General features: G+C 66.1%; 58 protein-coding genes (2 of these 58 running past the window's edge). 26 read left to right on the top strand and 32 right to left on the bottom strand.

What is annotated here, in order from left to right:
* From KPL81_RS20685 to KPL81_RS19475, 3 genes are all read left to right on the top strand, one after another.
* Positions 1-692, top strand: partial view of a substrate-binding periplasmic protein gene (locus KPL81_RS20685; protein WP_240549397.1) — the 3' portion only. 670 nt of this gene lie to the left of the window's left edge; only the last 692 of its 1,362 coding nucleotides appear in the window; its start codon lies off the left edge, out of view; it ends in the stop codon at positions 690-692.
* Positions 689-1,957 (top strand): GGDEF domain-containing protein, encoded by a 1,269-nt coding sequence (locus KPL81_RS19480; protein ID WP_338035643.1) that lies wholly within the window; start codon positions 689-691, stop codon positions 1,955-1,957. The genes KPL81_RS20685 and KPL81_RS19480 overlap by 4 nt, the downstream gene beginning before the upstream one ends.
* A gap of 72 nt (positions 1,958-2,029) precedes the next feature.
* Positions 2,030-2,377, top strand: a complete 348-nt coding sequence (locus KPL81_RS19475; RefSeq protein ID WP_219793547.1) for a sll1863 family stress response protein — start codon at positions 2,030-2,032, stop codon at positions 2,375-2,377.
* Here the strand turns inward: KPL81_RS19475 and KPL81_RS19470 are convergent.
* The 5 genes from KPL81_RS19470 to KPL81_RS19450 form a co-directional block, all read right to left on the bottom strand.
* Positions 2,374-3,609 carry a toxic anion resistance protein gene (locus KPL81_RS19470; RefSeq protein WP_219793546.1) on the bottom strand — a complete coding sequence of 412 codons (1,236 nt, stop codon included), beginning with the start codon at positions 3,607-3,609 and terminating at the stop codon, positions 2,374-2,376. The two genes, KPL81_RS19475 and KPL81_RS19470, sit on opposite strands and share 4 nt — an antisense overlap.
* Positions 3,610-3,689: 80 nt before the next feature.
* Positions 3,690-4,637, bottom strand: coding sequence for a cobyrinic acid a,c-diamide synthase (locus KPL81_RS19465; protein ID WP_209474264.1), 948 nt, complete (start codon positions 4,635-4,637; stop codon positions 3,690-3,692).
* Between the two features lie 72 nt (positions 4,638-4,709).
* Positions 4,710-5,408: an extensin-like domain-containing protein gene (locus tag KPL81_RS19460; protein WP_219793545.1), complete on the bottom strand. Its 699-nt coding sequence runs from the start codon at positions 5,406-5,408 to the stop codon at positions 4,710-4,712.
* A gap of 12 nt (positions 5,409-5,420) precedes the next feature.
* Positions 5,421-5,597 carry a hypothetical protein gene (locus tag KPL81_RS19455; protein ID WP_219793544.1) on the bottom strand — a complete coding sequence of 59 codons (177 nt, stop codon included), beginning with the start codon at positions 5,595-5,597 and terminating at the stop codon, positions 5,421-5,423.
* A 124-nt stretch (positions 5,598-5,721) separates the two neighbouring features.
* Positions 5,722-7,356 (bottom strand): BCCT family transporter, encoded by a 1,635-nt coding sequence (locus tag KPL81_RS19450; protein ID WP_219793543.1) that lies wholly within the window; start codon positions 7,354-7,356, stop codon positions 5,722-5,724.
* A 171-nt stretch (positions 7,357-7,527) separates the two neighbouring features.
* Between KPL81_RS19450 and KPL81_RS19445 the strand changes: the two genes are divergently transcribed.
* The 6 genes from KPL81_RS19445 to KPL81_RS19420 all read left to right on the top strand — a co-directional run bounded on the left by KPL81_RS19445 (position 7,528) and on the right by KPL81_RS19420 (position 10,993).
* The gene (locus tag KPL81_RS19445; protein WP_219793542.1) at positions 7,528-8,523 is read left to right on the top strand and encodes an LLM class flavin-dependent oxidoreductase; all 996 of its coding nucleotides are present in this window, start codon (positions 7,528-7,530) and stop codon (positions 8,521-8,523) included.
* The gene (locus tag KPL81_RS19440) at positions 8,520-9,245 is read left to right on the top strand and encodes an AzlC family ABC transporter permease (protein ID WP_219793541.1); all 726 of its coding nucleotides are present in this window, start codon (positions 8,520-8,522) and stop codon (positions 9,243-9,245) included. The genes KPL81_RS19445 and KPL81_RS19440 overlap by 4 nt, the downstream gene beginning before the upstream one ends.
* Positions 9,242-9,553: an AzlD family protein gene (locus KPL81_RS19435; protein ID WP_209474276.1), complete on the top strand. Its 312-nt coding sequence runs from the start codon at positions 9,242-9,244 to the stop codon at positions 9,551-9,553. The genes KPL81_RS19440 and KPL81_RS19435 overlap by 4 nt, the downstream gene beginning before the upstream one ends.
* A gap of 80 nt (positions 9,554-9,633) precedes the next feature.
* Positions 9,634-10,002 (top strand): hypothetical protein, encoded by a 369-nt coding sequence (locus KPL81_RS19430; RefSeq protein WP_219793540.1) that lies wholly within the window; start codon positions 9,634-9,636, stop codon positions 10,000-10,002.
* Positions 10,003-10,238: 236 nt separating this feature from the next.
* Positions 10,239-10,601: a hypothetical protein gene (locus KPL81_RS19425; RefSeq protein ID WP_219793539.1), complete on the top strand. Its 363-nt coding sequence runs from the start codon at positions 10,239-10,241 to the stop codon at positions 10,599-10,601.
* Positions 10,601-10,993 carry a c-type cytochrome gene (locus KPL81_RS19420; protein ID WP_219793538.1) on the top strand — a complete coding sequence of 131 codons (393 nt, stop codon included), beginning with the start codon at positions 10,601-10,603 and terminating at the stop codon, positions 10,991-10,993. Before KPL81_RS19425 ends, KPL81_RS19420 begins: the two co-directional genes overlap by 1 nt.
* Positions 10,994-10,996: 3 nt before the next feature.
* Here KPL81_RS19420 and KPL81_RS19415 read toward each other — a convergent pair whose 3' ends face one another.
* The 8 genes from KPL81_RS19415 to KPL81_RS19380 all read right to left on the bottom strand — a co-directional run bounded on the left by KPL81_RS19415 (position 10,997) and on the right by KPL81_RS19380 (position 18,803).
* Positions 10,997-11,806, bottom strand: a complete 810-nt coding sequence (locus KPL81_RS19415) for an ABC transporter permease (RefSeq protein WP_338035642.1) — start codon at positions 11,804-11,806, stop codon at positions 10,997-10,999.
* Positions 11,797-12,570: an ABC transporter ATP-binding protein gene (locus KPL81_RS19410; RefSeq protein ID WP_338035641.1), complete on the bottom strand. Its 774-nt coding sequence runs from the start codon at positions 12,568-12,570 to the stop codon at positions 11,797-11,799. The genes KPL81_RS19415 and KPL81_RS19410 overlap by 10 nt, the downstream gene beginning before the upstream one ends.
* The gene (locus tag KPL81_RS19405) at positions 12,567-13,541 is read right to left on the bottom strand and encodes a PQQ-dependent catabolism-associated beta-propeller protein (protein ID WP_240549396.1); all 975 of its coding nucleotides are present in this window, start codon (positions 13,539-13,541) and stop codon (positions 12,567-12,569) included. Before KPL81_RS19405 ends, KPL81_RS19410 begins: the two co-directional genes overlap by 4 nt.
* A gap of 11 nt (positions 13,542-13,552) precedes the next feature.
* Complete coding sequence (locus KPL81_RS19400) at positions 13,553-14,764, bottom strand: ABC transporter substrate-binding protein (protein WP_219793536.1); 1,212 nt, start codon at positions 14,762-14,764, stop codon at positions 13,553-13,555.
* A 63-nt stretch (positions 14,765-14,827) separates the two neighbouring features.
* On the bottom strand, positions 14,828-15,475 hold the full coding sequence (locus KPL81_RS19395; RefSeq protein WP_219793535.1) for a hypothetical protein: 648 nt from the start codon (positions 15,473-15,475) through the stop codon (positions 14,828-14,830).
* Positions 15,472-16,314 carry a substrate-binding domain-containing protein gene (locus KPL81_RS19390; RefSeq protein ID WP_219793534.1) on the bottom strand — a complete coding sequence of 281 codons (843 nt, stop codon included), beginning with the start codon at positions 16,312-16,314 and terminating at the stop codon, positions 15,472-15,474. Before KPL81_RS19390 ends, KPL81_RS19395 begins: the two co-directional genes overlap by 4 nt.
* A gap of 43 nt (positions 16,315-16,357) precedes the next feature.
* Positions 16,358-16,876, bottom strand: a complete 519-nt coding sequence (locus KPL81_RS19385) for a c-type cytochrome (protein ID WP_219793533.1) — start codon at positions 16,874-16,876, stop codon at positions 16,358-16,360.
* 103 nt (positions 16,877-16,979) lie between these two features.
* The gene (locus KPL81_RS19380; RefSeq protein ID WP_219793532.1) at positions 16,980-18,803 is read right to left on the bottom strand and encodes a methanol/ethanol family PQQ-dependent dehydrogenase; all 1,824 of its coding nucleotides are present in this window, start codon (positions 18,801-18,803) and stop codon (positions 16,980-16,982) included.
* Positions 18,804-19,138: 335 nt separating this feature from the next.
* Here KPL81_RS19380 and pqqA point away from each other — a divergent pair, with 335 nt between their 5' ends.
* The 7 genes from pqqA to KPL81_RS19345 all read left to right on the top strand — a co-directional run bounded on the left by pqqA (position 19,139) and on the right by KPL81_RS19345 (position 26,262).
* Positions 19,139-19,210, top strand: a complete 72-nt coding sequence (gene pqqA / locus KPL81_RS19375; protein ID WP_081786101.1) for a pyrroloquinoline quinone precursor peptide PqqA — start codon at positions 19,139-19,141, stop codon at positions 19,208-19,210.
* An 81-nt stretch (positions 19,211-19,291) separates the two neighbouring features.
* On the top strand, positions 19,292-20,218 hold the full coding sequence (pqqB, locus tag KPL81_RS19370) for a pyrroloquinoline quinone biosynthesis protein PqqB (RefSeq protein WP_219793531.1): 927 nt from the start codon (positions 19,292-19,294) through the stop codon (positions 20,216-20,218).
* A gap of 68 nt (positions 20,219-20,286) precedes the next feature.
* Positions 20,287-21,075: a pyrroloquinoline-quinone synthase PqqC gene (gene pqqC, locus KPL81_RS19365; RefSeq protein WP_219793530.1), complete on the top strand. Its 789-nt coding sequence runs from the start codon at positions 20,287-20,289 to the stop codon at positions 21,073-21,075.
* 5 nt (positions 21,076-21,080) lie between these two features.
* Positions 21,081-21,371 carry a pyrroloquinoline quinone biosynthesis peptide chaperone PqqD gene (gene pqqD, locus KPL81_RS19360; RefSeq protein ID WP_422674150.1) on the top strand — a complete coding sequence of 97 codons (291 nt, stop codon included), beginning with the start codon at positions 21,081-21,083 and terminating at the stop codon, positions 21,369-21,371.
* The gene (gene pqqE / locus KPL81_RS19355; protein ID WP_219793528.1) at positions 21,364-22,515 is read left to right on the top strand and encodes a pyrroloquinoline quinone biosynthesis protein PqqE; all 1,152 of its coding nucleotides are present in this window, start codon (positions 21,364-21,366) and stop codon (positions 22,513-22,515) included. Before pqqD ends, pqqE begins: the two co-directional genes overlap by 8 nt.
* Complete coding sequence (locus tag KPL81_RS19350; protein ID WP_219793527.1) at positions 22,512-24,983, top strand: insulinase family protein; 2,472 nt, start codon at positions 22,512-22,514, stop codon at positions 24,981-24,983. Before pqqE ends, KPL81_RS19350 begins: the two co-directional genes overlap by 4 nt.
* Positions 24,984-25,152: 169 nt before the next feature.
* Positions 25,153-26,262, top strand: a complete 1,110-nt coding sequence (locus tag KPL81_RS19345) for an S-(hydroxymethyl)glutathione dehydrogenase/class III alcohol dehydrogenase (RefSeq protein ID WP_219793526.1) — start codon at positions 25,153-25,155, stop codon at positions 26,260-26,262.
* Here KPL81_RS19345 and KPL81_RS19340 read toward each other — a convergent pair.
* On the bottom strand, positions 26,256-26,573 hold the full coding sequence (locus KPL81_RS19340; RefSeq protein ID WP_219793525.1) for a hypothetical protein: 318 nt from the start codon (positions 26,571-26,573) through the stop codon (positions 26,256-26,258). The two genes, KPL81_RS19345 and KPL81_RS19340, sit on opposite strands and share 7 nt — an antisense overlap.
* On the opposite strand from KPL81_RS19340, the gene gfa reads away from it, so the two are divergent.
* A complete protein-coding gene (gene gfa, locus KPL81_RS19335) occupies positions 26,572-27,147 on the top strand; it encodes an S-(hydroxymethyl)glutathione synthase (RefSeq protein ID WP_209474306.1) in 576 nt (191 codons plus the stop codon). The two genes, KPL81_RS19340 and gfa, sit on opposite strands and share 2 nt — an antisense overlap.
* A gap of 118 nt (positions 27,148-27,265) precedes the next feature.
* On the opposite strand, the gene KPL81_RS19330 is transcribed toward gfa, so the two are convergent.
* The 10 genes from KPL81_RS19330 to KPL81_RS19285 all read right to left on the bottom strand — a co-directional run bounded on the left by KPL81_RS19330 (position 27,266) and on the right by KPL81_RS19285 (position 37,967).
* On the bottom strand, positions 27,266-28,972 hold the full coding sequence (locus KPL81_RS19330; RefSeq protein ID WP_219793524.1) for a DEAD/DEAH box helicase family protein: 1,707 nt from the start codon (positions 28,970-28,972) through the stop codon (positions 27,266-27,268).
* Positions 28,973-29,054: 82 nt separating this feature from the next.
* Positions 29,055-30,257 (bottom strand): benzoate/H(+) symporter BenE family transporter, encoded by a 1,203-nt coding sequence (locus tag KPL81_RS19325; RefSeq protein ID WP_219793523.1) that lies wholly within the window; start codon positions 30,255-30,257, stop codon positions 29,055-29,057.
* Between the two features lie 89 nt (positions 30,258-30,346).
* Positions 30,347-31,600, bottom strand: coding sequence for a benzoate/H(+) symporter BenE family transporter (locus tag KPL81_RS19320; protein ID WP_219793522.1), 1,254 nt, complete (start codon positions 31,598-31,600; stop codon positions 30,347-30,349).
* Between the two features lie 68 nt (positions 31,601-31,668).
* Positions 31,669-32,451, bottom strand: coding sequence for a benzoate diol dehydrogenase BenD (gene benD, locus KPL81_RS19315; RefSeq protein WP_219793521.1), 783 nt, complete (start codon positions 32,449-32,451; stop codon positions 31,669-31,671).
* Positions 32,448-33,491: a benzoate 1,2-dioxygenase electron transfer component BenC gene (gene benC, locus KPL81_RS19310; RefSeq protein WP_219793520.1), complete on the bottom strand. Its 1,044-nt coding sequence runs from the start codon at positions 33,489-33,491 to the stop codon at positions 32,448-32,450. The genes benD and benC overlap by 4 nt, the downstream gene beginning before the upstream one ends.
* A 25-nt stretch (positions 33,492-33,516) precedes the next feature.
* A complete protein-coding gene (benB, locus tag KPL81_RS19305; protein ID WP_219793519.1) occupies positions 33,517-34,008 on the bottom strand; it encodes a benzoate 1,2-dioxygenase small subunit in 492 nt (163 codons plus the stop codon).
* A 10-nt stretch (positions 34,009-34,018) separates the two neighbouring features.
* Positions 34,019-35,401, bottom strand: coding sequence for a Rieske 2Fe-2S domain-containing protein (locus KPL81_RS19300; protein ID WP_209474328.1), 1,383 nt, complete (start codon positions 35,399-35,401; stop codon positions 34,019-34,021).
* Positions 35,402-35,511: 110 nt separating this feature from the next.
* The gene (gene catA, locus KPL81_RS19295) at positions 35,512-36,486 is read right to left on the bottom strand and encodes a catechol 1,2-dioxygenase (RefSeq protein WP_219793518.1); all 975 of its coding nucleotides are present in this window, start codon (positions 36,484-36,486) and stop codon (positions 35,512-35,514) included.
* 56 nt (positions 36,487-36,542) lie between these two features.
* Positions 36,543-36,833, bottom strand: a complete 291-nt coding sequence (gene catC / locus KPL81_RS19290; RefSeq protein ID WP_159554963.1) for a muconolactone Delta-isomerase — start codon at positions 36,831-36,833, stop codon at positions 36,543-36,545.
* Positions 36,834-36,848: 15 nt separating this feature from the next.
* Complete coding sequence (locus KPL81_RS19285) at positions 36,849-37,967, bottom strand: muconate cycloisomerase family protein (protein ID WP_219793517.1); 1,119 nt, start codon at positions 37,965-37,967, stop codon at positions 36,849-36,851.
* 101 nt (positions 37,968-38,068) lie between these two features.
* Between KPL81_RS19285 and KPL81_RS19280 the strand changes: the two genes are divergently transcribed.
* Positions 38,069-38,971 carry a LysR family transcriptional regulator gene (locus tag KPL81_RS19280; RefSeq protein WP_219793516.1) on the top strand — a complete coding sequence of 301 codons (903 nt, stop codon included), beginning with the start codon at positions 38,069-38,071 and terminating at the stop codon, positions 38,969-38,971.
* Here the strand turns inward: KPL81_RS19280 and KPL81_RS19275 are convergent.
* Together KPL81_RS19275 and pobA are read right to left on the bottom strand one after the other, a co-directional pair.
* A complete protein-coding gene (locus KPL81_RS19275) occupies positions 38,962-39,567 on the bottom strand; it encodes a class I SAM-dependent methyltransferase (RefSeq protein WP_219793515.1) in 606 nt (201 codons plus the stop codon). The genes KPL81_RS19280 and KPL81_RS19275 overlap by 10 nt on opposite strands.
* A gap of 66 nt (positions 39,568-39,633) precedes the next feature.
* Positions 39,634-40,818 carry a 4-hydroxybenzoate 3-monooxygenase gene (gene pobA / locus KPL81_RS19270; RefSeq protein ID WP_219793514.1) on the bottom strand — a complete coding sequence of 395 codons (1,185 nt, stop codon included), beginning with the start codon at positions 40,816-40,818 and terminating at the stop codon, positions 39,634-39,636.
* Between the two features lie 149 nt (positions 40,819-40,967).
* Here pobA and KPL81_RS19265 point away from each other — a divergent pair, with 149 nt between their 5' ends.
* A complete protein-coding gene (locus KPL81_RS19265; protein ID WP_209474355.1) occupies positions 40,968-41,894 on the top strand; it encodes a helix-turn-helix domain-containing protein in 927 nt (308 codons plus the stop codon).
* Positions 41,895-41,954: 60 nt separating this feature from the next.
* Here KPL81_RS19265 and KPL81_RS19260 read toward each other — a convergent pair whose 3' ends face one another.
* From KPL81_RS19260 to KPL81_RS19245, 4 genes are all read right to left on the bottom strand, one after another.
* Positions 41,955-43,244 carry a TRAP transporter large permease gene (locus tag KPL81_RS19260; RefSeq protein WP_219793513.1) on the bottom strand — a complete coding sequence of 430 codons (1,290 nt, stop codon included), beginning with the start codon at positions 43,242-43,244 and terminating at the stop codon, positions 41,955-41,957.
* Positions 43,234-43,761 carry a TRAP transporter small permease gene (locus KPL81_RS19255; protein ID WP_219793512.1) on the bottom strand — a complete coding sequence of 176 codons (528 nt, stop codon included), beginning with the start codon at positions 43,759-43,761 and terminating at the stop codon, positions 43,234-43,236. Before KPL81_RS19255 ends, KPL81_RS19260 begins: the two co-directional genes overlap by 11 nt.
* 3 nt (positions 43,762-43,764) lie before the next feature.
* The gene (locus tag KPL81_RS19250) at positions 43,765-44,793 is read right to left on the bottom strand and encodes a TRAP transporter substrate-binding protein (protein ID WP_219793511.1); all 1,029 of its coding nucleotides are present in this window, start codon (positions 44,791-44,793) and stop codon (positions 43,765-43,767) included.
* A gap of 238 nt (positions 44,794-45,031) precedes the next feature.
* The gene (locus KPL81_RS19245) at positions 45,032-45,709 is read right to left on the bottom strand and encodes a GntR family transcriptional regulator (RefSeq protein ID WP_219793510.1); all 678 of its coding nucleotides are present in this window, start codon (positions 45,707-45,709) and stop codon (positions 45,032-45,034) included.
* Between the two features lie 194 nt (positions 45,710-45,903).
* Here KPL81_RS19245 and KPL81_RS19240 point away from each other — a divergent pair, with 194 nt between their 5' ends.
* The 3 genes from KPL81_RS19240 to KPL81_RS19230 are packed head-to-tail and all read left to right on the top strand — an operon-like array spanning position 45,904 to position 49,018.
* Complete coding sequence (locus tag KPL81_RS19240; protein WP_219793509.1) at positions 45,904-46,986, top strand: aromatic ring-hydroxylating dioxygenase subunit alpha; 1,083 nt, start codon at positions 45,904-45,906, stop codon at positions 46,984-46,986.
* On the top strand, positions 46,983-47,951 hold the full coding sequence (locus KPL81_RS19235) for a PDR/VanB family oxidoreductase (protein ID WP_219793508.1): 969 nt from the start codon (positions 46,983-46,985) through the stop codon (positions 47,949-47,951). The genes KPL81_RS19240 and KPL81_RS19235 overlap by 4 nt, the downstream gene beginning before the upstream one ends.
* Positions 47,952-47,995: 44 nt before the next feature.
* Entirely contained in the window at positions 47,996-49,018 is a 1,023-nt protein-coding gene (locus tag KPL81_RS19230) for a TRAP transporter substrate-binding protein (protein ID WP_219793507.1), read from the top strand.
* Between the two features lie 64 nt (positions 49,019-49,082).
* Here KPL81_RS19230 and KPL81_RS19225 read toward each other — a convergent pair whose 3' ends face one another.
* Both KPL81_RS19225 and salA read right to left on the bottom strand, forming a co-directional pair.
* Positions 49,083-50,342: a benzoate/H(+) symporter BenE family transporter gene (locus tag KPL81_RS19225; RefSeq protein WP_219793506.1), complete on the bottom strand. Its 1,260-nt coding sequence runs from the start codon at positions 50,340-50,342 to the stop codon at positions 49,083-49,085.
* 67 nt (positions 50,343-50,409) lie between these two features.
* Positions 50,410-51,714, bottom strand: a complete 1,305-nt coding sequence (gene salA, locus KPL81_RS19220; RefSeq protein WP_219793505.1) for a salicylate 1-monooxygenase — start codon at positions 51,712-51,714, stop codon at positions 50,410-50,412.
* A 206-nt stretch (positions 51,715-51,920) separates the two neighbouring features.
* Here salA and KPL81_RS19215 point away from each other — a divergent pair, with 206 nt between their 5' ends.
* From KPL81_RS19215 to KPL81_RS19200, 4 genes are all read left to right on the top strand, one after another.
* Positions 51,921-52,826: a LysR family transcriptional regulator gene (locus KPL81_RS19215; protein ID WP_219793504.1), complete on the top strand. Its 906-nt coding sequence runs from the start codon at positions 51,921-51,923 to the stop codon at positions 52,824-52,826.
* A gap of 202 nt (positions 52,827-53,028) precedes the next feature.
* Positions 53,029-53,799, top strand: a complete 771-nt coding sequence (locus KPL81_RS19210; RefSeq protein ID WP_219793503.1) for a crotonase/enoyl-CoA hydratase family protein — start codon at positions 53,029-53,031, stop codon at positions 53,797-53,799.
* Positions 53,800-53,809: 10 nt separating this feature from the next.
* Positions 53,810-54,595: an SDR family NAD(P)-dependent oxidoreductase gene (locus KPL81_RS19205; RefSeq protein ID WP_219793502.1), complete on the top strand. Its 786-nt coding sequence runs from the start codon at positions 53,810-53,812 to the stop codon at positions 54,593-54,595.
* A 227-nt stretch (positions 54,596-54,822) separates the two neighbouring features.
* A protein-coding gene (locus KPL81_RS19200) for an acyl-CoA dehydrogenase (protein ID WP_219793501.1) crosses the window boundary here: on the top strand, positions 54,823-54,861 show its start. 1,746 nt of this gene lie beyond the right edge of the window; 39 of the gene's 1,785 nt are visible here — the first part of the coding sequence; the start codon lies at positions 54,823-54,825; its stop codon lies beyond the right edge, outside the window.

Raw genomic sequence — 54,861 nt, 5'->3', positions numbered from 1 at the left:
GCATGCAGGCGGCACTGGACCAACTGCGCGAACAGGGCATTGTCAGCGAGATCCTCGGCGGCACCATCGCCTTCAATACCGAGGAGTATCCACCCTACAACTACCAGGACGAAGGCGGCAGGATCACCGGCAGCGCCACCGAACTGCTGCGAGAGGCGCTGAATGACGCCGAACTCGACGCCGATTTCCGTCTGCTGCCTTGGGCGCGCGCCCTGACCGAGGCCCAACTTCGTGATCGACACTGCGTATATTCCACGACCCGCACGCCCGAGCGCGAGTCGCTGTTCACCTGGGTGGGACCGCTGGTGTCGAACACCTGGGCCGCCTTTGCCCTCGAGGAGGCCGACATCGAGGCCGACTCGCTCGACGACCTGAGCGGGCTCCGTGTAGGCAGCTTTCGCGAGGATGCCGTGGGGCAGTATGCCGCCAGTCAAGGGGTTCCCATCGTCGTGGCCAGCGCCGAACGCGAGAACATCGGTCGCCTGCAGGCCGGTCTGATCGATGCCTGGGTCACCGGCGAGCAGACTGCCAGCTTTCTCGCCGAGGAGGCCGGCCTGGCGCTGCGCCGACTGTTCGTCTTCAACGAGGTCGATCTCTACCTGGCCTGCCACCCCTCGGTTCCCGATCAGTTCATCGCTCGGCTGCAGGCCGCCCTCGACCGAGCACGGTCCCGCAAGGAGACGCCTCAGTGACGCCCCCTCCTGGCATGGATCGCCAACCCCGCAGGCGTAGCCTGACCGCCAAGCAAGCCGGACTCACCCTGGCCATCGCCCTGCTGCTCAGCATTCTGGCCGGCCTGGTAGAGCTCGCTCTCGATGCCCGCGCAATGCGCCAGGAAATCGTCAGCAGCACCCGCTATCGTCTCAACCTGGTCCACGGCACCGCGGCGGCGGCGGCCTTCCAGCTCAACCCTGATCTGGCGGGTCAGGTCATCGAGGGCCTGTTCAACGGCGGTCGCGTCGCCAGTGCCACCATCATGGACGACTTCGACCGCACCATGGCTACGCGTCAGCGCGAGTCGGCCCGCGACTCCAGCTGGGTTGCCCATGCCCTGTTCGACGACATACTCCATTACCGGCAGACGCTGCACTACCAGGCCGGCCCGGGCAGCACGCCCCAGCCGGTCGGCGAACTCGAACTGACGCTGGCGCTCGATCATCTGGCACGCGACTTCACCCATCGCAGTCTGCAGATCTTCTCGCTAAGCGTCGCCAAGGCCCTGGCCATTGCCGGGCTGCTCGCCCTGGCGTTCCACTGGTTCGTGACCCGTCCCCTGCTGCGTGTACACGCGGCCATCGCCGACACCGACCCGCGCCAGCCGGGCAGCTGGCCCAAGCCTGCCATGGGACGCCATGGCAGTGACGAGCTGGGACACCTGGTGGAGAGCGTCGACCAATTGCTCCAGGCCTTCCAGCGGGGCCTAGACCAGCGCGACCAGCTCCATCAGATCTCGACCCTGGACGGGCTGACCGGTATCGCCAATCGCCGCCACTTCGACACTTTCATCGCCAGCGAATGGCAGCGTGCCAAGCGCAATCGCCATGCCCTCTCGGTGATATTCATCGATATCGATCACTTCAAGGAGTTCAACGACCATTATGGGCATGTCGCCGGGGACGACGCCCTGAGGGCCGTGGCCCAGGCGCTTACCCGGGTGGTGCATCGCGCCTCGGACCTGGTCGCTCGCTACGGCGGCGAGGAGTTCGTCTGCGTGCTGCCCGATACCGACCTGGAGGGTGCCCTGCAAGTGGCCGGAAGGATACATGCCACGATCCGCGCCCTCGACATCGCGCATGCCTACTCGACCCGCGCCGGGCGGGTCACCGCCAGCCTCGGGGTCGCCAGCAGCACGCCGGCGCATGACGGCACCAGCGTCGACGAGCTGATGGCCCAGGCCGACCGTCAGCTCTATCGCGCCAAGCGCCAGGGCCGCGACCGGGTGGCCGCGCAGACCTGAACGCCTCGGGGGAACCCCGCCCCGAGGCGAAGAATCGATAGGAGTAGCATCAGCCAGAGGCGGAGAAGCCACATGAACAGACGCGATGAGTTCGTCGAGCAGATGAAGGCTCGGCTAGACGAATGGAATGCCGAGATCGAGGCGCTGGCCGCACGGGCACGCCGGGCGGGGGCCGAGGCTCAGACCCGCTATCACGACGACATCGAGCGGCTGCGGCGGCGTCGTGACGAGACCCGCCGTCGGCTCGAGGAGCTGCAGTATGCCAGCGAGGCGGCCTGGGATTCGCTGCAGCAGGGGCTCGACGATGCCTGGGAGCTGATGCGCAAGGCGCTGCGTGACGCCCAGCGGCACGAGCCGCCGCCCAGGGATGTCGACGACGAGGATCGGGGCGGCCCCCGCTCGCCGGGGGGCTCGCCCTAGGAGGGGCGCTCGTTGCGCCCTTCGCCGGGCGTCGATTCCGCTCCAGCCGCGTCGGATGCCTGGACGTCACTGCCGCGCTGCAGCTTGTCGATCGCATTGCCGCCCCGGCGTGCCAGCTGCGCCAGGCGATCGATCTGGGCATCGAGCTGCGGCAGCGCTTCCTGACGATAGCGGGACAGGTCGTCGATGGCGCCGAGCACATCGTCGAAGGCCTGTTCCAGGGCCTGCATGTCGAGCTGGGCCGAGGCAGCGCGGGTCTGGATCTCCACCCCTTGCTGGCGCAGCGTCCTCGCCGTGCCGGCGATCATCTCCGACGTCGTGGTATTGAGCGATTCGACGCGGTCGAGCACCAGGCGCTGGTTGGCCAGCGCCAGCGCCACCGCCACCGCTACCGTCAATGCCGACACGGTTACGTGGATCGCCCGGTCGACGCCGCGCATCAGCTCGCGATTGTTGCGAATGATCACCTCCAGCGCCAGCACGCCCTGCTGGCTGACGGCCTGCTGCTGCTGGAGGTCGACGATGCGTTGGCGCAGCGGGAACAGCAACTCCTCCTCGATGAACCCACGCTGCGGATGCGTATCGCCGAGCCGCTCCAGCGCCTGCACCAGGCGACGATCGATCAGTCGGCCCAGGTCGACCTGGCGCTGGAGCCGCCCCAGCAGCTGGCGCAAACTCTCCTGATCGTCGCTGAGCGTGATGTTGTCACGCCGCAGCATGTCGCGCCCCGCTTCCAGGTCGGCAATGATGGCATCGAGCGCCTGCTGGGCATTCTCGAACTTGCGAAAATAACGCTGCACACGATTGCCGGCACCGGGGATACGGGACAGCAGACGATCGAACGGCCCCGATGCCAGGCGATGCTGGTGCGGGTCGAGGTCCTGCATGTGTCCGCGCAGGTCGATCAGCGCCTTGGCCACTGGCCCGCCCTCGTCACCCTGATGGGCCAGCTTGCGCAGCGGCGCCTGCAGCATCTCGCTGTGATGCGCCGCCTGCTGCTGCAGCTCCAGCCCCATCTCATCCACCGCGCGGCGCTGGCGATCGAGGGCGGCACCTTCTTCGCTGGCCAGCACATCGTCGACGAACGACTCCGCCATCTGCTCAAGCTCGGGGTCGTCGATCACGATCTCCTCGCTATCCTTCGGCTCCGGGGCGATTTCCTCGAGCTCGCTGGCGATCTGCTCCACCGGCGGCAGCGAGAGCGGCGAGCCACGTTCGGACGACTGGTTCATAAGCGCTTCCCCATTCAGGCTCTTTCCCACACCTTAGCAAGCAAGACCGGCGCATGGCTCAACGCCAGCCGGCGAGTGGCTCAACGACGCTCCTGGCGACTGTAGCGATCTGCCCCCTCGATGAAACGCCGCAGCTCCTCCAGTGCCCGATCGGTGGCAAGCGCGGCCTGCGGCCGCCCCGTCTCGATCCGGGCCAGCGCCACGGCCGTATCGTCCAGCAGGGTGAGTGCCGATTCGTTGCGCGCCACCAGGCGTCGCAGGCGACGGTCGGTCTCCTCGATCAGCTCGAGGCGACGCTTGAGCGCGATGCGCTCCTCGACAGACAACCGACTCCCCTCCTGCTCCAGGCGCCGGCGTACGTAGTCGACATCCAGCCCCATCACGCCACGCGCCTGGGCCGCCATGGAGGTGAAGGTATCCACCGCCCCAAGGCAGACATCGGCGATCAGGCTACGCGAACGCTCGAAGGCCAGCTCGCTGCGATCGAAGCGGGCGGCCAGCAACTCCATCACATGGGCGTAGCGGGTGTAGAAACGATCGACCTGCCCCGCCAGGTCGGCACGCTTGACCTCGAGCAGTTGCGCCTTGGCCCGGCACAGCGCCAAAACCAGGTCATCGGCGTCGACCGGCGGACGGGACGGGTCCAGTTCGGCCACGCCGGATTCCCGCGCGGCACGCTCCTGCTCGGCGCGTCGTCGCTCACTCTCGGCCGCCAGTCGCTCCTGGAGTCGGCGCTGGTGGCGCCGCGCACGCCAGCGCCGCCAACCACGCTCCAGCGGCAGCGATACGCCCACCGCCACCAGGCCAGCCAGCCATCCGCCCAGGCTCGGCCCGAAGCCGCCCCATAGCGACGTCAGCCACAACACCATGCTGATGAACGGCACCAACAGGCAGTAGCGGAACAGCACCTGCAAGCGGTTGGGGTTGTCGCTGGCGAGCGCCAGCCGCGGGTTGGCCAGCCCGACCAGGCACCACGGCAGGCAGGTGACGAACAGCCCATAGGAGAAACCCTGCAGAAATCCCAGCATAAGCCTCTTGCGCCAGCGGGTTGATGCCTCTGAGTGTACGGGGGCCGTCGACGCCGTGCGAGCCTGACGGCCTCAGCGGCACAGGTGGAAGCCGCGCATGCCGAAATGGAAGTGGTCGGCATGCGCCTGATTGTACTCCGGGCCCAGCACGGTGCCGAACAGGTCGCAGGCGCCATCGCGCACTTCGTGCAGGAAGGCCCCGCGGGCCCCCGCGTCGCCCCAGTGCTCTAGCAGCGTGATCCGACGCCCATCCTCGAGGCGGAAGGCCGCCACATCGAGCGCCTCGGCCGTGGCATGCTCGCTGCGCCGCCCCTCCTCGCGACCATAGACGTTGCGACAGGCGTAGCTGCCATAGTGTTCGACACGGGCCACGCGACTGCCCAAGTGGGCCACGGCAGCGGGCTGAAGACGCTGACGCTCGAACATGACCCAGGCCAGCGCCAGCGGACAACGCGCGACGAAACTGGCGTTGAACTCGACATCGCTGCCGTGGAGACGCACCACATTGCTCAGCGGACAGCCGGGGACAGGTTCGTGGTCGTCCAACGGGGTCATCCGCAGCGACTTCTCGGAGGCCGTGCCGAGCACCGCCAGGCATGCCTCGCGGTCATCGCTCAGGCGTTGCAGCTTCCAGCGAGTGACAGGGGTCAAGGGATCGCCAACGCTCAGCGGCTTCCACGGGTGCCAGTGGGAGGGAAGACGCGCCTCGAGCTGCCACCAGGCCGCCGCCGCGACGACCATCAGCACGACCAGTATCAGCAGTGAACGCATCTCGCCTCGACGCTATAACAACAGATGCAGTAACAGCGCCACCGTGCCCACTGCCAGCGCCGTGAGCACGGCAACGTCCACCGCGCGGTCGAGCCAGCGATCGAAATGGTTCTGACGCCCGCGGCTCGGTTGATGCCGGCGGGTGGCGCCTCGTGGAAGCGCACGACGGCGTGAGCCGATGAGAGACATGGTTGACGTCCGGTTCCCCTACCTCTCAGAGCTTACGACCTGCGCTCTTCGCTGGCTACCGGCAATCGCCCACGACGCTCTCAGGTCAGGCGCCGTGAGCGCGCGAGATCGGCTGATGGTCGACCTAGCCGCCCTCACGCCGGTTGATGCGCCGATTGACCACGTTGGGCGCGCGACGCAGCCGCTCCTGTTCACCCAGCGCTTCGGCCTCGAAGGCGTCGGCCCCGACCGGCGTTTCGCCATGGCGACGATAGAGCTGGGTAAGCATGGACTGGCGGTCGGCACGCAGCTCGCGGACCAGCACCACGATCATGCCATAGAGGATGAAGGTAAAAGGCAGCGCCGAGAGCACCGCGGCCGACTGCAGCCCGGTCAGGCCCCCGGCGACGATCAAGGTGAGACAGATGGCGGCAATCAGCACGCCCCAGATCACGCGCTTGAACAGCGGCGGGTTGATCGAGCCGTTGTCGGTCATCTGCGCCACGATGTAGGAAGCCGAGTCGGCCGAGGTCACCAGGAAGACGAAGATCAGCAACATGGCGATCACCGAGAGCGCCCCGGAGAAGGGCATGAGCTCGAACATCTCGAACAGCGCGACGGTGATGTTGTTCTCGGTGGCGCTGGCCAGGCCGACATCGCCGGCCAGCTCCATGTGCAGCGCGGCACCGCCGAAAACCCCGATCCACAGGCAGGCCAGCAACGGTGGCACGATCAGCACGCCGAAGACGTATTCCTGGATGGTGCGCCCGCGCGACACCCGGGCCACGAAGGTACCGACGAACGGCGACCAGGCGATGACCCAGGCCCAGTAGAAAATGGTCCAGTTGGCTGCCCAGGTGTTATCGGAAAACGGCGAGATACGCAGACTCATGCCGACGAAGTTCTGCAGGTAATCGCCGATTCCCAGGGTGATGGTCTCGAGGATCATCACCGTGGGGCCGGTCACCAGCACGTAGAGCATCAGGCCGATGCACAGGATCATGTTGAGGTTGGAAAGCCGGCGGATGCCCTTGTCCAGCCCCGACCAGGTCGAGGCCATGTAGGCCAGGAACATCACGAACAGGATGACGAACTGCCACAGCCCGCTCTCGGGCAGGCCGAACACGGCGTTGAAGCCACCATTGAGCTGCAGCACGCCCAGCCCCAGCGAGGTGGCTACCCCCATCACCGTGGCCACCACCGCGAACACATCCAAGGTCGGCGCGTAGGGGCGCACCCGGGGATACTTGGCGGCGATGGACGACAGTACCGAGGAGACCAGCCCGGCCTGCCCCTTGCGGAACTGGAAGTAGGCGATGATCAGTCCCACCACCGAAAAGGCCGCCCATTGGTGAATGCCCCAGTTGAAGTAGCTGTACTGGATGGCATATCGCGCCGCCTCGGAGCTCTCGGCTGCCACGTCGCCATAAGGCGGTTCGATGTAGTGGAGCATGGGCTCTGCCATGCCGTAGAACACCAGGCCCACGCCGAAGCCGGCCGCCAGCAGCATGCTGACCCAGGAGAAGAAGCTGAAACTCGGCGTGCTGTCCTGGGGCCCCAACCGGACCTTGCCGTACTTGCTGAAGGCAAGCACCAGCAGGAAGATCACGAAGCCGAAGACCGAAAACAGATAGAACCAGCCGAACAGTTGGGTGACGGCGTCCAGCGCGGCGGCGGCGGCGGCCCCGAACGCGTCGGGGTAGCCAGCGCCGGCGGCCACCAGCGCCAGGATGATCAGGGCCGATGCGGCAAAGACCCGCTGCCCTCCATGGTTGGCCATAAGGCGCACCTCGTTTCGTCCATGAACGCCAACATGCTAGCAGGCCTACCCTGACGCCACACAAGTCACTGGCATCGGCCTGCTCCCGGAACAGAAAAACCATTGCATCGCGGCGCCGACACGACGATTCTGGAGAAACCAAGCAGGCTAAGGTTTTTGACGAGTCTTAACATGTCCCGACTTTCCGACACCCCGCTATCCGTGCTCGACCTGGCGCCGATCCGCCAGGGGGGGACCATCGCCGACAGCTTCGCGGAGAGCGTGGCGCTGGCCCGACTGACCGAGCGCCTCGGCTTCTCCCGCTACTGGCTGGCCGAGCATCACAGCCTCGACGGCATTGCCAGTGCCGCCACCGCGGTACTGATCGGCCATATCGCCGGCGCCACCTCACGCCTTCGCGTGGGCAGCGGCGGCATCATGCTGCCCAACCATGCGCCCCTGGTGATCGCCGAGCAGTTCGGCACCCTGGAAACCCTCTACCCGGGCCGCATCGACCTGGGCCTGGGGCGCGCGCCCGGCTCCGACGCCGCCACCATGACTGCGCTGCGCCGCGACCCTTATGCAGGAGCCGAGAATTTCCCCGAGCTGCTCGCCGAGCTGCAGGGCTACCTCGACGACGAGCAACCCGGCCAGCGCGTACGCGCCGTGCCCGGCCAGGGCACTCGGGTGCCGCTGTGGCTGCTCGGCTCCAGCGGCTACAGCGCCCAGCTCGCCGCCCGCGAGGGGCTGCCCTTCGCCTTCGCCGCCCAGTTCGCGCCGGGCTACCTGCACGAAGCATTGCGCCTGTATCGCGACAATTTCCGCCCCTCGGCGCTGCTAGAGCACCCCTATGCGATGGTCGGGCTGCCGGTCATCGCCGCCGAGAGCGACGAGCGCGCCGAGTTTCTCGCCTCCACCACCCGCCAGAAATTCCTCGGCATGGTGCGCGGCCGTCGCACTCGCTCGCTGCCGCCGATCGAGACCCTCGACTGGACGCCCATGGAGCGTGTCCAGGTGGAGCAGTTCCTCGGCGCGGCGGTGATCGGCGGGCCGGATACCGTGCGCGAGGGACTCGAACGCTTCCTCGAGCAGACCGGGGCCGACGAGCTGATGCTCAACACCGACACCTATTCCAGCGAGGACCGCCTGCGCAGCTACGAAATCGTGGCCGAGGTGTGGCGACGATGAGCCAGACCAGCCCGGGTGCCCGGCTCGATCTGGCCGGCGTCCTCACTGGCGTGCGTCGCATGGCGCCGCTGTCGCTGTTCGTGGTGGTCTTCGGCCTGGCCTTCGGTGTGGCCGCGCTGTCCCGCGGCCTCTCGGGGCTCGAGGCGATGATGATGAGCGCGCTGGTCTTCGCCGGCGCCTCGCAGTTCGCCGCTCTCGAGCTGTGGGGGCCCGAGATTCCGCTGCTGCCGTTGATCGCCACCACCTTCGCCATCAATGCCCGCCACTTGCTGATGGGCGCCGCCATTCAGCCTTGGCTGGCACACCTTCCCCCGAAGCAGCGCTATGCCAGCCTGGTGGTGATGAGCGACTCCAACTGGGCCATGGCCGTGGCCGATCACCAGCGCGGCGAAACCAATGTCGGTATGCTGGTGGGAGGCGGCATCGCGCTGTGGCTGACCTGGCTTGCCGGCACGTTGCTCGGCGTGCTCTTCGGCAGCGGCATCGCCGAGCCCGAACGCTTCGGCCTCGACGTGATCATGGGCTGCTTCCTGCTGGCCATGCTGGTGGGCGGTCGGCGTGACCTGTCGATGCTGGTGCCCTGGGGGGCCGCGGCGCTGGCCGCGCTGGCCGCCATGGCCTGGCTACCGCCCCACTCCCACGTCATCGTCGGCGCCCTGGCCGGCGGGCTGGCCGGCCTGCTGGTGTGGCCCGATCGTAAAAAACGGGAGGCCGTCGCATGAGCCTGCCCTCGACGTTGGCGGGATCGGCCGTCGCCATCCTGCTGATGGCACTGGTTACCTATCTGACTCGTGCCGGCGGCGTGTTCGTAATGTCGCGCCTCCCCATCGGCCCCAGAGTGGAGCGCTTCATCAACGCCATGGCGGGCTCGGTACTGGTCGCGGTGATCACGCCCATGGCGATACAGGGCGACTGGGGGGCGCGCCTGGCGCTGCTGGCCACTCTCACCGTGATGCTGGCCAGCCACAAGACGCTAGCGGCGATCAGCGCCGGTATCGCCACCGCCGCCCTGTGGCGACTGGTCGCATAGGGGAACGATCCTCGGCCCACAGCCTCAAAGGGACAGCCATTCCGTACGCCGCGTCGCGGCGTCCTTGACCGGAGACGCTCATGTTCGACAACGACCCCCGCCGCAACGCCGCTTGGCAGGCCGCCCAACAGTGGCGCGCTCGGGCGCATCAGACGCCTCGCGGCCCCTTGGGCGGGCTCAAGCTCATCGTTACCTGGCTGCTGTTCGGCCTGCTGCTGATCGTGGGCACCGTACTCGGTCTGTTCTTCCTGCTGCTCGGCTGGGCCATGCTACCGATCGTGCGCTACCGCATGAAGAAGCGCCTCGAGCAAATCCGCGCCGAGCAGGCCAAGGATGCCGGCGGAGGCTATCACTATCGTGAAGCGCGCTATCAGGAGCGCCACTACTCCAGCGAGCACGAATTGCTCGAGGGCGACTACGAAGTACGCGACGACGAGCGCAAGGGCTGACCTGCTCTGCCCACGCGCCGTAGAGGAAAAAAGCCCGCCGAGAGGCGGGCCGCAAATGTCATGCAGGGGATGCAGACAATCGGCTCAGGCCGATCGAGACATGTTACCGTCGCGCTTCCGCCAGGCCCAATAGGCACTCGCCATCATGCCGATAGGCACGCCTCGGTAGTGGCAGAATCCGTACGACTGCCATACCTTGAAGCCATACAGCCTTGATGCTTCCGGAGACAATAACAATGCCTCGACTTCGGACGACAGCAACCGGCATGCTGTGCCAGACGGCGCTCGCCTGCTTGCTGCTCTCTCTCGCCACGACGAGCCTGGCCAACGACTACCCCACCGAGGCACGCGTCGACTACGTGCTGGGCTGCATGGCCTCCAACGGCAATGACTACCTGACCATGCAGAAGTGCGCCTGCAGTATCGACGTGATCGCCGAGCACCTCAGCTACGACACTTACGAGCAGGTCGAGACGGTGCTGGGCATGCAGGATCAGCGCGGCGAACTCGGCGTACTGTTCCGCACCGAGCGCGGCATGCAGGACCAGGTCGACGCCCTGCGCCAGGCCCAGGCCGACGCCAACCTGCGCTGTTTCTGATGCCCCGCTACCGCTACAGCAGCCACCTTATCGCCGGCCTGGTGCTCGCCACTCTCCTGCTCGCTCCGCTGACGGTCCTGGCTGACGAATTCGCCGAGGGCGAGCGGTCGTTCCGCGCTCAGTGCGTCGGCTGTCACAGCATCGACCCCGGCCGGCACCTGGCCGGCCCCAGCCTGCATGGCCTGTTCGGTCGGCCGGCCGGCAGCCTCGAGGACTTCGACTACTCACCGGTCCTGGAACAAGCCGACCTGTCATGGAATCGCAAGAACCTCGACGCCTTCCTCGCCGGCCCTCAGGATTTTCTGCCCGGGACCCGCATGGTGCTGTGGGGCCTGGACGAGCGCACGCGCAGGCATATCATTGACTACCTGGAAAGCCTCGCCGCGCCCTGAGGTTCAGTCGCCACCCCCGCCCTTGCGGGCCATCATGCCCCGGGAAGGGTTATAGCCCAGGATCGCCAGCGCCAGCAGCAGCGCCGCCACCGCCACGCTGATCGCTACCGCCTCGATGTTGAAGCGCTGGTACATGGCGAAACGGATCATCTCCACGGCGTGGGTGAAGGGGTTGAGCGCGGCGATCTGATAGACCAGGTAGCTGCCCTCGCGGATGCGCCACAGCGGGTAGAGCGCCGAGGAGAGGAAGAACATCGGGAAGATGACGAAGTTCATCACCCCGGCGAAGTTCTCCAGCTGACGAATGAACGAGGAGAGCAGCAGCCCCAGCGCTCCGACCATGCAGCCGGTCACCAGCAGTGCCGGCAGCACGTAAAGATAGCCCAACGGGGGCGCCTGGATACCGTAGGCCCAGGCGATGGCCAGGAACACGTAGACCTGCACCACCGAGACCAGGGTACTGGCCAACAGCTTGCACACCAGCAGGTACCAGCGCGGGAAGGGGCTGACGAGCAGTACCCGCATGCTGCCCATCTCACGGTCATAGACCATCGACAGCGAGCTCTGCATACCGTTGAACAGCTGGATCATGCCCACCAGACCCGGGACAATGTAGACCTCGTAAAGAATGTAGGTCTGGTAGGGCTCGGTCATGGCCACCCCCAGCGCCATGCGAAAACCAGTGGCGAAGACGAACAGCCACACCAAGGGTCGCACCAGGGCGGCAAGAAACCGGCTGCGCTGGTGAAGGAAGCGCAGCAGCTCGCGTCCCACCACGCCACGCAGGCAGTGCAGCCAGGGCATCACTCGCATGCGGCCTCCTGCGTTCCGACCAGGAGATCGAACGCCTCGCTCAGCGTGTCGACGCCGAGTCGGGCGATGAGCGTCTCGGCACGCTCGTCGGCCAGCAGTTGACCGCGGTGCAATACCAGAACCCGGTCAGCGGCGCGCACCTCGTCGATCAGGTGAGTCGCCCACAGCACCGCCACGTCCTCCTCGGCGCATAGCCGGTGGGCGTGGTCGACCAGCTCGCGGCGCGAGGCGATATCGAGCCCTACGGTGGGCTCGTCGAGCAGCAGCAGGCGCGGCGAGTGCATCAAGCCACGGGCGATTTCCACCCGCCGCCGCTGGCCACCGGAGAGGCGCCGTACCCGCGTACGTCGCTGATCGGCGAGCCCCACGCGCTCGAGCTGCACCAGGGCCCGACTCTTCGCCTCGCGCCACCCCATGCCATGCAGCGCGCCGTGATAGGCGAGGTTCTGCGCCACGCTGAGATCGAGATCCAGAGTCGGCTGCTGGAACACCACGCCGATGCGGGCATGGGCCTGCACCGCCTGACGGCGCACGTCGTAGCCGCCGATGCGTATCTCGCCTCGCCGGCGATCGTGCAGCCGGGTGACCAGCGAGAGCAGCGTGGTCTTGCCGGCACCGTTGGGGCCGAGCAGCACGGCGAACTCCCCCGCCGCCACGCTCAGCGACACGTCGTCGAGCACCGGCCGGCCCACGTAGGCAAAGCTCAGCTGGCGGATCTCCAGGGCAAGTGCCTGCCCCGCGCGGTTGGCGCTCGTCTCACTCACGGCTGGACGATCACGCCCCAGGGAAAGCGCCCCACCGGGATCGACTTGACCGCCCGCAGGCCGTCGATCTCGATCACGGTCACGTCGCCGCTGACCCCGTTGGTGGTGTAGAGCCGGCTCTCGTCGCCGTTGAGCGCCAGGTGCCAGACCCGCTGGCCGACCAGGATGTAGTCGAGCACCTCGTAGCTCTGCTGGTCGATCACCGCCACCCGGTTCGAAGGGCCCAGGGCGACGAAGCCGTAGCGCCCGTCGGAGGTCAGGGCGACGCCGACCGCCTGAACGGTCTCTCGTGGCACACCGGGTACGTCGAAGCGGATCACGTGCTCGACGTCGAAGCTTTCCACCATGTCGAGAATCGAGACTACGCCCGCAATTTCTGACGAGACCCAGGCCTTGCGGCCGTCATGGGTGAATTCGGCATGCCGTGGCCGCGCGCCCACCAGGCGATGGTGTACTGCCTCCCTGGCCTCGAGGTCGATGATGTGCGCCATGTTCGAGGTCTCGGTGGTCGAGATCAGCCAGCGCCCGTCGGGACTGATGCCGAGCCCTTCCGGCTCGACCCCCACAGGGATCTCGTCGACCAGGGTGCGTCGCTCGTAATCGATCACCGAGACGATGTTGTCGTCCTCGTTGGAGATATACACGTAGGGCCGGTTGGGGTCGACGCGAATCACCTCCGGATCGTCGCCCGCGGACTGGCTGCGCACGACCTTGAGCGTCCCCAGGTCGATAATGTCGATGGCTTCGTCGTCGCCCACCGCCACGAACAGCTCGCTGCCGTCGCTGCTGAAGGCCATCGCACGGGGGCGGCGACCGACCTCGATGGTCTCCACTGCCTCGAGGCTCGTGCCGTCGATCACCGACACGGTGTTGTCCTTCTCGTTGGAGACGAAGATTCGCTCGGCCTGGGCGGCCAGCGGCAGCGTACCCAGCACCAGCCCCAGCACGGCGCGCTTGAGGGTCGCGGTCATGTTTCTCTGGCTCAGAAACGGCATGTCGATTCCCCCTCGTCGACGCCCAGCGAGTCGAGCGGCGTGCGTGGATGCAGATAGCCCTCCTGCGGCGATACCGAAGCCACCATGCGTGGCCCGGTGACCAGGATCGGCTGGCGCAGCTGGTGATTCCAGGCGCGATAGCTGACCGGCAGGCCGAGGTAGCCGGCAAGCTCGAACTCCTCGCTCAGCATGTAGTCGAGAATCGTTTCCCGCTCGACCGAGCCGGTTCTGGCGGCCGCCTCGCCCAGCGAACGCAGCGCCAGCCAGGCGGCGAAATCCCGCGGCGTCATCCAGCGCTCGGCCAGCTCTTCGAAGCGCCGCTGCAGCTGCACCGCTCCCCAGGATTCATGCGCACGGTGCCAGGGCGTGGCGATCAGCCCCTGGGTGCCGACCACCGGGCGCGGCGCCCAGGTCTGATAGGGGAAGTATTCGCCGAAGTAGTCGGTCTCGTCGGCGATCACCAGCACGTCGTGCTCGGGAAGGTCCTGGACGAACACGGGGATCTCGCGCTGGATGGCGTGAAAGCCGCCCTCGGCGCGGCGTGCCATGGGATCGTGAGGCCACTGCTTGTCGCCCACGATGCGATGGCCGTAGCGCTCGGCCGCGGCGCGCAGGACATCGGCCAGGATGCGATCCTCCTCGGTGTTGCCGTAGACCAGCGCCCAGCGATTCCACTGCTTGAAGCCGAGGAACTGGGCCAGGGCGTCGGCCAGCATGCGCCGGCTGGGTGTGGTGTGGTACAGCTGGGAATGGCATGCCTCGCTGCGCAGGGGATCGTCCGGCGCCCGTGCGTTGAACACGATTCGTGCACCCAGGTCGGGATGCGCCATGACCTCCAGCAGCGCGTCGGCGGGCAGGTCGCTGACGATCCACTCCACGCCCTGCTCGACCAGCCCCTCCAGCGCCTCGTCAATTTCGCCCCCCTCAGCCACCGTCGCTTCGTGGAGCACGAACTCCTGGCCGAGGAATTGCGCCGAGGCGTTGTTGTCGTTGATGCCCAGGCGGGCGCCCTGCACCCCTTCGTCATCGAGTACCGGGTCGAGCACCGAGAGCGGCTCCCGGTCATCGGGTCGCTCCATGCCCAGATAACCCACGACAATGGGCTCCAGCGTCTCGGCCGGCAGCAGCGCCGACCACCCCAGGCCAAGAGCCAGCCCGCCCGTCGCCAGCCAGCGAAGGGGACCCCGTCGCGCTTTCATGCGTGCTCCTCAGGCAGCCTGTGCCACCGCTGTTGTCGTTATGGCTCTTTCACTACAGCCCGCTCACGGCATGCGCGCCATGATGACCCGTACCATACGTGCCAGCTCCTCTTCCAACAGGTAGGGCTGGTCGCACATGGCCGGCAGCGTCTGCTGGCGATGCTGGAAGGTACGCTGCTCCCAGAACAGCGCCTCGGAGAGCCGCTCGATCTCGGCCTCATCCGCCTCGTCGTCGGCGCGCCGTTCCTCCAGCTCATCGACCATGGCGGAAATCGTCTCCAGGCGTGTCAATTGGGCGCGAGAGGCTTGGCGAATTCTCTCGATGGTGCGCTTGCGTTCACGGTCGGTGAGCTCGAACAAGCCGGAAAAGAGCAGGGTCAGCCGTTGCTCGGCGTCTTCCTCGTCCACCGACTCGACGAACGCTCTCACCCACTCCAGCGCCTGCTCCTTGGGGGTCGTACGCGAGGTGGCGAAGCGCACCACCCGACCGACCTCCTCGTCCTCCCACCAGGCCTGTTCCAGCTCATCCAGCGGTGGCCCTGTCCAGATGGTGCCCCAGGCCAGCTCGGGGATCAGGCGTTGCACGCAGGGCCAGTCGGGCGGCCCCGCTGCGGCGCGCTGGGCCTCGACCTGGGCCACGCCGGCCAGCGTCAGCCCCGTCAACAATCCCAGCAAGAGCATGCGCCCAGGAAGTCGGCTCGCTCTGCTCATGAGTCGCCTCCCTCGCTCGTTCCCAGTAGTTGGCCGTGCCGGTCAAGCAGCGGCACGTCGTAATCGGCCAGGATCGCGTCGATCTCCTCCTGGCGACGGTCGATGAAGTCGTTGATCCAGTCCTTCCAGTGGGGCTCGCCGTGGCGCACTCCCATGGTGATGCGGTAATCGAGATGAGCCCCGGTGTCATCATTCACTAGCGGTACGACTTTCAGCGGGGGTTCCTGGCGTGCCGCGTAATAACCGGCCAATGGCCCCCACAGCACGGCCCCCTCCGTGTTGCCGGCGGCCACGTCCTCGATGGCGTCACGCACCGGCGCACGCACCCGGGTGTCGACCATCAGCGGATAGCCCTCTATGCGGGCCCCGCTGCGGCGCAGCGGCACAATTGGCGGGGTTTCCGCTACCACACCGATGCGCCTGCCGGAGAACGCAGGGTCGCTTAGACGGGTAGCGGCGAGATCGGAATCTGCGGGCACTACCAGCGAATAGACCGAACGATAGTAGGCGTTGGTATTCTGTACGAAATCGTAGCCTGCCACGGTACCGATCATCACGTCGCAGACACGCAGCTCCAGGGTGTTGCGTACGAAACCCATCACCTGGGGCGCCCACACGTAGGTCAGCGGTACGCCCAGGTCTTCTGCCATCAGCTCGGCGATACGGTTCTCGAAGCCTTCGCCGGCCTGGTTGCTGAAAGGGAGATTGTTGCCATCGGCGCAGACCCGCAGGGCCTCGCGCTCCTGGCGCTCGGGGAGTTCGGCAAATGCACCACAGGCGAGAACCAGGCCCAGGGCCAGAGTCACGGCTCGTACTATCTGACGACAGGCTGCTCTCATGCATCCTCCGCTGGCGGAAACGACATGGCGAACGGTGCAACGTTTACTCGGCGCTCGCTTCCTCGGCGGCCTCGTCTTTGTCCTCGTCCTGCTCGCCTTGTTCTGCGTCCGGCTCCTGCATCGACTCGATGATCTTCGGGCGACCGCGCCCCAGGCCACCTTCGCCGCGCGCACGCAGATAGCTGAATATCTTGGGTATGTTGCCCATGACGTAGGGATCGTCGGCGAAGGAAGGCATCACCTGGCCAGGCTGGATCTCGCGCCCGGAGGCGATGGTACCGGCGAAATTCTCCCAGCCACGCCGCTCCACGGCGCGGATCAGGTTGGGCGCGAAAGAGGAGCCCAGGCCATCCGGCCCATGGCAGGCCATGCAGGAGCGGGTATAGACGATGTATCCGTCATAGGTGTCGGGATCGACCTTGCCGTCTTCGACGACGAAGGCACCAATGCCCTCGCCGGTGATGCGATGCTCGTCGGCCAGACCGACCTGGACCAGCCCCAGTGGCAGCAGGGCGACGAGCGTGGAGAGCATACCGCGGCAGGAACGTGCAAGTACCGTCATGCAGGACTTCCTTCTACAACTCGGGCGCATCGTGGACGACGCCGCCGGAAAGACAAGGATGGGCGGGTATGGCATCGCCATACCCGCCCGATCATGAACCGGCTCAATCCGGCAGCGCGAACACCGTCAGCACACCGCCGAGCTTGGTGTAGTCCCCCAGGGCGGAGAAGGCACTCACCGCACCCAGCCCCTCCTCGGGATTTTCCAGGCCGGCCGCGAGGCCGATGCCGGCCCAGCCGCCGACGCCGGAGAGTACGGCCACGTACTGCTTGCCTTCGTGCATGAAGGTGTTGACGTTACCGATGATCCCGGAGGGCGTCTTGAAGCGCCACAGCTCCTCGCCGGTTTCGATATCGACCGCCTTCACGTGCCCTTCCAACGTACCGTAGAAGGCCAGGTCACCGGCCGTGGCCAGCGCCCCGCTCCACACCGCGAAGCGTTCATCGATCTCCCACACGGTTTCGCCAGCCACAGGATCCCAGGCGATGAAGCTGCCCATGCGACCCTCCATGCTGCCGTTCTGCGTCGGTGCCGGCATCATGGTCAGGGTGGCACCGACGTAGGGCTGGCCAGCCACGTATTCGGCTTCGAAGGGCTCGTAGTTCATGCAGATCCGGTTGATGCCGGCATAGATCAGCCCGGTGCGCGGCGAGTAGGCAGTCGGCTGCATGTTCTTGGCGCCCATGGCGGTGGGGCAGATGTCGGTGGTGTTGACGCCCACCCCCTGCCGGTAGGTGCTGTACTGCTCGTTGACGTTGGGCCGTCCGGTCTCCATGTCGTAGCTGTCGGCCCAGTTGGTCTCGGGGGCGAACTTTTCGGCCACCAGCAGCTCACCGGTTTCGCGATCGAGCAGGAAGCCGAAGCCGGTACGGTCGATGATCGCCAGGCCCTTGCGCTGCTCGCCCTCGTATTCGATGTCGATCAGCTGGTTCTCGTTGACCCCATCGTAGTCCCACTCGTCGAAGGGCACCTTCTGATAGACCCACTTGACCGTCCCATCGTTGGGATCGCGGGCAAATACCGTGATGGCCCACTTGTTGTCGGCGGGCTCGCCGTCCTTGGTGCGCTGCTCGGGGTTCCAGGTGCCGGGGTTGCCGGTGCCGTAGTAGACCAGGTCGAGCTCGGGGTCGTAGGTGACCCAGCCCCATGGGGCACCACCGCCACGCTCCCATTCGCCCTCGGGCCAGGTGGAGACGCCGAGATCGGACTCGCCGATCGGCTCGCCCAGCATGGTGGTGGTCTCGGGATCGATCAGCACTTCGTCGTCGGGGCCGGTGGAGTAACCTCGCCACACCTGTTCACCGGTCTCGACATCGTAAGCGGTCATATGACCACGAATGCCGTACTCGCCGCCGCTGACACCGATCAAAACCTTGTCGTGGACCACCAGCGGCGACATGGTGTTGGTCTCGCCAACGGTATGGTCGCCGTTGCTGACCTCCCACAGCAGCTCGCCCGTTTCCGAATCCAGCGCGATCAGGGTATTGTCGGCCTGGCCGAGGAACAGGCGGCCGTCGGCGTAGGCCAGCCCGCGATTGACCGTGTCACAGCACATTACCGGTATGACACGGGAGTCCTGGTCCGGCTCGTAGCTCCAGACCACGCGACCCTCGTCTTCCAGGTCGAGGGCGAAAACCTTGTTGGGGAAGGGGGTGTGAATGTACAGACGACCATCACCGACATAGAGGGGGCCGCCTTCGTGACCACGCAGTACGCCGGTGGAAAACTGCCACACAGCGCGCAGCTCATCCACATTGTCGCGATTGATCTGGTCCAGCTCGCTGAAGCGGTTACCTTGGTAGTTACCCAGCTGGGTCGCCCAGTATTCCGGATTTTGTTGAAGCTCGAGTTGATTTTGATTGGCATGAGCCGCCGTTGTGGCCATCAACCCAATGGCCATGACTGCGTAACCTGTCTCCCTAAGCATGGCGTTGTCTCCGTCTCACTGAAGGTGTGCCTGGGGAAACGGCACATCTTGTATCGTTGTGTTTCAGCTATTGACATTGAGAAGGTCTAGCACAACTTTTCCTAGCCACAGGTCGGAAGGCATGATTTAGGCATCGCTTTAAGGTCAAAAGTCTATTGCCCCTTGGCAACAATCTTTTCAAATACTTCATCGAGCCGCATCACGGCGGCGTTTCAACGCGTTACGCTCGTGCTTGCTTTTGAGGCATGCGACTTAGGTCGAAAGGCAGTCACGCCGTTCGCTGCTTTACTGGTGGAGTGCATGCAACGAAATCCACCCAATGTGGAGGGCCTCCTATGTGGACCAAGCCTGCGTATACCGACCTGCGTCTCGGCTTCGAAGTGACGCTATACATATCCAACCGCTGATCTTTTCTTGGGCAGCATTGACCGGCTGACGCTCTTCCTGGGCGTCAGCCGTTTTTATCCATGTTCGGTACGGAGCCTCGCATGCATGTACTGGTACTGGGCGCTGCAGCAGGCGGCGGCTTTCCTCAGTGGAACTGCAACTGCTCGCTGTGCCGCAGCCTACGTGAGGGCAGCATCGAGGCAACCCCTCGCACGCAGTCGTCGATCGCCATCAGCAGCGACGGCGAGCGCTGGCTGTTGTGCAATGCCTCGCCCGACATCCGCACCCAGTTGGCCGCCAACCCCGAACTTCACCCGCGACGGATCCCGCGCGACAGCGGCATCGGCGGCGTGCTACTGGTGGACGCCCAGATCGATCATGCCACCGGCCTGCTGTCGCTACGCGAGGGATGCCCCTTCGATGTCTGGTGCACGCCCAACGTGCACCAGGACCTGAGCAGCGGCTTCCCGCTGTTTACCATGCTGGAGCACTGGGGCGGCTTGCACTGGCGTCCCATCGCCATCGATGAAGCCCACCACGAAGGCGAGTTCGAGGTCCCGGCCTGCCCCGGCCTGACCTTCACTGCCGTGGCGCTGACCAGCAACGCACCGCCCTATTCGCCGCGTCGCGGCGCACCCACCCCGGGCGATAACATCGGCCTGCTGATCGAGGACCGCAAGTGCGGCACGCGGCTGTTCTATGCGCCGGGACTCGGCCGGCTCGACGAACGGGTACGTGGTTTTCTGAGCCAGGCGGACTGCGTGCTCGTCGATGGCACCCTGTGGCATGACGACGAGCTGATCCGCGCCGGTGTGGGAAAGGCAACCGGCACCGATATGGGCCACCTGGCGCTGGCGGGCAGAGGTGGGTTGCTGGAGGAGCTGGAGGCTCTGCCGCGCGCCACCCGCCGGGTGCTGATCCACATCAACAACACCAACCCGATCCTCGATGAGCGCTCGCCCGAGCGAGCCACGCTGAGTGACGCCGGCATCGAGGTCGCCTTCGACGGCATGCGCCTGGAGATCTGAACCCGACTACCGCGGTTGACGTCACAACAATAGCCATCACTACGCCATGCAAGGGAAGGAAGCGCCTCATGAGTTCCATCGCATCGCCTTTCGCTGCCTCCACGGCCGAGGCCGACGCACCGGCCCTGTCTCCGCAGGCCTTTCGCGAAGCCCTGCTGGCCAAGGGTGACTACTACCATATCCATCACCCCTATCAGGTCGACATGGCCGAGGGGCGCGCCACGCCGGAGCAGATTCGCGGCTGGGTGGCCAACCGCTTCTATTACCAGGTAATGATTCCGCAGAAGGATGCCGCGCTACTGGCCAACTGCCCCGATGCCGCCACGCGCCGCCGCTGGATCCAGCGCCTGCTCGACCACGACGGCCATGACGACGACGGGGGCGGCATCGAGGCGTGGCTGACCCTCGGCGAGGCGGTGGGGCTGACCCGCGACGAACTGTGGGCCCAGGAGCACGTGCTGCCCGGCGTGCGCTTCGCCGTGGACGCCTATGTCAACTTCGTGCGCCTGGCGAGCTGGCAGGAGGCGGCGATTTCCTCGCTGACCGAACTGTTCGCCCCCCAGGCGCACAGGAGCCGGCTCGACACCTGGCCGACCCACTATCCCTGGATCGACGAGGCCGGCTACGGCTACTTCCGCAAGCGCCTGAAGGAAGCGCGGCGCGACGTCGACCATGGCCTCGAGGTGGCATTGGCGGTATGCACCACCGCCGCCGCCCAGCAGCGCGCCCTGGAGATCCTGCAGTTCAAGCTCGACGTATTGTGGAGCATGCTCGACGCCATGACCCTGGCCTACCAGCTCGAGCGCCCGCCCTACCACAGCATCACCGACCAGCGCGTTTACCACCGGGGGCTTTGATGGCTATGATCGAGTCAACCAGCGTCTATCGCCTGCGCCCGGGCTGGCGCCTGCAGTGGGAGGAAGCCCAGGGCCGCCACGTGCTGCTCTATCCCGAGGGCATGGTGCAGCTCAACGACAGTGCCGGGGCCATCCTCGGCCAGCTCGACGGCCAGCTCGACGGCCAGCGCGACGTGGCAGACGTAGTGGCGAACCTGCAGGCCCGGTTTGCCGATGCCCCCGCCGCGGAGATCGAACGGGACGTGCACGAATTCCTGCTCGACGCCGCACGACAAGGGTGGATCCAGCATGACTGACCGTACCCACACCACTGCCGTCAACGGCGCTACCGGCGCCCCGCTGTGGCTGCTCGCCGAGCTGACCTACCGCTGCCCGCTGCAGTGCGCCTACTGCTCCAATCCGCTCGACTTCGCCGCGGTGAAGGAGGAGCTCTCCACCGAGGAGTGGATCGATGTCCTGACCCAGGCCCGCGCCATGGGCGCGGTGCAGATGGGCTTTTCCGGCGGCGAGCCGCTGGTGCGGCGCGACCTCGAGACGCTGGTGGCTGAGGCGCGCCGCCTGGGCTTCTACACCAACCTGATCACCTCCGGGCTGGGGCTCGACGAGGCGCGCATCGAGGCGCTGCACGCGGCCGGGCTCGACCATATCCAGATCAGCCTGCAGGCCTCCGATCCCGACGTCGCCGCGGCGGTGGCCGGCTCGCCCAAGGCCCACGCCAAGAAATTGGCCATGGCCCGATCGGTCAAGGCGGCCGGCTATCCCATGGTGCTCAACGTGGTGCTGCACCGCCACAACATCGACCGCCTCGACGAGATCATCGCCCTGTGCGACGAGCTGGGCGCCGACGCGGTGGAGCTGGCCAACTGCCAGATGTACGGCTGGGCCCACCTCAACCGCGAGGGCCTGCTGCCCAGCCGCGAGCAGCTCGAAACGGCCGAGGCCACCACCGCACGCTGGCGCGAGCGTCTCGCCGAACGTGGCCGCGACATGCGCCTGCTGTTCGTGGTGCCCGACTACTACGCCGAGCGGCCCAAGGCGTGCATGGGCGGCTGGGGCGCGATCTTCATGACCGTGGCGCCCGACGGTGCGGTGCTGCCCTGCCATAGCGCGCGCATGTTGCCGATGAGTTTTCCCAACGTGCGCGACCGGGGCCTACGGGAGATCTGGTACGACAGCGAGGCGTTCAATCGCTACCGCGGCGACGGCTGGATGCGCGAACCCTGCCGCAGCTGCGACGAACGCCACCAGGACGTCGGCGGCTGCCGCTGCCAGGCCTACCTGCTCACCGGCGACGCCACCGCCACCGACCCGGTCTGCTCGCTGTCGCCGGACCACCACCGGGTCGAGGCCGCCCGCCGCGAGGCCGGTGCCGCCGCCGCGCCAATGGAAGCGCTGACCCTGCGCAACGTGCATGAATCGCGGGTATTCTGCCGTACATGAACCACACATCCGCGGTTTCCGACGACGAGCTTGCCCGGCGCGCGGGGCTACCGCCGGGCAGCCGGCTGCTTGAAGCCCGCCTGGTCAACGGCCTGACCGTTTCCGCCGCCGAAGTGCCCAACGCTCGCTGGCAGCGTCTGGTCGGCGCCGCAGGCGTGGGCTACCTGGACGAAGCCGACGACTGCCGCGGGCTGGCCCATCTGCTCGAGCATGCCCTGTTCCTGGGCTCGGCGGACTTTCCCGGGGCAGGCGAGCTGGCCGGCTGGGTCGGCCAGCGGGGCGGACGCTACAACGCTCGCACCGACGAAACCACGACCGAGGTGCACCTGCAGCTGCCTCCCGCCGCTACCGACGAGGGCCTGGTCCGGCTGGTGGACATGCTGGCACGACCCCGCTTCGACCCCGGCCTCGTCGCCCGCGAGGTGGAGGTCCTCGAGGCGGAGTTCCATGCCCGGCTGGCCGACCCGGCGCTGCATCGGCTGATGGCACTCGGCCGGCTCTGCCGCGAAGGGCATCCCGCCCGGCACTGCCATGCCGGCAACCGCGCCACCCTGGGCAACGAGGGCTCCCATCTAGCCGCACGACTCGCCGACTTCCATGGCCATCACTACCGAGCCGGGCGCATGGCCCTGGTGTCGCTGGGCCCTCTGCCGCTCGAGGCACAGCTCGAGCTGCTCATGCGCCATGGCATGGCGCTGCCGACTGGCGACGTGCCGCCGCGGCGGGCCTGGCGCTGGGCTCAGCCCGGCGGCGTGGCATGGCACCCGCCCATGCCCCAAACCGGCGCCTCTTCGCTCGAACTCTTCTGGCCCCTGCCCGACGAGCAGGCCATTGCCCATGGCGACTGGCTCATGGCCGTGGCGGCCCGGCTTGCCGATGGGCGCCTCGCGGCCACCCTGCAGGCCGCCATCGAGCTCGACCGGCTCGAGGTGACTCTCGACCCCGTTGGCCTGGGAGCGGCGCTGGCTCTGAGCCTGGCGCCAGCGCCGGACGAGGAGACGGTGCAGGCAATACTGGCTACCTGCTGCTCGGCACTCGAACGGGCCAGCGTCGCAGCGCTGTCCGCCCCACCCGTACCGGTGGCGGATCTCGACGCCTGGCCCCGGCGCCACGCCAGGCAGCTGGCCGGCTCGGCGGAGCATGCACCATGCGGCGAAGCCTTGGCGGAAGCCGCCCTCTTGCCCTGGCTGGCCCCCGAGCAGTGCCGGCTGCTCTGGCATGCCCCCGCTGCCAGCGGGCTTTGGAAGACGCTGGGCGAGACCGGGACCCGCTGGCGCCCCCAGCCACTGCCGACGGAGCGGGTGCCGCTGCCCTGGCGGGCTCCCCCTGTTCTCGCCGAGCACCGGCCCCAAGCGAGCGCTGAGGACCCGACGCCACGCCTGCTGTACCGGGATGAACGCGTTACGCTCTGGCACGGTGAGCCGCTACGGCTGACCGCCCCCCCGGCGGCCAGCCTCTGCCTGGGCTGGCCCGCCCCGGCCTCAACGCAGAGTGCACGTCTTTTCCAGTGGCGGCAGAACCTGCTGCCATTGCGCCAGTCTGCCCTCGCCCAGGGGCTGCAGCTTGTCTGTGGCGGTGACGCCCGCGGCGACTGGCTGATCGCCAGCGGAGCGGCCAAGCGACTCGGCTCCCTGGCGGAGTTGGCGTTGGCATGCTGGCCACCGCTGCCCCTCCCATGCCCATCTGACCCGCCGGCGGGGCTGCTGGCCCAGCGTCTGCTGGCTCGGCTCGAAGCCTCGACGCTCGGGGTCGGGCGAGCCGGGGCTTTGCCGATGCTGGGCTGGGTAAGCAGCGATGCACTCGGCGAGGCGGCCCAGACAATGCTGGACAGCCTCGCCGAGCGCTGCTCAACCCACCAGACCAGCGAAACCTGTCACGAGGCCAACAATGACGGCAACGATACCCTCTGGTTGCCGCCCCAGGGCGACGACCACGTCGCGATGCTGGAAGTCGCCGGCCCCGATGACTCGCCGCGCAGCCGCTGGCTGCTGCGCCTGCTGGCCCAGTGCCACGACGCCGGCTTCCAGCAAGAGATGCGCCAGCGACGCGGCCTGGGCTACGTGGCGGTGGTGCGCTATCGTGAAGCGTCTGGCGTGCCCCGCCTGGGCTACGTGGTGCAATCCCCTCACACCGAGGCTGGCGAGCTGCGCCAGGCCATTGGCGACTTCCTGGCCCAGCAGGGCGAAGCGCTGACGCACCTCACCGCAGCGGAGATGGAGCGTCGCAAGCGTGGCCTGCTCGCCCATGCCGGCTCCCCCGAGACCCAGGCCGAGGCCATCGACCAGCTGTGGCAGGCGCTGCGTCGCCAGGCCTCCCTGAGTCCTCCTCCGCTGCCCTGGCCGCCGCTGCCCTGGGAGGCCGAGTCGCAGGCGCTGGCCACACTGCATGCCGACTCGCTGCTCGAGCTGGCAAAGGATCTCGCCGCGGGTCGTCTGTCACAGCGCTGGTGGCTGCACCAGCCGCGCTGAAGCCCGCCGCTTTTTCCACGCCCTCCTCTCTAGCGAATGTTGCCAATAGGCAACTCAGTTGTGTCGCTGCGTCACAATCCGTTTGCCCCACCTCACCTAGACTGATCATCAGCGTCGCCCCTTGACACGGCCTCACGCGGCCCTACGACAACAACCTGGGAGACCCGCCATGAAATCACGCGCCGCCGTCGCCATGGCTGCGGGCCAACCGCTCGAACTCACCGAGATCGACGTCGAGAATCCCAAGGCCGGGGAGGTGCTGGTGCGCATCGCCGCGACCAGCGTCTGCCACACCGACGCCTTCACGCTTTCCGGAGCCGACCCCGAGGGCCTGTTCCCCTCGGTGCTGGGCCACGAAGGGGCCGGCATCGTCGAGGCGGTGGGCGAAGGCGTCACCAGCCTCGAGCCCGGCGATCATGTCATTCCGCTCTACACCGCCGAGTGCGGCAAGTGCAAGTTCTGCCGTTCGGGCAAGACCAACCTGTGCCAGGCGGTGCGCGCCACCCAGGGCCAGGGGCTGATGCCCGACGGCACCTCGCGCTTCTCGCTCGACGGCAAGATGCTGCACCACTACATGGGCTGCTCGACCTTCAGCGAGTACACCGTGCTGCCCGAGGTGTCGCTGGCCAAGGTGTCCAAGGAGGCGCCGCTGGACAAGATCTGCCTGCTCGGCTGCGGCGTGACCACCGGTATCGGCGCGGTGCTCAACACGGCCAAGGTCGAGCCGGGCTCCACCGTGGCCGTGTTCGGCCTGGGTGCCATCGGCCTGGCGGTGATCCAGGGCGCGCAGATGGCCAAGGCCAGCCGCATCATCGCCATCGACGTCAACCCGGACAAGTTCGCGCTGGCACGCCAGTTCGGTGCCACCGACTTCGTCAATCCCAAGGAACACTCGGATCCGATCCAGCAGGTGATCGTCGACCTGACCGACGGCGGGGTCGACTACTCCTTCGAGTGCATCGGCAACGTCAACGTGATGCGCTCGGCGCTGGAGTGCTGCCACAAGGGCTGGGGCGAGTCGGTGATCATCGGCGTGGCCGGGGCCGGCGAAGAGATCTCGACGCGGCCGTTCCAGCTGGTCACGGGCCGGGTGTGGCGCGGCTCGGCATTCGGCGGGGTGAAGGGGCGCAGCGAGCTGCCCGGTTACGTGCAGCGCTACATGGACGGCGAGATCAAGATCGACGAGTTCATCACCCACGACATGCCGTTCGAACAGATCAACGAGGCGTTCGAGCTGCTGCACGCGGGCAAGAGCATTCGGACGGTGCTGCACTATTGATAGGCGCCCGGGGCCGCGCCAAGGCGCCAGAAGACAGAAGACAGAAGACAGAAGACAGAAGACAGAAGACAGAAGACAGAAGAAAAGCGATACAGGTCCGAAGCCGTGCCAACCATAACAATGCCCAAGGGCAAGGAGGCACTTATGAGCCTGATGGACATGATCCAGCGCTGGTTCGGCGGCAAACCCGCCCCACCGAAGGCCGCATCCAGCAGCAGGGCGAGCACCGCCTCGGCAACGAGCGCACCCCGTACGCCGCCGCCAGCGGCGAACCCCTCGACAACGACGACACAGGGGAGTCGATCCACCATGAGCCACCACAGCGTTCACATCCATCCCGCCGTCGATGACGGCGTCAAGCGCGGCAGCGACAGTTTCACCGGCGGCAAGCTCCACTGTCACTGCGCCAGCGATCAGGTCGAGGTGACGATCGACGCGCAGTGCGCCCATAACCATGTCTGCGGCTGCACCAAGTGCTGGAAGCCCGAAGGGGCGCTGTTCTCGATGGTGGCCGTGGTGCCCCGCGACAAGCTCAAGGTCACTGCCCATGAGGAGAAGCTCGAGGTGGTCGACCCCGCCGCCGCCATCCAGCGCCATGCCTGCAAGGGATGCGGCGTGCACATGTACGGCCGTATCGAGAACACCGGGCATCCCTTCCACGGGCTCGACTTCATCCACACCGAGCTGTCCTACGACGAGGGCTGGGCCGGCCCCGAGTTCGCCGCCTTCGTCTCGTCGATCATCGAGTCCGGCGCCGACCCGGAGAACATGGGCAACGTGCGCTCACGGCTGCAGGAGCTCGGCCTGCCGCCCTACGATTGCCTGTCGCCGCCGCTGATGGATGCCATCGCCACGCATACCGCCAAGGCCAAGGGGGTGCTATGACAACGCATTAAGAGAGCGTATAGCTCACCAACCCACCGAGCCTGACAGGATACGGGCTCGGTGCTTGTGGCGTCCGGCCCACCCAGGCCGAGAGATATTCGATTGCGGTCAGCCAATGTCATGCATCCGGCACCCCCAACGCGGCCAACAGCGCCGCGTGCTCCGCGTCCTGCCGCTTGGCATGCAGTAGCGCGGCATCCTCCACCGCGAAGCGCCCCGAGCTGGCGCGCAGGTAGGTCTCGCCGCTGGCGGCGTCGACGAAGCGGACCTCCGGCACTTTGGCGAGGCACTGCCTGAGGAAGGTGCAGTTGTTGGCCACCGCGAGCACGTCGCCGCCGGGATAGACCTCCTCCGGGCACGTCGCCGCCGTGTTGATCTTCTTGTAGCGCTCGATGTCGACCAGACCCAGCGGCTCCAGGATGTGGAGCACCTCACGGGTGCCGTGGGCGACGACCTCGGGCGGGGTATGCCTGGGCACGCTGTTGTCGAGGAAAACGTACTTGAAGCGCGGTTGCGGACTGGCCAGCCACTTGAAAAACACCCTGGGCATGCCGTCGTAGGCCTCCACGCAGTGGCCCAGGAAGTCCGACACCGCCTTGTAGCGCCCGCGCTCCAGCCCGCGCTGCCAACCCCGCTCCACGGTGGCCTCCGGCGGGGTGATGACGAAGTACATGTGCATGGTGGATACGTACTTGGCGTAGGTACCATCCAGCAGGCGTGGGACCGTGTCGGAAGAGAAGCTGTCGAAGCGAAAGCGGTCGATCAGCAGATGGGGAATGGTGCCGTCCCGCTGCGCCTTGTCGCGGATGTAGCGGTCCAGCTTGGCGTCGATCAGCTTGACCTCCTTGCCCGCCAGGCGACCGGCATACTTGTAGGCTTCCCCCAACGCCTCGTAGTCGAGCAGCAGACGGCGCCAAATATCGGGGGTGATGGTGCCGTACTGATCCGGTGGCATGCCCAGATCCTGCAGCGTATGTCTCAGCAGATGTCGCAAGGAACTCTTGCCTGCCGCCGAGGCACCCTTGAAGCTGATCAGGATCGGCTCGTCGGCAAGAGGAACCCTATCGTAGCCTTCCTGCTCGATGGCCCGCTCGACGTACGGCGCCAGCAGGTTGCCGATCAGGCGGCTGCCGTAGTCGTTGCAGGCGTGGCGGGCGATCAGCATCGTCAGCACCTCGCGATCCACCCCGATATGCCCCTGGACCGCAGCAATCGAGCTCAGCACCCGGTAGGCGCTCTTGTAGACGGCCTGCTCCAGTTCATCCCGGGCAGCCAGCCCGCGCTGCTTGATGTCCTGGATGGCATCGTGGTGGCGCTCCTCCAATGAGCGGCGGTCCTGAGGACGCGGAGCGGAACGCTTGCCCAGCCAGCGCGCCAGCAAGGAGACTGGCTCAGGGTCGTCCGCCTCCGGTTCGACCGCGAAGGCCGCTTCCAGGATCTCCCCCGCCCTGCCCCGTATCGACTCGCGAAGCCGGTCGAATGCCTGCTGGAATGCCGGCAGATGGGGAGCGAGGTAGTCATACAGGATCTTGAGCACGATGCGGCGGAAATTGTGACCCAGCACCTCTTCCTGTTCGCCCTCGTGTACCAGGATGTCGGCGGTGACCCGCACGATCAGCTCATGCAGCACCAGGCGCTCGGCGCGAAACGCCACCAGCTCCTCCTCTTCGAGCCCGGTGAGCGCTCTCAGTTCGGGGATCTCGGCCAGGTCGGAAGAGACGTTGGCCGTGCGATGTATGGTCTCCAGGGGCCGGTAGCGCCTGGGCAAGTCGGCCTCGAGACCGGGGTTCCAGGCCGAATACTCGGGAGCAGCTTGGTCAAGCATAGGCGCCACGCACATGCTGAGGTGTCAGGCCGATAGCCGGCGGTCATGCCTCGACATTGGCCGAATTTTCCAAGTGGGGCAATCACTGCTTGTCGACGGCCGCGGAGGCGCCGCGCAACAGCACGAAGGGCCGGTGCAGGATCAGGTAGGCCGCGCAGCCGATCACCACGCCCCAGAAGGCCGAACCCAGCCCCAGCAGGCTCATGCCCGAGGCGGTGACCAGAAAGGTAATGATCGAGGCCTCGAGATGCTGCTTTTCGGCGGCCGCCGCGCTGAGGTTGCTGGTAATGGCGCCAATCAGCGCCAGCCCCGCCAGCAGGGCGACGAAGGTCACCGGCAGCGAGGTGAACAGCAGTACGATGCTGCCCGAGAAAAGCGCCCCGAGCAGGTAGAAGATGCCATTGGCCACGCCGGCCGTGTAGCGCTTGCCGGGGTCGGGATGCGCCGCCTTGCCGGTGCACAGTGCCGCGGTAATGGCCGCCACCACCGTGGTGATGCCGCCGAACAGCGCCATCGGCAGCGATACCAGCCCGGTAACGGTGAGTATCGGACGGGCCTGGGTGTGGTAGCCGGCGCCACGCAGGATCGCCATGCCCGGCAGGAACTGGCCGGTGAGGCTGACCAGCGCCAGCGGCAATGCCAGGCTCAGCGTTGCATGCAGGGTCCACTCGGGACGGATCACCTGGGGCGTGGCCAGCTGCCACGAGACCCCAGCCAGGCTGGCCCCTTCGAGCCCCACCGCCAGTACGATCCCCACCATCAGCAGCAGCACCAGGAAATAACGCGGGAAGAGCCGCTTGAACACCAGGTAGGCAGTGAGCATGCCCAGCGCCAGGGCCGGCGCGCCCTCCATGGCAGTGAACACGCCGACGCCGAACTGGAACAGGATGCCGGCCATCATAGCCGCGGCGATACCGGGCGGGATCAGCGCGACGATACGGTCGAAGGAGCCGCTCACGCCGACCGCGAAGACGATCAGCGCCGCGGTGAGGTAGGCGCCCACGGCCTCGTTCAGCGACAGCTCGGGAAACAGCGTGACCAGCAGCGCCGTGCCTGGTGCCGACCAGGCGGTGACCACCGGCACCCTGAGCCACAGGCTCAGGCCGATACCCGAGACCGCGGCACCGATGGAGATTGCCCACACCCAGGAACTCATCATCTGGGGGGAGATCTCCGCGCTCTGGGCGGCCTGGAAGAAGATCGCCAGCGGGCCGGCGTAGGAGATCAGCACCGCGACGAAACCGGCGGTGACGGCGGGGAGGGAAGCGTCCTTGAGTAGCGACATGGTCAATGGCCTTGGCGATTGTCAGTCAGCAGCAAAAAAGGCCTGAGCCAGCGCGCGGTCTCAGGCCAAGGAGGATCGTGCGTAGCGGGTCAGCGAGCTGCGGCGGCCTCCCCGCGCGAGCTGCGAGACTCGCGGGAGAAGTCGAAGTCGCGGAACTCCACCAGCATGGAGAGGCCCGCCCCCAGCACCAGTGCCCAGAAGGAGGAGCCGATGCCGAAGATCTGGATCCCCGAGACGGCGATCAGGAAGGAGAACATCGCGCCCACTTCATGCTTGCCGGAGAAGGTCATGTGCATGGCCGAGCTGATCACCCGCAGCAGCGCCAGACCGGCGATGATGGCAATGAAGTAGCTCGGCATCGCCTCGATCAGGCTGAACACGAAGCCGTAGAAGGGCGCCGCCGTGACGAAGATGATGCCGACGATCACCGCCGCCACCCAGCGCTTGTCGTGGCTGCCGGCTTCCGGCCCCGAGCAGATCCCGGTCATCGGCGCGGCGATGCAGGTGCTGTGCAGATTGAAGAAGGCCGAGACCATGGTGCCGAAGCCGCCCAGCGCAGTGATGGCATTGGCCGGCGCGCTCTTGTAGCCCATGCCCTTGACCAGCCCCACCCCGGCGGGAGTCTCCATGCCGACGAGAATCAGCGCCAGCGGCAAGCCGTAGGCCAGGAAGGCCTCCAGGGTAAAGGCCGGCATGATGAACTCGGGCAGCTTGAAGGTGAACGTGACGCTCGAGAAGTCGGCACCGGAAAGCGCCATGTAGCCGACGCCTACCAGCAGCGTGACCACCAGCGGCGGCACCCGGCGCAGGTAGCGTGCGGCGAAGAAGAAGGAGAGGATCATGATCGTCGCCGGCACCAAGGCATTCTGCAACGGCATTACCATGTTGGTGCCGAACTTGAGCAGTATGCCCGCCACCATGCCCATCACGATGGGCATCGGAATCAAGCGCATGACCAGGCTCATCCACCCTGCCAGGCCCACCACCAGCGCAATGGCCCCCGCGATCAGCGTGGCGCCCAGCGCCTCGTTGAGACCGACGATAGGAATGATGGCAGCGAACAGCAACGCCCCGGGGATCGAGTTGGCCATCGGCAGCGGCAACCGGTAGTAGGCCGGCAGGAACAGTCCGAACAAACCGTTGATCATCAGGTAGCTGATCACCCACAGCAGGGTGAACTCCTGGGGGAGCCCCGCCGCGGTACCGGCGCTGATATGGATGACGCCGGCGCTGAGGCCGAAGATACCGGCCACCACACCGGCACTCAGGTTGTCGGCGTTGAGGTCACGGATGAAGTCGCGTGGCGCCGTGGCAAGGCCGGCGCCCTTCTCGATATGTTTCACGTTGTGCTCCAGGGGATTTTTGTGTTTGAAGTGTTGGTGCGAGTAGTGAACGTGTTGCGTGGGGCCGCTCAGCCGCTATCGCCTCCTGCCACCGGAACCACCGTCCCGGTGATATAGCTGGCCTCACGCGAAGCCAGGAACAGGACCGGTGCCGCCATCTCATCCAAGGTGCCGTAGCGCCCCATCAGACAGCTGTTCTTGGTCTGGTCGATGTGGGCCTGGAACCAGGCCTGCTCCTGCTCGTTGCGCGGCTCGGGAGTACCGCGCGAGATCCGCCGCGGCGGCGCCTCGGTGCCGCCGGGGGCGGTGGCCACCACGCGTATGCCGTGCTCGGCATATTCGAAGGCCAGGGAGGCGGTCAGGGCGTTGACGCCACCCTTGGCCGCCGAGTAGGGAATTCGATGGATGCCGCGCGTCGCCGCCGACGACACGTTGACGATGACACCGCCGCCCTGCTCCACCAGGGTGGGCAAGGCCGCACGGCAGCACCACAGCGTCGGCATCAGCGAACGGGTAATCTCGGCCGAGATCTGGGACTCGGTGAACTCGGTGAAGGGTTTGAAATTGATCGCGCCCCCCACGTTGTTGATCAGGATATCGAGGCGATCGTAGTGCTCGACGGTCCTGCGCATCGCCTCCTCGGCCCCCTGCCATGTCTCCAGGTCGGCCTGCAGGGCGATGGCCTCGACGCCCTGATCGCACAGCCCGGCCACCACCTCGTGGATGAGCTCGGCGCGATCCACCAGCGCCAGCCGGGCGCCCTCGGCGCCGGCGCGCTCGGCGACGCGCCGGCCGATGCCCTGGGCGGCGCCGGTGATCACCATGACCTGCTCGGCAAAGCGCATGCTCATGCCACCGCCTCCTTCTTCGCCTCTTCCGGCGCCAGGCTCGGGGTGAACTTCTCGTAGTGGAAGCTGGCCGGCGAGATGCCCTGCTCGCGGAAGTGAGCGAGCACCGCATCCACCATCGGCGGCGGCCCGCACAGGTAGACGTCGACCTCGCCGTCGTGCAGCAGCTCGGGGGCCATGTGGTGGGTCACGTAGCCCTTACGCGGGTGCTCGCTGGCCGCATCGGCCACCACCGTGGTGTAGGCGAAGTCGGGCAGCGCCTCGACGAAGGCGTCGAGCTCGTCGAGCTTGACCAGGTGGTCGTCGACGTTCACGCCGTAGAGCAGTCGCACCGGCTGGTCGCAGCCGCGCGCCTGCAGCTGGCGCAGCATGGAGAGGAACGGTGCCAGCCCGGTGCCGCCGGCCAGCATCAGCACGGGGCGCTCGACCTCGCGCAGATAGAAGCTGCCCATCGGCCCGGTCAGGGCCAGGTCATCCTCGGGTTTGGCCGCCCCGGTCAGGTAGCCGCTCATCAGGCCATTCGGCACGTTGCGGATGAGGAAGGTCGCGCGCCGCTCGCCGGGCAGCGAGCTGAACGAGTAGGAGCGGGTCTCGTCGCTGCCCGGCACCTGGATGTTGACGTACTGCCCCGGCAGGAAGGTCAGCCCCTCGCCTTCGCCAAGGTCGACGACCAGCTCGAAGCTGTCCTCGGAGAGGCGCGAAACCTCGGCGACCCGGCCGGGGAATTCGGCGACCCCGGTCTTGCACAGGGTCGAGGCCACCGGCACCTGCACCACGCAGTCCGACGACGGCACCATCTGACAAGTGAGTACCTTGCCTTCGGCGGCCTCCTCGTCGGACAGCGCCTCGTCGATGTACTCGTCGCCCAGGTCGAAGGCGCCCTGCTCGCAGGTGCCCTTGCAGGTACCGCAGACGCCATCGGAGCAATCCATCGGCAGGTTGACCTTGTGACGATAGGCGGCGTCGAGCACCGTTTCACCGTCCTTGCAGCTGATGAAGCGGGTCACGCCGTCTTCGAAGTTGAGGGCTATGGTGTAGCTCATGCTCGTCTCCTCCCACCGCGGTCGCTCAGATGTGGTAGATGTCGATGACCTGGTGGATGTAGTCGTTGTTCAGCACCACCTTCTTGTAGGTGATCAGCGGCGCGTTGCCGGACACGTCCAAGGTGTAGAACGAGGTGCCGAAATAGGCGCTGGTCTGCTGGTAGCGGTGGCTCAGGGTGTGCCAGTTGAAGCGCAGCTCGACCGTGTCGCCCTGCTGCGAGAGCACCTCCAGGTTGGTGACCTGGTGGGTGGTGCGCGGCTCGGGGATGCTGGTCGCCCCGGAGCGCTCGGTCTTGATGCGGTAGACGCGGTCCTCGAGCCCCTCGCGGTTGGGGTAGTAGATCAGCGAGATCTCGCTCTGGGGGCCCTCGGTCAGCCGGTCGTCGTCATCCCACGCCGGCATCCAGAAGACCACGTCCTTGCTGTAGCAGGTCAGCCACTCGTCCCACTCGCGGTCGTCGAGCAGGCGGGCTTCGCGATGAACGAAGGCCTGGATGGTCAGAAAGTCGATGCTCATGGTGCCCTCCTCAGGATGCGCTTGTTTCAGCGGACGCAGTTGCGATGAACTGGCTGCGTTCCTTGTCGATGGCGCGCAGCATCTCCTCGACCCAGTGCTTGTGGTGCAGCACGTAGAGCCCTTCGTCCTCGGGTGAGGCACCGCTGAGCAGCGGCTTCATGTCGATGGCACGGGCGTTGTCGTCGGCGCCCTCGATCCACTGCTTGGCACCGCGGGAGAGATCGTTCCACTCGGCGTCGAGGCCGGCGTAGCCGTTCTGGCAGGCGCGGAACTCCTCCAGGTCATCCGGCGTGCCCATGCCACTGACGTTGAAGAAATCCTCGTACTGGCGGATGCGCAGGGCGCGGTTCTCGGCCGACTCGCCCTTGGGCGCGAAGCAGTAGATGGTGACCTCGCTCTTGTCCACGGCGATGGGCCGGATCACACGGATCTGGGTGGAGAACTGGTCCATCAGGTAGACGTTGGGGTAGAGGCAGAGATTGCGGGTCTGGTTGACGATGGAGTCGGCGCGCGCCTCGCCGAGCTCCTGCTCGATGCGCTCGCGCTGGGAGTAGACCGGGCGCACCTCGGGGTTGAGCAGGCGGGTCCACAGCATCATGTGGCCGTTCTCGTAGGAGTAGAAGCCGCCCATGCTCTTCGACCAGCCGTTGGCATCCACTGCCTTGGTGCCCCCGGCGTCGTAGTTGCGCCGCTCCATGGTCGAGGCGTAGTTCCAGTGCACGGTGCTGACGTGGTAGCCGTCGGCGCCGTTCTCTGCGCCCAGCTTCCAGTTGCCGTTGAAGGTGTAGGAGGAGGTGCCGCGCAGGATCTCGATGCCCTCCGGCGCCTGGTCGACGATGTTGTCGATGATCTTGGTGGTCTCGCCGAGGTACTCGGTGAGCGGGGCGACGTCGGCGCTCAAGCTGCCGAACAGGAAGCCGCGATAGTTCTCGAAGCGCGCCACGCGCTTGAGATCGTGGGAGCCCTCCTGCTTGAAGCTCTCGGGATAGGCGCCGGTCTTCTCGTTCTTGGCCTTGAGCAGCTTGCCGTCGTTCTTGAACGACCAGCCGTGGAACGGGCAGGTGAAGGTGCCCTTGTTGCCGCGCTTCTTGCGGCACAGGGTGGCACCGCGGTGGGCGCAGGCGTTGATCAGCGCGTGCAGCTCGCCCTGCTTGTCGCGGGTGATTATCACCGGCTGGCGGCCCATGGTGACGGTCATGTAGTCGCCCGGCTCGGCGATCTGGCTCTCGTGGGCCAGGAACAGCCAGTTGCCTTCGAAGATGTGCTTCATCTCCAGCTCGAAGAAGGCCGGGTCGGTGAACATGCTGCGGTGGCAGCGGAAGATGCCGTTCTCGGGGTCGTCGACGACGGCGCCGCGTACACGCTTCTCGAGACGATCAAGCTGTGCGGTCATGGCTCCAACTCCTCGTTGCTCTTGTCTTGGGTCGTGAGGCTCCCCTACCCACCGGCCCGGGGCCGGCGGGGGAGCACTTCATGGGGATGGGATCGGGTAGCGGCGGGCGCTCAGACCTCGGCGGTGCCGGCCAACTGGCTGGCCTGGTCCTCGGCGTCTTCCAGGGCCCGCGGGCGCTTGTGGCGGACCTGAAGCTCGGGGGCCTCGGTGCGCGCCAGCTCGACATCGAACACTACCTCGGAGAACGGACCGTCCAGTTCGCGCCTGGCGATCTCGGCCGGGTCCTCGATGCGATTCGCCGGGATGACCAGCTCCTCGCGGGTGGCGAAGGCGAAGTCGTCGAAGGTGTACGGGTCGCCGGCCAGGTTGATCTGGGTGGTCAGGTGGCGATGCCCCGGCGCGGAAATGAAGAAGTGGATGTGCGCCGGACGCTGGCCGTGGCGGCCCAGGGCCTTGAGCACCTGGTCGGTGGGGGCGCCTTCCGGTACGCCGTAACCGGAGGGGATGATGCTGCGCGCGGTATAGCGGCCCTGCGCATCGGTGACGATGGTGCGGCGCAGGTTGTACTCGCTCTGGGTCTTGTCGAAGAAGGAGTAGCCGCCCTTGGAGTCGGCGTGCCAGATCTCCACCTTGGCGCCGACCACCGGCTTGCCGTCGACATCGCGCACCTGGCCGGTCAGCCACATGGTCTCACCGTCCGGGTCCTGACCGTCGTCCATGCGCGCGAAGCCCTCGGCCTCGGGGGCACCGGCGACATACAGCGGGCCCTCGATGGTGCGCGGCGTACCGCCGTTGCGCTTGGCCTCGGCGTCGATGGCATCCTGACGCATGTCGAGATAGTGATCGAAGCCGAGTCCCGGCGAGAGCAGGCCGAACTGGGTCTGGCCGCCCAGCGCATTGAGCAGGCTGACGGTCGACCAGTACTCCTCGGGGGTGACGTCGAAATCGTCGATCAGCCGGTACAGGTCGGAGAGCAGGCGATGCATGATCTGCTTGGCACGGTGGCTGCCGCCCTGCTCGTCGAAGCCGGAGACGGCCTTCAGGAAGTTCTGCACCTCGGGGGTATCGAAGATCTTCACGGTCATGGGTCATTCCTCGTTGTCGTTGGTTGCCCTACGGGGCTGGCGTGATGCGTCGCGGCTCAGCTGTCGTCGTCGCGGATGGAGGACGGATGGCGGCACAGCGGCTTGACGCCGATCTCCATCCACGGGAAGAGCGGCAGGCCCGCGACGAGCTCCTGCAACTCGGCGTTGTCGCGCACGTCGAAGATGCTGACGTTGGCGTAGCTGCCGGCGACCCGCCACAGGTGGCGCCACTTGCCCTGGCGCTGAAGCTCCTGGGCGTACTCCTTCTCGCGCGCCTTGATCGCGGCGGCCTCTTCGGCCGGCATCGACGGCGGCAGCTTGACGGTCATTTCCACCTGGAAAAGCATGCGTGTGTCCTCCGGTTACTTGCGGGTGAAGTGAGCGAGCTTGTCCTCATCCAGGGCGATGCCCAGCCCCGGCCCGGTGGGCAACGCGACGCCGAACTCGCCGTAGGCCAGCGGTTCGGCGACGATGTCCTCCTTGAGCAGCAGCGGGCCGAACATCTCGCTGCCCCAGGCCAGCTCGGGCAGCGTGGCCCAGGCGTGCAGCGAAGCGGCGGTGCCGATGGTGCCCTCGAGCAGGGTGCCGCCGTAGAGGCCGATGCCGGCCGCCTGGGCGACCTGGGCCAGTGCCAGGGCGCCGCGCGGGCCGCCGGCCTTGGCAATCTTCAGCGCGTAGGCGCCATTGAAGCCGGCTGCGGCCAGGGTGAAACCGTCACGGGCGTCGGCCACCGCCTCGTCGGCCAGCATCGGCACCTCGAAGCGATTGGCCAGACGTACCAGACCGGCATGCTCGCGGGCGGGTATCGGCTGCTCGATCAGGTCGATGCCGGCCGCCTGCAGCGCGGCGATGCCGCGCACGGCGGTGCTCTCGTCCCACGCCTGGTTGACGTCGACCCGGACACTGGCTCGCTCACCCAGCGCCTCCTTGATCGCGGCCACGTGGCGCACGTCGTCGTCCACGCCCTTGGCGCCGATCTTGAGCTTGAAATCGCAGTGGCGGCGCTGCTCCAGGCGCTGGAAGGCCTCGTCGATATCGCGGGCGGTATCACCGCTGGCCAGCGTCCACAGCACCGGCAGGTGGTCGTGGCGCGCACCGCCGAGCAGCTCGGCCACGGGCAGGCCCAGGCGCTTGCCCTGGGCGTCGAGCAGCGCGGTCTCCAGCGCCGACTTGGCGATGGCGTTGCCACGCGCATGGCGGTCGAGACGGGCGCGCAGCGTGGCCACGGCGTCCGCCGGCTGGCCGATCAGCAGCGGCGCCAGGTAGGCGTCGATGTTGCGCTTGATGCTCTCGGGGCTCTCGGGGCCGTAGGCGAGCCCGCCGATGGTAGTGCCCTCGCCCAGCCCCTCGATGCCGTCGGAGTCGCGCAGACGCACGATGACCAGCGTCTGGCAGGCCATGGTGGTCATGGAAAGCTTGTGGGGGCGGATGGTCGGCAGATCGACCAGCAGCGTTTCGATGGACTCGATGACGGATGACATGCGCGCTCCGGAGTTCGGTGTTTCGATACCGTGGCAGTTTGATTGCCCCGGCGCGGCCGAACCAATATCGTTTAGGTCCCGAGCCATACCCTGGAGGTATCATGGAGCTGCGACATCTGCGCTACTTCTGCGTCGTGGCAGAGGAGCTTAACCTGACCCGGGCGGCAGCCAAGCTACATATGGCGCAGCCACCTTTATCAAGGCAAATCAAGCATCTGGAAGGAGAAATAGGCGCCGAACTGTTCGAGAGGAGCGCGCGCGGGCTGCGCCTGACGCCAGCGGGTCAGCTCTTCCATGAGCATACCCTGCAGATACTGGAAAAGATCGACACCACCATCGCCGCCACCCAGCGCCTGGCCCGCAGCAAGCGCAGGATATTCGGCATCGGCTTCGTTCCATCGGTGTTCTACGGGCAGTTGCCGCTGCTGGTGCGTGAATTACGACAAAAGGATAATGTCGAGCTGATGCTGGCTGAGCTGACCACGGTGCAGCAGATGAAGGCGCTCAAGAGCGGACGCATCGACATGGGCTTCGGCCGCATGCGCATCGACGACCCCGACGTGGAGCAGGAGAACCTGTTCGACGAGCCCCTGATGGCGGCCCTGCCCGAAGGCCACCCGCTGGCCGAGACCAAACCGACCCTGGCCCAGCTCGCCGAGTATCCGCTGGTGTTGTTTCCGGCCCAGCCGCGCCCGAGCCTGGCCGATATGACGCTCGGTCTATTCCGCCGCCGCGGCCTCAAGGTCACCGTGGCACAGGAGGCCAACGAGCTGCAGACGGCGCTGGCACTGGTCGCCTCGGAAATCGGTATCACTCTGGTGCCGGAGCAGGTCAAGCGCGTCCGCCGCGACGGCATCGTTTACGTCTACCTCGCCGACCCGGGTCTCACCTCGCCGGTGATCTGCAGCCGGCGCAAGGGTGAGGCCCCCTCGCCGATCATGCGCGAGGCCAATGCCATCCTCGAGGTGCTGGTGGAAAATCGCCGCAGCGGGCGCTATCCCTGAGGAGAAGCCACCGCCAGGCACGCTGCCCGGCTGCCATGGCGCGCCAGCAGCGTGAACTCCTCCAGCACCAACCCGGCGGCGTTGAGCTGCACCCGGAAGGGCTCCTCGTAGGTCACGCGGCCGAAATCGATGCTGGTGAGCCGCTTGAGCATGGGCTTGAAGCGCTCCATTGCGCGGGAGGGCCGCTGCTGGAAGGTCTGGGTGAAATAGAGACGGCCATCCGGTTTCAGCAGCGCCGTACAGTGGCGCAGCGCTCGCTCGGGCTCCGGCAACAGCATGAAACTGGCTGAGAAATAGACGGCATCGTAGGGGCCACCTTCGTGGTCGTAGACGGACTCAAGGCGCACCTGGGTGTGTTCACCCAAGGCAGCTTCCGCGAGCCGTCGCCAGGCACGCTCGATGTAGTCGGCGTCGATATCGATACCGGTGATGCGCAGCCCCTTGCGTCTCACCGTCTCGGCGTTGGCCGCCAGCGCCCCGGCCGTGCCGACCCCGACGTCCAGCAGCGCCGCCTCCTCGGGCAACCGCTCGAGCACTTCGGCGTACCAGCGTGCGGTGAGCCTGAGGATGAGAGTGTCGTAGATGAAGCTTCGCATTCGGGCTCCGTTTGTCGGCGCATAGGAACCCAGTGTAATCGTTGCGGCTCAGAGCCACGTCCCCGATTACTCCAGCGACTCGTAGGGCAGGCCGACGTAGTTCTCGGCAATGGTCTTGAGGCCCGCCTCCGAGGAAGTGAGGTAGTCGAGTTCGGCCTGCTGCATGCGAGTCTCGAAGCCCTCCTCGTCGGAGAACTTGTGCAGCAGCGAGGTCATCCACCAGGAGAAACGCTCGGCCTTCCAGATGCGCTTGAGACAGGTCTGGGAATAGCTGGGGATCAGGTCGGTACGGCCTTCCTGGTAGACCTTGACCATCAGCCGGTAGAGCGTGTTGACGTCGCTGGCCGCCAGGTTGAGCCCCTTGGCGCCGGTGGGCGGCACGATATGGGCGGCGTCACCCACCAGGAACAGTTTGCCATACTGCATCGGCTCGACCACGAAGCTGCGCAGCGGGGCGATGCTCTTCTCCAGCGAAGGCCCGGTAACCAGCTTGGCCGCCACGTCCTCGGGCAGGCGCCGCTTTAGCTCATCCCAGAAGCGCTCGTCGGACCACTCCTCGACCTTTTCGTCGAGTGGCACCTGGACATAGTAGCGGCTGCGTGTGGGCGAACGCATGCTGCACAGGGCGAAGCCGCGCTCGTGGCGGGCGTAGATCAGTTCGTCGGCGACCGGCGGGGTGTCGGCGAGCAGGCCCAGCCAGCCGAACGGGTAGACCTTCTCGAACTCCTTGATGCGATCCTTGGGGATCGACCGGCGCGAGACGCCGTGGAAACCGTCGCAGCCGGCTATGTAGTCGCAGTCGAGGCGCACGCTCTCGCCGTCCTTCTCGAAGGTGACATAAGGGGCGTCGCTTTCAAGATCATGCGGCTGCACATTGTCCGCCTCGTAGATCGTCGTGCCGCCGCTCGCCTCGCGAGCCTCCATCAGGTCGCGGGTCACTTCCGTCTGGCCGTAGACCATCACCGTCTTGCCGCCGGTCAACCCGGCGAGGTCGACGCGTACGCGGCGATTGTCGAAGGCCAGCTCGACGCCATCGTGAGGCAGGCCCTCCTCATCCATGCGCGCATCGACACCGGCCTCGCGCAGCAGGTCGACCATGCCCTGCTCCAGCACCCCGGCGCGAATTCGGCTGAGCACGTACTCGCCGCTCTTGCGTTCGAGAATCACGTTGTCGATGCCTTGGCGGCTCAGCAGTTGGCCCAGCAGCAGCCCGGAGGGGCCGGCACCGATGATGGCGACTTGGGTTTTCATGAGCTATGCCTCATTGTCTCGTCCGGGATGACATGAGTTGCATTTTTCAATGAAAAGAGAAGCGCTTTAAGGCAATATCCTTTTTATCACTTGGACTTTTCAAGCCATTCCGGCCGACTTTGGTCGTACCCGCCAGGCAGGAGGCGAGCATGTTCCAGCCAACGGAGACATCCGTTCCCGTTTTCAAGCTTTATGGCGAAACCCGTCACTGGCCGACACCCGACCTGCTGCACTGCGAGTCGATCCCCGAGCGCAGCCGGCTGCACGACTGGCACATCCGCCCCCACCGGCACGCAGACCTGGTGCACGTACTGCACATCGCCAATGGCCGAGTCGAACTGGAGCTGGAAGGCACGCAGCACACCCTTCATGGTCCTCTGGTGATCGTGGTCCCGGCGATGACCATCCACGGCTTTCGCTTCTCGCAGGATATCCAGGGCCACATCGTGACCCTGGCGCAGCCGCTGGCCGAGCAGCTTGGCCAACGCCTCGAAGAACAGGCCAGCGTGCTGCGGCACGCCGACTATCACCTGCTCGAACAGCCTCGAAAGGCCCAACGCCTAGCCGCCCTGGTCGAACAGATCGATGCGGAATACCGTCAGCCCGCGCCGGGACGCGACCGCATGCTGGAGTCCCAGGTCCAGGCCCTGGTAATCGAACTCTCCCGGCAAGCCGAATCGCACGCCCCCTCCGGCCTGCGCCAACGCGACCGTGGACACGAACGGCTGGCGAGTTTCCAGGCGCTGATCGAGGCGCAGTATCGTCAGCAGCCCAGCATCGAGCGGTTTGCCGAGCAGCTCGGCATGAGCAGCGCCCACCTCAACACGCTGTGCCGCCGCCTGGCGGACCGCAGCGCGCTGCAATTGCTGCACGAACGCCTGTTGCTGGAAGCCAAGCGCCAGCTCACCTACACCAACATGACCATCAGCCAGATCGCCGACAGCCTCGGCTTCTCCGAGCCGGCTTACTTCACCCGCTTCTTCAAGCGCAATACCGGCCTCTCACCGCGAGACTTCCGGGTGCGGCAGCATGCCGCCGAGGCCCAGAGACAAGACGCCCCCGATCAGGCCAGCTGAGCGGGGGCGGCGTCATGACGCAGCGCCCGGTTTGCAGGGCACTGCGTCGTTGCGTCGAACTTAGAGCAGGAACAGCGTGGTCAGTACCGGGAAGGCCACCAGCAGCGCCAGGCGCACGAAGTCCGAGACGATGAAAGGTGCCACGCCGCGGAAGATCTCGCCCAGCCCCACATGGGGCGCCATCGCCTTGATCACGAAGACGTTCATGCCCACCGGCGGGGTGATCAGCCCGAGCTCCACGGTCAGCACCGTCACGATGCCGAACCATACCGGATCGATCCCCAGCGACTGGATTATGGGGTACACCACAGGCACCGTGATCACCAGCATGGCGATGGAGTCCATGAACATCCCCAGCACGAAGTAGAGCAGCAGGATGCACAACACCACCACCATCGGGGCCAGGTCCGCGCCGTAGAGGAAGTCGCTGATCGAGAACGAGATCCGCGACACCGAGATGAAGTAGCCCAGCGTCTCGGCCCCTACCAACATGAAGAACACCACCGCGGAGAGCGCCAGAGTCTCCTGAACGCTATGCCACAGCCCGCTCCAGCGCATGCCCTTGAACAGCGCATAGAGCAGCGTGGCGAACGCCCCGACACTAGCCCCCTCGGTGGGAGTGAAGGCGCCGAAGTAGATGCCCAGGATCATCACCAGGAACACGGCGAAGAAGGGCACCAGCCCGCCCATCGACAGCAGCTTCTCCTTCCACGGCGTGGGCTCTCCCGCCACCGCAAGGGAGGGGCGCAGGCGCATCACGACGCTGACCGTGAGCGCATACATCACCAGCCCCATCAGCCCCGGCACCAGGCCGGCCATGAACATGTCGCCCACCGATTGCTCGGTGAGGATGGCGTAGATCAGCAGCGCGATGGAGGGCGGGATCATGATGCCGAGCGTGCCGCCGGCGGCCAGCGCCCCGGTAGCCAGGCCGCGGTTGTAGCCGTAGCGCTCCATCTCCGGCAGCGCCACGCGGGTCATGGTGCTGGCAGTGGCCAGCGACGAACCGGAGATCGCCGAGAAGACCCCGCAGGAGCCAATGGCAGAAATCGCCAGCCCCCCTTTCCACCCGCCGCAGATGCTGCGAGCAGATTCAAACAGTTTGCCGGCCATGCCGGAGTGCGCCGCCAGCACCCCCATCAGGATGAACATGGGCACGGCGCTGAAGCTGTAGTTGGAGAGCACTTCCACCGGCACCGTCTTGACCTGGGCGATGGCTGCATCCCAACTGATCACCTGGGCGAAGCCCACCACCCCGACCATCAGCATGGTCAGTGCCACGGGCACGCGCAGCACCATCAGCACCAGCAGCATGCCCAGCCCGATGGCGCCGATCATTTCACTCCCCATGGGAGACCTCCTGTTCGCTGCCGAACACTGCACCAAGCAGCGCATGGATCAGGCTGCGCAGGCCCAGCAGCAGGCTGAGCAGCGCGGCCGCCTGGTAGATGGGCCCCATGGGCAGACGCAGGTCCTGGGTGACCTCACCGTGGCGGGTCGCCGCCGCGGCCGAGTCGAGCAGGCCGATGAAGAGCACCAGCCCCAGCGCGGCGAAGCCCAGCAGATAGAAACCGTGCAGGCGATGCTTGATGGCAGGGGCGAGGCCATGGGAGAAGGCTTCCACCACCACTTGGCTCTTCTCTACGTTGGCCGCCATGGCCGCCAGCAGCGAACACAGCATCAGGTAGCTCACCAGTTCCACGCTGCCGGTTACGCGCAGGGCAATGGCTCCTTCGGTCAGACGGTAGAGATAACGTGTGCCGACATCGGCGATGGTCACCGTCAGCAGCGCCAGCAAGGCGATGCCGGCGACGACACGGCAGACGAGGGCCAGCCAGTGGCTGGCCCGTTCGAGGAACGCCTGCATGGCTTACCCCTGATCTTCCGCACAGGACTCGCTGGCGGCAAGCGCGGCCTCGTAGACCTCACGCGCCGGAAGACCACGCTCCTCGACCTGGGTGAGGTAGCTTTCGATCCCCTGCTCCAGCGGCGCCTGCCAGTCCGGGTTTTCCAGCGGGTTCTCGATCTCGCGGATGGTGTGGCCGGCGTCCCTGGCTTCCTGCTTGCCCTCGACGTCGAGCCGGTCGAAGACGGCACCGGCGTTCTCGGCCCATTTCATGCCGGAGTTGGCATCGATTACCGCCTGCTGCTCGGGGCTGAGCCGGTCGTAGCTGTTCTGGCTCATGGTGGCGACGAAGATCAGCGTGTAGAACGGCACTTCGGTGTGATAGTTGACCAGCTCGTTGATGCGGAAGCCCTTGAGGCCCTCCCACGGGAAGCTCAGGCCATCGACGACGCCACGCTGCATGGCGGTGTAGATCTCCGGCGCCGGCATACCCACCGGGTTGGCGCCCATGGCCTCGAGCATCTCGCCGGCCACGGCAGTGGGGCGGCGAATGCGCAGTCCCTCGAGGTCGGACGGCACTTGAACGTCGGTATCGATGGTGTGGATTCCGCCCGGCCCGGTAGTGAACATGAACAGCGGCCGCGTGTCGCCATACTCCTCGTCGAGATGGCCGTCGTCGTAGAGGGTCTGGAGCACGCAGGCGCCCTGGGTAGCGGTGCCCGCCACGCCGGGCAGTTCGACGATCTGCGACAGCGGGAAACGGCCGGCAGTGTAGCCCTGTGCCGTGGCGCCGATATCGGCGATGCCGTTGCCTACCGCCTCGTAGATGGCGTCGGGCTTGGCCAGGGTACCGGAGGGGAACATCTCCACGCGCAGCTCGCCGCCGGACTCCTCCTCGATGGTGTCGGCCCAAGCCTCGAAGATGTCCTGGTTGATGCCCGAGGCACCCGGCCAGAAGTGGGCCATGCGCAGGGTAGTCGCGGCCTGGGCGGAAGCGGTGGTGATGGCAGCGATGGAGGCTGCCAGCAGGCAGCGGGACAGGACACGGTTCATGGGTGCCTCCAGGAGATCGTTGTAATGAACATATCGATTGTTCGCTATACGAATTTACGTTCGTATTATCGGCTAAACTACCTCACTACCGACGACCTCGTTAATCGACTTTAGTCGATGTCGTCAGGATTTTTTCCCATCGCGCACATTTGCTGGCAAAAACCCACGGCTTACCAGGATTTTCGGCTCGCTTTCTTGGACTTTTCGCTGCTCACGGCACCCGGTCACCTGGGCGGATTTACCCACCCAGGCCGAACAACTCCCCATAGCGCAGGCCAATGAAAGCATGCTCGCGCATCAGCATCTCGGCCCGGGCGCCCTCGCCGTGGCGCAGCGCCTGCACCACCAGTTCATGCTGCACCTGGGCCAGCTGCAGCTTGCGGTATTCGCGATCCAGCGCCTCGCTGTCGATGACGATGGAGTCCGCCGCGGCGAAGGGCAGATGATTGTTGCGCGCGATGGCATCGCCGATCACCGGGCTGCCGGAGGAGCCGACGATGGTCTCGTGGAAATGCCGATTGAGCTCGCTCCACACGTCGACGTCGCGCTCTTCGAGGTAGCCCTTGGCCAGCAGCTCCCGCCCCTTTTGGATCCAAACTTCCAGTTTGGCATCCAGCGCCGGTGAAAGCCCCTGCTCGGCCAGACGCCGGGCCGCCAACCCCTCCAGCACCCCGCGAACCTCCACCGCACAAAGCACGTCTGCTTCGGTGAACTCCCGCACCATGAAGCCCCGCTTGCCTGCCCGCTGCAGCAACCCCTCCTGCTCAAGGGTACGAAAGGCCAGGCGCACCGGCGTCCGTGAGACCCCCAACTGTTCGGAAACCGCCACCTCGCCGAGGCGCTCGCCCGGCTGGTAGGCCCCCTCGCCGATCAGCTTGCGCAACCGACTCACCACGCTCTTGTCGCTGTTACTCACCCGATCTCCTTGATGCTCTTGCACATTCTTGTTGATTCGGACTTGGATCCAACTAAAGCATAAGTTGACCTATTATACGGCATGAAGCTCTACTTTGGATCCAAACATAACGTTCCTGACCGTAGACATTCCTGACATAGAGGGTAGCGCCGCTCCATGCCACGACATGAGCCAATACCCCAAAGGAGAGAGCCGTGACGCATCAAGCCCCCCATTCCCACGCCCCCTATCCCAAGAATGCCTGGTACGTCGCCTGCACCCCGGACGAGATCGAGGAGAAACCGCTGGGGCGCACCATCTGCAACGAGCCGATCGTCTTCTTTCGTGGCGACGAAGGCCGCGTGGCCGCAGTGGAAGACTTCTGCCCCCACCGCGGAGCCCCGCTGTCGCTGGGCTTCGTACGCGACGGCAAGCTGGTCTGTGGCTACCACGGCCTGGAAATGGGCTGTAACGGGAAGTGCGCCAGCATGCCGGGTCAGCGAGTGCGTGGCTTTCCGAGCATCCGCGCCTACCCGGTGGAGGAGCGCCACGGCTTCGTGTGGCTCTGGCCGGGCGATCCGGACAAGGCCGACCCGAACCTGATCCCCGAGCTGCACTGGGCCAATAGCCCCGACTGGGCCTATGGCGGCGGGCTCTACCACGTCCACTGCGAATATCGCCTGATGATCGATAATCTCATGGACCTGACTCATGAGACTTATGTGCACGCCTCCAGCATCGGCCAGCCGGAGATCGAGGAGGCCGCCCCCGAGACTTCCGTCAATGGCGAGGAAGTCATCACCAGCCGACACATGGAAAATATCCCGGCCCCTCCCTTCTGGCAGGCAGCCCTGCGCGGCTGTGGCCTGGCCGACGACGTGCCGGTGGATCGCTGGCAGATCTGCCGCTTCACCCCGCCGAGCCACGTGCACATAGACGTGGGCGTGGCCCATGCCGGCAACGGCGGCTATGACGCCCCGGCGGAGGTCAAGGCATCGAGCATCGTGGTCGATTTCATCACTCCCGAGACCGACACCTCGATCTGGTACTTCTGGGGCATGGCGCGCAACTTCAAGCCCGAGGACGCCGAACTCACCGCCAAGATCCGCGAAGGCCAGGGCAAGATCTTCGCCGAGGACCTGGAGATGCTCGAGGCCCAGCAGCGCAACCTGCTGCGCTATCCCGACCGCCAGCTGCTCAAGCTCAACATCGACGGCGGCGGCGTTCAGGCGAGGCGCATCATCGACCGCATCCTCGTCGAGGAGCAGGAAGACGATAAAGCGGGGGCCACGGCATGAGCGGCACGCCCCTTTCGCTGATAGTCGAGGTCAAGGCGCGTCACGACGAAGCCCGGGATATCGCCACCTTCGAGCTTGCCGACCCCCACGGCCGGCCGCTGCCGGCTTTCAGCGCCGGGGCGCATGTCGATGTGCAGATCAAGCCGGGGCTCATCAGGCAGTACTCGCTGTGCAACCATCCCGAAGAGCGTGACCGCTACCTGATCGGCGTACTGCGCGACCCGACCTCACGCGGAGGCTCGGTGGCGATGCACGAGGAGATTCAGGTGGGCGACTTGATCCAGATCAGCGCACCCAAGAACCACTTCCCGCTGGAGCACGCCAAGCGCACCCTGCTGTTCGCAGGCGGCATCGGCGTGACGCCGATCCTGTGCATGGCCGAACGCCTGGCGCACACCGACGCCGACTTCGAGATGCACTACTGCACGCGCTCCGCCGAGCGCACGGCGTTTCTCGAGCGCATTCGCCAGGGAACCTTCGCCGAGCGCGTGCATTTTCACTTCGATGACGGCGAGCCCGAACAGAAGCTCGACCTGGAGCCCCTGGTCGGCACCCCCGACCCCAGGACCCAGATCTATATCTGCGGCCCGAAGGGCTTTATCGACTTCGTGCTGGCGACCTGCAAGGCCCATGGCTGGGCTAGCCATCAGCTGCACACCGAGTACTTCGCCGGCGCCGTGGCCGACACCAGCGACGACGGCAGCTTCGAGGTCAAGATCGCCAGCAGCGGCGCCAGCTTCACCGTGCCCGTCGACAAGACGGTGCACCAGGTGCTCGCCGAGAACGGCATCGAGATCATGGTCTCCTGCGAACAGGGGGTCTGCGGTACTTGCCTGACCCGGGTGCTCGAGGGCGAGCCCGACCACCGCGACCTCTACCTGGACGACGACGAGCACGCCGCCAACGACCAGTTCACCCCCTGTTGCTCACGAGCCAAAAGCAAGGTCTTGGTGCTGGACCTCTGACCAGCCCCCCCTCACTACTCCATAACGACAAGAGGAACTCCCCCATGACACCCAGCAAGACCGTGAACCGAATCGCCCTATCCAGTGCACTGGCCGCCGCTCTTCTGGCCACACCGGCCCTGGCCGAGGCCACTACCCTGCGCATCGCCCACGTCTGGCCCGGCGGCTCACTGATCGACCGCGAGCTGTTCCAGGCCTGGGCGGAGAGCGTCGAGGCGGCCTCGGATGGCCGTCTGAACGTGGAAGTCTATCCCAGCCAGACCCTGGCAAAGTCCGACAAGACCTACGAAAGCGTCGTCACCGGTGTCGCCGATATCGGGGCCTCGGCCCAAGGCTACAATGCCGGACGTTTCCCCTTGACCCAGGTGGCTGAGCTTCCCGGCGTCTCGGCCAGCAGCCGCCAAGGCTCGTGTATTCTGCAGTCGCTCCAAGAACAGGGGCACTTCGAAGAGGAATACGCCGATACCCGGCCGCTGTTCCTGTTCACCACCGGGCCCGGCTATCTGCACACCCGGGAACGCCTGATCGAGACCCCCGCTGATCTGGAGGGTCTACGCCTGCGCCGCCCCACGCCGGTGGTCGGCGACATGTTCACCCGCCTCGGCGCCCAGGCCGTGGGCATGCCGGCCCCGGATGTCTTCACCGCCATGCAGCGCGGCGTGGTGGATGGCCTGAGCTTCAACTGGGAAGGCATGAAGACCTTCCGCCTCAACGAGCTGGCCAGCTACCACACCGAGGTCCCCCTCTACGACCTATCGCTGTTCGCCACCATGAGTCAGCGCACCTATGACCGCCTGCCCGAAGATCTCCAGCAGGTCATCGACGATCACAGCGGCATGGAGTGGTCGCTGCGCGCCGCTGCCGTCTACGACGAGCTGATCCGCCAGGGACGCGAGGACGCCGAGGAAGACGGCCACGAATTCCTGGTCATCGAGGATGCCCTCGACCACCCCGACTGGGGCCCCGTGCTGCAGGAGACCATCGACCGTTATCTGGAGGAAGCCGGCGGCGAGGCCAACGAGATCTACGAGGCCGCCATGGCCTTGCGGGAGGAGTGTGCTGCCTGACAGCGCTCGCCAACCTCCCCCCAACGGCGGCCCTCGGGCCGCCGTTGGTGTTCTTGGCGAAGCTTCAGCCGGCCTTCTTGCTCAATGACGCCTTGCCGGTCACCAACCGGGCAGTGCCGAACTCGAAATCCCGCGTCTCGAAGAGCAGCGAGACGAACACCCCCAGCACCAGCGCCCAGAAGGATGCGCCGATGCCCAGGATCTGCAGACCGGAAGTGGCGATCAGGAAGGCGAATATTCCCCCCATCTCGTGCTTGCCCGAGAACGTTACCTGCATCGCCGAGGTGATGACCCGGACCAGGGCCAGGCCGGCAATAATGGCGATGAAGTAGCCCGGCATGGCCTGGATCAGGCTGACCATGAAACCGTAGAAGGGGGCGCCCAGCATGAAGACTGCCCCGGTGATCACCGCCGCCACCCAGCGCTTATCGTGATCGCCGGCCTCGGGAGAGGCGCAGATACCCGTTGCCGGGGCTGCAATACAGGTGCTGTGCAGGTTGAAGAAGGCCGAGATCATGGTACCGATGCCACCCACGGCGGTGATGGCGTTGGCCGGCACCGCCTTGTAGCCCATGCCCTTGACCAGGCCCACCCCGGCCGGCGTCTCCATACCCACCAGGATCAGCGCCAGCGGCAGCCCGTAGGCCAGGAAGGCCTGCAGGGTGAACTCGGGTACGATGAACTCGGGGAAGGTCACCGAGAACGCCACCCCGGAGAAGTCGACGCCGGAATAGGCCATGTAAGCGATACCGGCCAGCATGGCCACGATCAGCGGCGGTACCCTACGAAGCAGCCGCGCCGAGATGAAGAAGGCCAGGATCATGATAGCCGCCGGCAACATGGCACTCTCCAGCGGCGCCACCATATTGAGCCCGAACTTGAGCAGGATACCGGCGACCATGCCCATCACGATCGGCATGGGGATCAGCTTCATCACGATGCCCATCACCCCGGCCAATCCGGCCACCAGGGAGAGGGCACCGGCGAGCAGGGTCGCCCCCAGGGCCGCTTCCAGCCCGACCAATGGAATCACCGCCGCGAACAGCAGCGCGCCGGGAATGGAGTTGGCCATGGGCAACGGCAATCGGTAGTAGGCCGGCACGAACAGACCGAACAGGCCGTTGATCAGCAGGTAGCTGACGACCCAAATCAAGAGAAAGTGGGCATCAAGACCGGCAGCAGTGCCAGCGCTGATATGAATAATGCCGGCACTGAGGCCGAATATCCCGGCAACGAGTCCGGCGCTGAGATTGTCGATATTGAGATCACGCAAGAAGTCTCGAGGTGCGGTCCGAAAACCCACCCCCTTCTCGATATGTGTCATGGTGTGCTCCAGGGGTTGTTATCGTTGTCTTCAGGGTTTGGGATTAACCTCCCATGTCAGCGCGGGGTCAGGCCGTTGCGAAAGAGTCCGCCGACTCCCACCCCAAGCGCACTCTGGCCGCAGCCACGTCATTCCGTAGGTCATGGTTCCAGAGCCAGTCGAAACGTGCCTCCAGATCGGCGGCGAGCCGTGCCTCGTCAGCGCCAATTCCCGGCGCGCTGTACTCGTAGAGGTCCCCTGCTTCATGAGAGGTACGCTGCACCCTGCAGGCGCGCGCGTGGCGGACCGCCTCGAAGGCCGTCAGTACTTGCTGGGCGTTTTGCCGGGTACAGGAGGTATCGGACAGCAGGCTGGCCAGCACGTAGGCGTCCTCCAACGCCTGGCCGGCTCCCGCGCCCTGGTGGGGCACCATGGCATGGGCCGCATCCCCCACGATCAGCACCCGACCGCGGTGATAGAAGGGCAGCTCCGGCAGCTCATGCAGGGCCCAGCGGGTCGGCTCGGGAATGCAGTCCAGGATGGCCCGGGAAGCGGCGCTCCAGTCGGCAAAGACCTCCAGCAACTCCTGCTGGGCCACGGCCTTGACCCACTCCTCGCCCTCGGGCAGCCGGGGGTTGGGGGTGGAGCGATCGGTGATGAAGGCCACCACGTTGATCAGCTCGGACTGCTTGACCGGGAAGGTCAGGATGTGACGGTCGGGGCCCAGGTACATTTGCGGCACCAGCGCCAACCGCCGGTCGGCTCCCCTGGCCTCCATGGCCGCCTCCAGTTGTCCGGTGGGGATCATGCCGCGATACGCATAGGTGCCGCTCCAGAAGGGGCCGAGGTCACCGTACTGCTCGGGGGGTAGCACATGGTCACGCACCGTCGACTTGATGCCATCGAAGCCGATAAGGATGTCGCAGCGATGGCGGCTGCCATCCTCGAAGTCCACCTCGACGCCGTCGTCATCTTGCCTGACCTCGGCACAGCGCTTGCCGAAGCGGGCGATGCCCTCGGGCAGATTGGCGACGATGGCGTCCAGAAAGTCGGCGCGGTGCACCGAGGACTGCCCGCAGCCCGGCGCCAGGGAGGCGGTCAGGTAGGCGTCGTCGCGGCCGCGCCGCCATTCGAACCAGACATCCTCGAAGGGAGCCGGGGAGGAGTCGGCGATGCGGCGATATGCACTCTCCAGGCCGAGCAGGGAGATGGCCCGCACAGCGTTGGGTCCGAAGGAGACGCCGGCACCGATCTCGGAGAACTGCGGTGCGGCCTCGAAGAGCTGGACGTCGAGGCCGGCATCCCGCGACAGGGCCACGGCGAAGGCCACACCGCCGATGCCGCCGCCGACGATGCCGATGGAAAGGCGTTTTGGTTGGAGGTTGGATACCATGGTCGTGCTCCCGTGAAGTGGCCGGAGGATGTGTCCTTACGCTAGGCACACCCCTCGCTGGGGACCACACAGCACCCTGCATTCGCTGCATAAGCACGACTAATAAGCCGGTAAAACAATAATCTGGATGATTTCGACCCTTCGAGCCTCGACCTTTGTCCAATGCCACGAACGGCCGGAAGACACCCGCTGACGACGAGAACGCCATGATCAAGCTGTCGGAGATCGACGTGAACCTGCTGGTGGTCTTCGACCTCCTCTACCAGGAGCAGAACACCCAGCGCGTGGCGCTACGCCTCGGGCTCACCCAGCCCGCGGTCAGTCACGCCCTGAAACGGCTGCGCACCCTGCTCGGCGACGAGCTCTTCGAGCGTACCTCCAAGGGCCTGATGCCGACACCATTGGCCTCCCGCCTGCATCCGCCCATCGCCGAGGCCCTGGCCCGGCTGCAGGAGACCCTCAACCGGCCGGACGACTTCAACCCGGCGGTGAGCGAGCGCACCTTCAACATTGCCATGACCGACATCGGCGAGATCGTTTTCCTGCCTCGCCTGCTCCAGCGCCTGGCCCGGGAGGCGCCGGGCATCGCCCTGAACACGGTACGCAGCCAGAACGAGGACCTGAAGCGCGAGATGGAGGACGGACGGATCGACCTGGCCATCGGCCTGATTCCGCAGCTCGGCGCCGGCTTCTACCAGCAGGGGCTCTTCGTGCAGCGCTATGTCTGCCTGATGAGAGCCGACCATCCTCTGGCAGCGGGAGAGTTCGACCTGGACGCCTTCGCCGCCGCCCAGCATGCCGTGGTGGTGGCCCGGGGCACCGGCCATGGCATCGTGGAGGAGCAGTTGGCCCGGTCCCGCATCACCCGGCCGGTCAGGCTCGAGCTGCCCCACTTCGCCGCCGTGCCCTATATCGTCAGCAGCACCGACCTGGTGGTGACGGTCACCGACAAGCTGGCCGAGGTGACCCGGGAGCGGTTCCGGCTGGCGATGCGCGAGCACCCCGTGCCTTTCCCCGAGATTCCGATCAACCTCTTCTGGCACCGGCGCTTCCATCAGGATGCCGGCAACCGCTGGCTGCGCGGTATGGTCTTCGAGATGTTCGCCGAGTGACGGTGGCCCTATAGCATTACGGCGGCGGCCCTCGGGCCGCCGTTTTCGTTACGCCCCACGCCGAAGTCCGCACTAGACCAAAGACGTAACAGAGCAAGAATGACCCGTCGGGGATGGTGCTGTAGTCTTTATACTGTTTATAATCACAACAGTATCTATGGACAACAAGCGCTCAGCCTGACGAACCACTGCCGAGGCCCCCATGACCGAAACTCTCGTCAAGAAGTCTCTGGATGACAGCATCTACACCATCACGCTGGCACGACCGGAGAAACGTAACGCCGTCAGCGATCGCCTGCTCAGCGCTTTGGAAGAGGCACTGACCGCCACCCCCGAAAATGCTCGGGTCATCGTTCTAGCTGCCGAGGGCAAGCACTTCTGCGCCGGGCTCGACCTGGCCGAACACCAGCACCGTGAGCCCTTTGGCGTGGTAAAGCACTCCCGCAGTTGGCATCGCATCTTCGATCGGTTGCAGAACGGCGGCATTCCGGTGGTCAGCGCCATGCAGGGTGCCGTCATCGGCGGCGGCCTGGAGCTTGCCACCGCCACTCATGTGCGAGTCGCCGAGACCAGTACCGTCTATCAACTGCCCGAGGGGCGCCACGGCATCTTCGTCGGTGGCGGCGCCTCGGTGCGGGTGGCCAACATCATCGGTCCCGGCCGCATGTGCGAAATGATGCTCACCGGCCGGGTCATGGCGGCGGACGAGGGCCAGCGACTCGGCCTCTCCCACTATGTGGTCGGCGAGGGCGAGAGCCTCGACAAGGCGCGCCAGTTGGCCGCCCGCATCGCCGAGAACGCCCCCATGGCCAACTGGGCCATGGTCACCGCCATCTCGCGTATCGACAACATGGCCAGCGACGACGGCCTGTTCGTCGAGTCGCTGACCGCCGCGCTGACCCAGACCAGCCCCGAGGTCGCCGAACGTATCGGGGATTTTTTCAAGAAGAAAGGCCAGGGCCCACGTACCTGAGGAGGACATCATGAAATTTCAGGACAACACGTTCATCGTTTCCGGCGGCGCCTCGGGGCTGGGAGAAGCCACCGCGCGTGCCTTGCACGATGCCGGCGCCAACGTCGTGATTGTCGATCTCAATGCCGAGCGCGGCGAGGCGCTGGCAGGCGAGCTGAACGCCAGGAGCGCCACCGATCGCGCGCTGTTCCAGCGTACCGACGTCACCCGTGAGGCTGATGCCGAAGCCGCGGTCGCACTGGCCGTGGACGCCTTCGGCGGCCTGCAAGGGCTGATCAACTGCGCCGGGGTCGGCGATCCCGCCAAGGTGGTCGACCGTCACGGCGAACCGCTGGCGCTGGAGGCTTTCTCGCGCATCATCAACATCAACCTGCTGGGCAGCTTCAACATGCTGCGCCTGGCCGCCGCGGCCATGGCCAAGGGCGATCCTCAGGCCGACGGCGAGCGCGGGGTGATCATCAATACCGCTTCCGTAGCCGCCTTCGACGGCCAGATTGGCCAGCCCGCCTATGCGGCCTCCAAGGGCGGTATCGTCGCCATGACCCTGCCCATCGCCCGTGAGCTGGCGCGCCATGGCATTCGCGTGATGACCATCGCCCCGGGGCTGTTCCGAACCCCGCTGATGGAAGCCCTGCCGGAGGAAGCGCAGCAATCGCTGGCGGCTTTCATTCCCTTTCCCAGCCGCCTGGGCGAGCCCGATGAGTTTGCGCGTCTGGCCTGCCATATCGTCGACAACTCCATGCTCAACGGCGAGACGATTCGGTTGGATGGTTCAATACGTATGGCCCCCCGCTAGTCCGTTCTTTCACGGCTCACATAAGGAGATGAGCTTTACCGGCAACAAGCCTGCGCGAGGGCGCTGTGAACCCATCCCTGGGCGCTACTTTTGCCATCCCTGGCAAAAGACCCTCGCTTCGGCTTGTCCCCGGCGCTCATCCCGCCGGACCTGTGGAACACCAAGCTTCGGGAACGGCGCCTTTTCCACTCACGATCCAGCCACTACGCCAGGGGTGAAAATTCATCATGCTCGACTACCAAGCGCCGCTGCGTGATATGCAGTTC

The organism is Billgrantia antri, from assembly GCF_019430905.1.
Taxonomy (GTDB): Bacteria; Pseudomonadota; Gammaproteobacteria; order Pseudomonadales; family Halomonadaceae; genus Halomonas; species Halomonas antri.
This window is presented reverse-complemented; position numbering and strand designations above follow the sequence as displayed.

Excerpts from the sequence above, each read along its gene's own strand:
- KPL81_RS19250 (WP_219793511.1), bottom strand. The coding sequence starts at position 44,793 with ATGAACCGTGTCCTGTCCCGCTGCCTGCTGGCAGCCTCCATCGCTGCC.
- KPL81_RS19275 (WP_219793515.1), bottom strand. The coding sequence starts at position 39,567 with ATGCGAAGCTTCATCTACGACACTCTCATCCTCAGGCTCACCGCACGC.
- KPL81_RS19455 (WP_219793544.1), bottom strand. The coding sequence starts at position 5,597 with ATGTCTCTCATCGGCTCACGCCGTCGTGCGCTTCCACGAGGCGCCACC.
- KPL81_RS19345 (WP_219793526.1), top strand. The coding sequence starts at position 25,153 with ATGAAATCACGCGCCGCCGTCGCCATGGCTGCGGGCCAACCGCTCGAA.
- KPL81_RS19255 (WP_219793512.1), bottom strand. The coding sequence starts at position 43,761 with ATGCAGGCGTTCCTCGAACGGGCCAGCCACTGGCTGGCCCTCGTCTGC.
- KPL81_RS19440 (WP_219793541.1), top strand. The coding sequence starts at position 8,520 with ATGAGCCAGACCAGCCCGGGTGCCCGGCTCGATCTGGCCGGCGTCCTC.
- KPL81_RS19280 (WP_219793516.1), top strand. The coding sequence starts at position 38,069 with ATGGAGCTGCGACATCTGCGCTACTTCTGCGTCGTGGCAGAGGAGCTT.
- KPL81_RS19435 (WP_209474276.1), top strand. The coding sequence starts at position 9,242 with ATGAGCCTGCCCTCGACGTTGGCGGGATCGGCCGTCGCCATCCTGCTG.
- KPL81_RS19465 (WP_209474264.1), bottom strand. The coding sequence starts at position 4,637 with ATGCTGGGATTTCTGCAGGGTTTCTCCTATGGGCTGTTCGTCACCTGC.
- KPL81_RS19460 (WP_219793545.1), bottom strand. The coding sequence starts at position 5,408 with ATGCGTTCACTGCTGATACTGGTCGTGCTGATGGTCGTCGCGGCGGCG.
- KPL81_RS19395 (WP_219793535.1), bottom strand. The coding sequence starts at position 15,475 with ATGAGCAGAGCGAGCCGACTTCCTGGGCGCATGCTCTTGCTGGGATTG.
- KPL81_RS19330 (WP_219793524.1), bottom strand. The coding sequence starts at position 28,972 with ATGCTTGACCAAGCTGCTCCCGAGTATTCGGCCTGGAACCCCGGTCTC.
- KPL81_RS19265 (WP_209474355.1), top strand. The coding sequence starts at position 40,968 with ATGTTCCAGCCAACGGAGACATCCGTTCCCGTTTTCAAGCTTTATGGC.
- KPL81_RS19415 (WP_338035642.1), bottom strand. The coding sequence starts at position 11,806 with ATGCGAGTGATGCCCTGGCTGCACTGCCTGCGTGGCGTGGTGGGACGC.
- KPL81_RS19350 (WP_219793527.1), top strand. The coding sequence starts at position 22,512 with ATGAACCACACATCCGCGGTTTCCGACGACGAGCTTGCCCGGCGCGCG.
- KPL81_RS19430 (WP_219793540.1), top strand. The coding sequence starts at position 9,634 with ATGTTCGACAACGACCCCCGCCGCAACGCCGCTTGGCAGGCCGCCCAA.
- catA (WP_219793518.1), bottom strand. The coding sequence starts at position 36,486 with ATGACCGTGAAGATCTTCGATACCCCCGAGGTGCAGAACTTCCTGAAG.
- pqqC (WP_219793530.1), top strand. The coding sequence starts at position 20,287 with ATGAGTTCCATCGCATCGCCTTTCGCTGCCTCCACGGCCGAGGCCGAC.
- KPL81_RS19475 (WP_219793547.1), top strand. The coding sequence starts at position 2,030 with ATGAACAGACGCGATGAGTTCGTCGAGCAGATGAAGGCTCGGCTAGAC.
- KPL81_RS19420 (WP_219793538.1), top strand. The coding sequence starts at position 10,601 with ATGCCCCGCTACCGCTACAGCAGCCACCTTATCGCCGGCCTGGTGCTC.
- KPL81_RS19230 (WP_219793507.1), top strand. The coding sequence starts at position 47,996 with ATGACACCCAGCAAGACCGTGAACCGAATCGCCCTATCCAGTGCACTG.
- pobA (WP_219793514.1), bottom strand. The coding sequence starts at position 40,818 with ATGAAAACCCAAGTCGCCATCATCGGTGCCGGCCCCTCCGGGCTGCTG.
- KPL81_RS19325 (WP_219793523.1), bottom strand. The coding sequence starts at position 30,257 with ATGTCGCTACTCAAGGACGCTTCCCTCCCCGCCGTCACCGCCGGTTTC.
- pqqE (WP_219793528.1), top strand. The coding sequence starts at position 21,364 with ATGACTGACCGTACCCACACCACTGCCGTCAACGGCGCTACCGGCGCC.
- salA (WP_219793505.1), bottom strand. The coding sequence starts at position 51,714 with ATGGTATCCAACCTCCAACCAAAACGCCTTTCCATCGGCATCGTCGGC.
- KPL81_RS19215 (WP_219793504.1), top strand. The coding sequence starts at position 51,921 with ATGATCAAGCTGTCGGAGATCGACGTGAACCTGCTGGTGGTCTTCGAC.
- KPL81_RS19470 (WP_219793546.1), bottom strand. The coding sequence starts at position 3,609 with ATGAACCAGTCGTCCGAACGTGGCTCGCCGCTCTCGCTGCCGCCGGTG.
- KPL81_RS19285 (WP_219793517.1), bottom strand. The coding sequence starts at position 37,967 with ATGTCATCCGTCATCGAGTCCATCGAAACGCTGCTGGTCGATCTGCCG.
- benC (WP_219793520.1), bottom strand. The coding sequence starts at position 33,491 with ATGAGCTACACCATAGCCCTCAACTTCGAAGACGGCGTGACCCGCTTC.
- KPL81_RS19260 (WP_219793513.1), bottom strand. The coding sequence starts at position 43,244 with ATGGGGAGTGAAATGATCGGCGCCATCGGGCTGGGCATGCTGCTGGTG.
- KPL81_RS19400 (WP_219793536.1), bottom strand. The coding sequence starts at position 14,764 with ATGAAAGCGCGACGGGGTCCCCTTCGCTGGCTGGCGACGGGCGGGCTG.
- catC (WP_159554963.1), bottom strand. The coding sequence starts at position 36,833 with ATGCTTTTCCAGGTGGAAATGACCGTCAAGCTGCCGCCGTCGATGCCG.
- benD (WP_219793521.1), bottom strand. The coding sequence starts at position 32,451 with ATGAGCATGCGCTTTGCCGAGCAGGTCATGGTGATCACCGGCGCCGCC.
- KPL81_RS19205 (WP_219793502.1), top strand. The coding sequence starts at position 53,810 with ATGAAATTTCAGGACAACACGTTCATCGTTTCCGGCGGCGCCTCGGGG.
- KPL81_RS19450 (WP_219793543.1), bottom strand. The coding sequence starts at position 7,356 with ATGGCCAACCATGGAGGGCAGCGGGTCTTTGCCGCATCGGCCCTGATC.
- KPL81_RS19300 (WP_209474328.1), bottom strand. The coding sequence starts at position 35,401 with ATGACCGCACAGCTTGATCGTCTCGAGAAGCGTGTACGCGGCGCCGTC.
- KPL81_RS19405 (WP_240549396.1), bottom strand. The coding sequence starts at position 13,541 with ATGACCGCGACCCTCAAGCGCGCCGTGCTGGGGCTGGTGCTGGGTACG.
- KPL81_RS19235 (WP_219793508.1), top strand. The coding sequence starts at position 46,983 with ATGAGCGGCACGCCCCTTTCGCTGATAGTCGAGGTCAAGGCGCGTCAC.
- gfa (WP_209474306.1), top strand. The coding sequence starts at position 26,572 with ATGAGCCACCACAGCGTTCACATCCATCCCGCCGTCGATGACGGCGTC.
- KPL81_RS19445 (WP_219793542.1), top strand. The coding sequence starts at position 7,528 with ATGTCCCGACTTTCCGACACCCCGCTATCCGTGCTCGACCTGGCGCCG.
- pqqB (WP_219793531.1), top strand. The coding sequence starts at position 19,292 with ATGCATGTACTGGTACTGGGCGCTGCAGCAGGCGGCGGCTTTCCTCAG.
- KPL81_RS19380 (WP_219793532.1), bottom strand. The coding sequence starts at position 18,803 with ATGCTTAGGGAGACAGGTTACGCAGTCATGGCCATTGGGTTGATGGCC.
- KPL81_RS19210 (WP_219793503.1), top strand. The coding sequence starts at position 53,029 with ATGACCGAAACTCTCGTCAAGAAGTCTCTGGATGACAGCATCTACACC.
- KPL81_RS19425 (WP_219793539.1), top strand. The coding sequence starts at position 10,239 with ATGCCTCGACTTCGGACGACAGCAACCGGCATGCTGTGCCAGACGGCG.
- KPL81_RS19385 (WP_219793533.1), bottom strand. The coding sequence starts at position 16,876 with ATGACGGTACTTGCACGTTCCTGCCGCGGTATGCTCTCCACGCTCGTC.
- pqqD (WP_422674150.1), top strand. The coding sequence starts at position 21,081 with ATGATCGAGTCAACCAGCGTCTATCGCCTGCGCCCGGGCTGGCGCCTG.
- KPL81_RS19225 (WP_219793506.1), bottom strand. The coding sequence starts at position 50,342 with ATGACACATATCGAGAAGGGGGTGGGTTTTCGGACCGCACCTCGAGAC.
- KPL81_RS19340 (WP_219793525.1), bottom strand. The coding sequence starts at position 26,573 with ATGGTGGATCGACTCCCCTGTGTCGTCGTTGTCGAGGGGTTCGCCGCT.
- benB (WP_219793519.1), bottom strand. The coding sequence starts at position 34,008 with ATGAGCATCGACTTTCTGACCATCCAGGCCTTCGTTCATCGCGAAGCC.
- KPL81_RS19390 (WP_219793534.1), bottom strand. The coding sequence starts at position 16,314 with ATGAGAGCAGCCTGTCGTCAGATAGTACGAGCCGTGACTCTGGCCCTG.